Annotated in this window: 48 protein-coding genes and 1 tRNA gene; 28 read left to right on the top strand and 21 right to left on the bottom strand. The window is 37.0% G+C overall.

What is annotated here, in order from left to right:
• On the top strand, positions 1 to 356 hold a 356-nt coding region (gene gldD, locus VIH09_RS08550; protein ID WP_331579904.1), incomplete at its 5' end, for a gliding motility lipoprotein GldD.
• 61 nt (positions 357 to 417) lie between these two features.
• Here gldD and VIH09_RS08545 read toward each other — a convergent pair.
• Entirely contained in the window at positions 418 to 798 is a 381-nt protein-coding gene (locus VIH09_RS08545) for a heavy metal-associated domain-containing protein (RefSeq protein ID WP_331579902.1), read from the bottom strand.
• A gap of 110 nt (positions 799 to 908) precedes the next feature.
• Here VIH09_RS08545 and VIH09_RS08540 point away from each other — a divergent pair, with 110 nt between their 5' ends.
• On the top strand, positions 909 to 1,775 hold the full coding sequence (locus tag VIH09_RS08540; RefSeq protein WP_331579900.1) for a DMT family transporter: 867 nt from the start codon (positions 909 to 911) through the stop codon (positions 1,773 to 1,775).
• 120 nt (positions 1,776 to 1,895) lie between these two features.
• Here VIH09_RS08540 and VIH09_RS08535 read toward each other — a convergent pair whose 3' ends face one another.
• The gene (locus tag VIH09_RS08535) at positions 1,896 to 3,311 is read right to left on the bottom strand and encodes a pitrilysin family protein (RefSeq protein WP_331579898.1); all 1,416 of its coding nucleotides are present in this window, start codon (positions 3,309 to 3,311) and stop codon (positions 1,896 to 1,898) included.
• A gap of 7 nt (positions 3,312 to 3,318) precedes the next feature.
• Positions 3,319 to 4,644, bottom strand: a complete 1,326-nt coding sequence (locus tag VIH09_RS08530) for a pitrilysin family protein (RefSeq protein WP_331579896.1) — start codon at positions 4,642 to 4,644, stop codon at positions 3,319 to 3,321.
• A 248-nt stretch (positions 4,645 to 4,892) separates the two neighbouring features.
• Here VIH09_RS08530 and rplU point away from each other — a divergent pair, with 248 nt between their 5' ends.
• Positions 4,893 to 5,330: a 50S ribosomal protein L21 gene (rplU, locus tag VIH09_RS08525; RefSeq protein ID WP_331579894.1), complete on the top strand. Its 438-nt coding sequence runs from the start codon at positions 4,893 to 4,895 to the stop codon at positions 5,328 to 5,330.
• A gap of 24 nt (positions 5,331 to 5,354) precedes the next feature.
• Positions 5,355 to 5,621 carry a 50S ribosomal protein L27 gene (gene rpmA / locus VIH09_RS08520; RefSeq protein WP_331579892.1) on the top strand — a complete coding sequence of 89 codons (267 nt, stop codon included), beginning with the start codon at positions 5,355 to 5,357 and terminating at the stop codon, positions 5,619 to 5,621.
• Between the two features lie 269 nt (positions 5,622 to 5,890).
• On the opposite strand, the gene VIH09_RS08515 is transcribed toward rpmA, so the two are convergent.
• The 3 genes from VIH09_RS08515 to ahcY form a co-directional block, all read right to left on the bottom strand.
• The gene (locus tag VIH09_RS08515; protein ID WP_331579890.1) at positions 5,891 to 6,166 is read right to left on the bottom strand and encodes a hypothetical protein; all 276 of its coding nucleotides are present in this window, start codon (positions 6,164 to 6,166) and stop codon (positions 5,891 to 5,893) included.
• 191 nt (positions 6,167 to 6,357) lie between these two features.
• Positions 6,358 to 6,489 carry a hypothetical protein gene (locus VIH09_RS08510; protein ID WP_331579888.1) on the bottom strand — a complete coding sequence of 44 codons (132 nt, stop codon included), beginning with the start codon at positions 6,487 to 6,489 and terminating at the stop codon, positions 6,358 to 6,360.
• A gap of 353 nt (positions 6,490 to 6,842) precedes the next feature.
• On the bottom strand, positions 6,843 to 8,159 hold the full coding sequence (gene ahcY / locus VIH09_RS08505) for an adenosylhomocysteinase (protein ID WP_331579886.1): 1,317 nt from the start codon (positions 8,157 to 8,159) through the stop codon (positions 6,843 to 6,845).
• Between the two features lie 247 nt (positions 8,160 to 8,406).
• Between ahcY and VIH09_RS08500 the strand changes: the two genes are divergently transcribed.
• From VIH09_RS08500 to VIH09_RS08475, 6 genes are all read left to right on the top strand, one after another.
• Complete coding sequence (locus VIH09_RS08500) at positions 8,407 to 9,039, top strand: 4'-phosphopantetheinyl transferase family protein (RefSeq protein ID WP_331579884.1); 633 nt, start codon at positions 8,407 to 8,409, stop codon at positions 9,037 to 9,039.
• Between the two features lie 34 nt (positions 9,040 to 9,073).
• Positions 9,074 to 9,790 (top strand): geranylgeranylglyceryl/heptaprenylglyceryl phosphate synthase, encoded by a 717-nt coding sequence (locus VIH09_RS08495; RefSeq protein WP_331579882.1) that lies wholly within the window; start codon positions 9,074 to 9,076, stop codon positions 9,788 to 9,790.
• Between the two features lie 26 nt (positions 9,791 to 9,816).
• The gene (gene pnuC, locus VIH09_RS08490) at positions 9,817 to 10,440 is read left to right on the top strand and encodes a nicotinamide riboside transporter PnuC (RefSeq protein ID WP_331579880.1); all 624 of its coding nucleotides are present in this window, start codon (positions 9,817 to 9,819) and stop codon (positions 10,438 to 10,440) included.
• Positions 10,401 to 12,515, top strand: a complete 2,115-nt coding sequence (locus tag VIH09_RS08485) for a DUF4301 family protein (RefSeq protein ID WP_331579878.1) — start codon at positions 10,401 to 10,403, stop codon at positions 12,513 to 12,515. Before pnuC ends, VIH09_RS08485 begins: the two co-directional genes overlap by 40 nt.
• A gap of 24 nt (positions 12,516 to 12,539) precedes the next feature.
• On the top strand, positions 12,540 to 12,944 hold the full coding sequence (gene arfB, locus VIH09_RS08480) for an alternative ribosome rescue aminoacyl-tRNA hydrolase ArfB (RefSeq protein ID WP_331579876.1): 405 nt from the start codon (positions 12,540 to 12,542) through the stop codon (positions 12,942 to 12,944).
• A gap of 302 nt (positions 12,945 to 13,246) precedes the next feature.
• A complete protein-coding gene (locus tag VIH09_RS08475) occupies positions 13,247 to 15,478 on the top strand; it encodes a TonB-dependent receptor (protein WP_331579873.1) in 2,232 nt (743 codons plus the stop codon).
• Between the two features lie 59 nt (positions 15,479 to 15,537).
• Here the strand turns inward: VIH09_RS08475 and VIH09_RS08470 are convergent, their stop codons facing one another.
• Positions 15,538 to 15,951: a hypothetical protein gene (locus VIH09_RS08470; protein WP_331579871.1), complete on the bottom strand. Its 414-nt coding sequence runs from the start codon at positions 15,949 to 15,951 to the stop codon at positions 15,538 to 15,540.
• A gap of 164 nt (positions 15,952 to 16,115) precedes the next feature.
• Between VIH09_RS08470 and greA the strand changes: the two genes are divergently transcribed.
• The 3 genes from greA (at position 16,116) to VIH09_RS08455 (ending at position 18,301) form a co-directional block, all read left to right on the top strand.
• A complete protein-coding gene (greA, locus tag VIH09_RS08465) occupies positions 16,116 to 16,592 on the top strand; it encodes a transcription elongation factor GreA (RefSeq protein WP_331579869.1) in 477 nt (158 codons plus the stop codon).
• A 54-nt stretch (positions 16,593 to 16,646) separates the two neighbouring features.
• A complete protein-coding gene (locus VIH09_RS08460; RefSeq protein WP_331579867.1) occupies positions 16,647 to 17,036 on the top strand; it encodes an HIT family protein in 390 nt (129 codons plus the stop codon).
• Between the two features lie 194 nt (positions 17,037 to 17,230).
• Positions 17,231 to 18,301: a transglutaminase domain-containing protein gene (locus tag VIH09_RS08455; protein ID WP_331579865.1), complete on the top strand. Its 1,071-nt coding sequence runs from the start codon at positions 17,231 to 17,233 to the stop codon at positions 18,299 to 18,301.
• Between the two features lie 4 nt (positions 18,302 to 18,305).
• On the opposite strand, the gene VIH09_RS08450 is transcribed toward VIH09_RS08455, so the two are convergent.
• Positions 18,306 to 19,454, bottom strand: a complete 1,149-nt coding sequence (locus tag VIH09_RS08450; RefSeq protein ID WP_331579863.1) for a HAMP domain-containing sensor histidine kinase — start codon at positions 19,452 to 19,454, stop codon at positions 18,306 to 18,308.
• Between the two features lie 188 nt (positions 19,455 to 19,642).
• Here VIH09_RS08450 and VIH09_RS08445 point away from each other — a divergent pair, with 188 nt between their 5' ends.
• Both VIH09_RS08445 and VIH09_RS08440 read left to right on the top strand, forming a co-directional pair.
• On the top strand, positions 19,643 to 20,518 hold the full coding sequence (locus tag VIH09_RS08445) for a flavin reductase family protein (RefSeq protein WP_331579861.1): 876 nt from the start codon (positions 19,643 to 19,645) through the stop codon (positions 20,516 to 20,518).
• A 26-nt stretch (positions 20,519 to 20,544) separates the two neighbouring features.
• On the top strand, positions 20,545 to 20,916 hold the full coding sequence (locus tag VIH09_RS08440) for a DUF3127 domain-containing protein (RefSeq protein ID WP_331579859.1): 372 nt from the start codon (positions 20,545 to 20,547) through the stop codon (positions 20,914 to 20,916).
• Positions 20,917 to 21,002: 86 nt separating this feature from the next.
• Here the strand turns inward: VIH09_RS08440 and VIH09_RS08435 are convergent, their stop codons facing one another.
• Entirely contained in the window at positions 21,003 to 21,731 is a 729-nt protein-coding gene (locus VIH09_RS08435; RefSeq protein ID WP_331579857.1) for a phosphatase PAP2 family protein, read from the bottom strand.
• A 93-nt stretch (positions 21,732 to 21,824) separates the two neighbouring features.
• On the opposite strand from VIH09_RS08435, the gene aat reads away from it, so the two are divergent.
• Positions 21,825 to 22,463, top strand: a complete 639-nt coding sequence (gene aat, locus VIH09_RS08430; RefSeq protein ID WP_331579855.1) for a leucyl/phenylalanyl-tRNA--protein transferase — start codon at positions 21,825 to 21,827, stop codon at positions 22,461 to 22,463.
• Between the two features lie 2 nt (positions 22,464 to 22,465).
• Here aat and VIH09_RS08425 read toward each other — a convergent pair whose 3' ends face one another.
• The 5 genes from VIH09_RS08425 to rplM form a co-directional block, all read right to left on the bottom strand.
• Positions 22,466 to 23,023 carry a DNA-3-methyladenine glycosylase I gene (locus VIH09_RS08425; protein ID WP_331579853.1) on the bottom strand — a complete coding sequence of 186 codons (558 nt, stop codon included), beginning with the start codon at positions 23,021 to 23,023 and terminating at the stop codon, positions 22,466 to 22,468.
• Positions 23,024 to 23,110: 87 nt separating this feature from the next.
• Positions 23,111 to 23,935 (bottom strand): translation elongation factor Ts, encoded by an 825-nt coding sequence (tsf, locus tag VIH09_RS08420; RefSeq protein ID WP_331579851.1) that lies wholly within the window; start codon positions 23,933 to 23,935, stop codon positions 23,111 to 23,113.
• A gap of 137 nt (positions 23,936 to 24,072) precedes the next feature.
• On the bottom strand, positions 24,073 to 24,888 hold the full coding sequence (gene rpsB, locus VIH09_RS08415) for a 30S ribosomal protein S2 (protein ID WP_331579849.1): 816 nt from the start codon (positions 24,886 to 24,888) through the stop codon (positions 24,073 to 24,075).
• 171 nt (positions 24,889 to 25,059) lie between these two features.
• Complete coding sequence (rpsI, locus tag VIH09_RS08410; protein ID WP_007137450.1) at positions 25,060 to 25,446, bottom strand: 30S ribosomal protein S9; 387 nt, start codon at positions 25,444 to 25,446, stop codon at positions 25,060 to 25,062.
• The gene (gene rplM, locus VIH09_RS08405; protein WP_007137451.1) at positions 25,446 to 25,901 is read right to left on the bottom strand and encodes a 50S ribosomal protein L13; all 456 of its coding nucleotides are present in this window, start codon (positions 25,899 to 25,901) and stop codon (positions 25,446 to 25,448) included. The genes rpsI and rplM overlap by 1 nt, the downstream gene beginning before the upstream one ends.
• A gap of 351 nt (positions 25,902 to 26,252) precedes the next feature.
• Here rplM and VIH09_RS08400 point away from each other — a divergent pair, with 351 nt between their 5' ends.
• The 3 genes from VIH09_RS08400 (at position 26,253) to VIH09_RS08390 (ending at position 28,710) form a co-directional block, all read left to right on the top strand.
• Positions 26,253 to 27,278, top strand: coding sequence for a LacI family DNA-binding transcriptional regulator (locus VIH09_RS08400; protein ID WP_331579843.1), 1,026 nt, complete (start codon positions 26,253 to 26,255; stop codon positions 27,276 to 27,278).
• Between the two features lie 146 nt (positions 27,279 to 27,424).
• A complete protein-coding gene (locus tag VIH09_RS08395; protein WP_331579841.1) occupies positions 27,425 to 27,946 on the top strand; it encodes an ankyrin repeat domain-containing protein in 522 nt (173 codons plus the stop codon).
• Between the two features lie 2 nt (positions 27,947 to 27,948).
• On the top strand, positions 27,949 to 28,710 hold the full coding sequence (locus VIH09_RS08390; RefSeq protein ID WP_331579839.1) for a T9SS type A sorting domain-containing protein: 762 nt from the start codon (positions 27,949 to 27,951) through the stop codon (positions 28,708 to 28,710).
• Positions 28,711 to 28,775: 65 nt separating this feature from the next.
• Here VIH09_RS08390 and polA read toward each other — a convergent pair whose 3' ends face one another.
• A complete protein-coding gene (gene polA / locus VIH09_RS08385) occupies positions 28,776 to 31,613 on the bottom strand; it encodes a DNA polymerase I (protein ID WP_331579837.1) in 2,838 nt (945 codons plus the stop codon).
• A gap of 275 nt (positions 31,614 to 31,888) precedes the next feature.
• Here polA and VIH09_RS08380 point away from each other — a divergent pair, with 275 nt between their 5' ends.
• Positions 31,889 to 33,121: a metallophosphoesterase gene (locus VIH09_RS08380; protein WP_331579835.1), complete on the top strand. Its 1,233-nt coding sequence runs from the start codon at positions 31,889 to 31,891 to the stop codon at positions 33,119 to 33,121.
• Positions 33,122 to 33,196: 75 nt separating this feature from the next.
• Positions 33,197 to 33,493: a thioredoxin family protein gene (locus tag VIH09_RS08375; RefSeq protein ID WP_331579833.1), complete on the top strand. Its 297-nt coding sequence runs from the start codon at positions 33,197 to 33,199 to the stop codon at positions 33,491 to 33,493.
• A 17-nt stretch (positions 33,494 to 33,510) separates the two neighbouring features.
• On the opposite strand, the gene VIH09_RS08370 is transcribed toward VIH09_RS08375, so the two are convergent.
• Both VIH09_RS08370 and VIH09_RS08365 read right to left on the bottom strand, forming a co-directional pair.
• Positions 33,511 to 34,161 carry a polysaccharide deacetylase family protein gene (locus VIH09_RS08370; protein ID WP_331579831.1) on the bottom strand — a complete coding sequence of 217 codons (651 nt, stop codon included), beginning with the start codon at positions 34,159 to 34,161 and terminating at the stop codon, positions 33,511 to 33,513.
• A gap of 86 nt (positions 34,162 to 34,247) precedes the next feature.
• A complete protein-coding gene (locus tag VIH09_RS08365; protein WP_331579829.1) occupies positions 34,248 to 37,559 on the bottom strand; it encodes a DUF2723 domain-containing protein in 3,312 nt (1,103 codons plus the stop codon).
• Positions 37,560 to 37,797: 238 nt separating this feature from the next.
• Here VIH09_RS08365 and VIH09_RS08360 point away from each other — a divergent pair.
• Positions 37,798 to 37,868 (top strand) — tRNA-Gln (locus tag VIH09_RS08360).
• Positions 37,869 to 37,976: 108 nt separating this feature from the next.
• On the opposite strand, the gene VIH09_RS08355 is transcribed toward VIH09_RS08360, so the two are convergent.
• Entirely contained in the window at positions 37,977 to 38,801 is an 825-nt protein-coding gene (locus tag VIH09_RS08355; protein WP_331579827.1) for a universal stress protein, read from the bottom strand.
• Between the two features lie 175 nt (positions 38,802 to 38,976).
• Between VIH09_RS08355 and rimP the strand changes: the two genes are divergently transcribed.
• The 3 genes from rimP (at position 38,977) to infB (ending at position 43,704) form a co-directional block, all read left to right on the top strand.
• The gene (gene rimP, locus VIH09_RS08350; protein ID WP_331579825.1) at positions 38,977 to 39,441 is read left to right on the top strand and encodes a ribosome assembly cofactor RimP; all 465 of its coding nucleotides are present in this window, start codon (positions 38,977 to 38,979) and stop codon (positions 39,439 to 39,441) included.
• Between the two features lie 13 nt (positions 39,442 to 39,454).
• The gene (nusA, locus tag VIH09_RS08345; RefSeq protein WP_331579823.1) at positions 39,455 to 40,708 is read left to right on the top strand and encodes a transcription termination factor NusA; all 1,254 of its coding nucleotides are present in this window, start codon (positions 39,455 to 39,457) and stop codon (positions 40,706 to 40,708) included.
• A gap of 110 nt (positions 40,709 to 40,818) precedes the next feature.
• A complete protein-coding gene (gene infB, locus VIH09_RS08340) occupies positions 40,819 to 43,704 on the top strand; it encodes a translation initiation factor IF-2 (RefSeq protein WP_331579821.1) in 2,886 nt (961 codons plus the stop codon).
• Positions 43,705 to 44,076: 372 nt separating this feature from the next.
• Here the strand turns inward: infB and VIH09_RS08335 are convergent, their stop codons facing one another.
• The 3 genes from VIH09_RS08335 to VIH09_RS08325 all read right to left on the bottom strand — a co-directional run bounded on the left by VIH09_RS08335 (position 44,077) and on the right by VIH09_RS08325 (position 46,692).
• A complete protein-coding gene (locus VIH09_RS08335; protein WP_331579818.1) occupies positions 44,077 to 44,472 on the bottom strand; it encodes a lipocalin family protein in 396 nt (131 codons plus the stop codon).
• Between the two features lie 13 nt (positions 44,473 to 44,485).
• On the bottom strand, positions 44,486 to 46,075 hold the full coding sequence (locus tag VIH09_RS08330; RefSeq protein WP_331579815.1) for a zinc-dependent metalloprotease: 1,590 nt from the start codon (positions 46,073 to 46,075) through the stop codon (positions 44,486 to 44,488).
• 227 nt (positions 46,076 to 46,302) lie between these two features.
• Positions 46,303 to 46,692, bottom strand: coding sequence for an SPOR domain-containing protein (locus tag VIH09_RS08325; RefSeq protein ID WP_331579813.1), 390 nt, complete (start codon positions 46,690 to 46,692; stop codon positions 46,303 to 46,305).
• Between the two features lie 217 nt (positions 46,693 to 46,909).
• Here VIH09_RS08325 and VIH09_RS08320 point away from each other — a divergent pair, with 217 nt between their 5' ends.
• The 3 genes from VIH09_RS08320 to nrfD all read left to right on the top strand — a co-directional run.
• Positions 46,910 to 48,232, top strand: a complete 1,323-nt coding sequence (locus tag VIH09_RS08320) for a c-type cytochrome (RefSeq protein WP_331579811.1) — start codon at positions 46,910 to 46,912, stop codon at positions 48,230 to 48,232.
• 32 nt (positions 48,233 to 48,264) lie between these two features.
• Positions 48,265 to 51,315, top strand: a complete 3,051-nt coding sequence (locus VIH09_RS08315; RefSeq protein WP_331579809.1) for a TAT-variant-translocated molybdopterin oxidoreductase — start codon at positions 48,265 to 48,267, stop codon at positions 51,313 to 51,315.
• Between the two features lie 39 nt (positions 51,316 to 51,354).
• On the top strand, positions 51,355 to 52,649 hold a 1,295-nt coding region (gene nrfD, locus VIH09_RS08310; RefSeq protein ID WP_331579807.1), incomplete at its 3' end, for an NrfD/PsrC family molybdoenzyme membrane anchor subunit.

Genomic DNA, 52,649 nt, shown 5'->3' with positions numbered 1-52,649 from the left:
CAATTTCTTACCCAAAAATGAAAGCGACAATTTACCTGACCTATAAGCCGGTCAACAACAATATCAATTTTTTGTTGAAGGATGCCCAGAAATTAACCTATGAGCACGTAATAAAAGCCGATGACATATTGGAACAACCCTATTTGAATCCGACTAAAAAAGTATATGGTATGTTTTATCGGGTAGACGGAAATGCCGCCACGAATTCGCAATTTTACGTGACGGATAGCACCAAGCATTTTGTTACCGGCTCCGTTTATTTCTACGCAAAACCCAATTTTGATTCCATAATGCCTGCGGCCAGTTATGTTAGAAACGACATGCAACGGTTGATGGAAACCCTAAAGTGGAAATGAGAACACATAAAAAAAAGCATCTACCGCGGCAGATGCTTTTTTTTATAGGACACGTTGTTCGTTATGACTTCATGTTCGATACTTTGTAAGTTTTCCCGTCTCCAGTAGCTTGCACCACTTTTGTTAGCGTTTTAGGGCTTTGAACGGTTTTGTCATAAGTTACAGTGGCCAGTTTATTGTCAAAATCGACTGTTGCTGTTTGAACACCGTCAAGGGCCGATAATTCTTCCTGTATTGTTTTTGCACATCCAATAGCACAAGTCATTCCTTCTACTGAAAAATTGGCTGTTTGCAAGTTTTCGGCAGCGATTGGTTTTTTTGCTTGTGGGACGACTTTTTCTGCAACGGCAATTTCTTTTGTGATTTCTTCAGCGTTTTTTTTGCAACTTACCAACAAAAGAGCAGCAAGTGAAAGTGTAGCAATTGACTTTGTAATTATCATTATCGTTTGATTTTAAGTGGTTTGCCAAGTTTTAAAATTCATTGCAAAATTAATAAAAAAAGGGCCTTTAATTCATAAAATTATTAGAATTTTGGGGCAAAATGGCGCTTATGGAATCGAAACAATTGAAATGGGTTTACTTAATGACCCTCGCCCTAGTGTGGGGGAGTTCATTTATACTGATTAAAAAAGGGTTAGTTGGCTTGTCTGCTTTGCAAGTAGGTTCCTTGCGAATTATATTTGCAGCTATTTTTTTATTGTTGATTGGTTTCAAAAGTTTGCCCAAGATACCAAAGGGAAAATGGAAATATATCGCGATGACCTCCATGTTTGGGACTTTTGTGCCAGCTTTTCTTTTCGCATTGGCCCAGACTGAAATTGACAGTTCGGTTAGTTCCATATTGAATTCTTTAACGCCATTGAACACTTTGGTATTGGGGTTCTTAGTTTTTGGCATTAACTTTCAGAGACGGCAGGTTTGGGGCGTTTTTATTGGTCTTGTGGGAAGTTTGCTTTTGGTCTTTAATGGTGCGATGAATCATCCCGATCAGAACTATTATTATGCCATTTTAGTAATTATTGCATCCATTTGTTATGCCATAAACGTTAATTTGATAAAAAGGTTTCTGTCAGACTTAAGTCCGTTGAGTATTACCACGGGGAACTTCGCTGTTTTGGTTGTGCCGGCATCCTTAATTCTATTTTTCACCGGCTTTTCTGAAATGATTCACATAGAAAGTGTACAACATGCCGTTTTGTTTATTGTAATATTGGGAGTGCTAGGAACAGGAATCGCAAATATTTTATTCTTTAAATTGATACAAATTTCTTCGCCCGTTTTTGCGACTTCAGTAACATATCTGATCCCGGTTGTGGCTTTCTTTTGGGGATTGCTGGACAATGAAATGCTTACTCCCATCCAGTTTTTCGGTGCATTCATTATTTTGATTGGCGTTTATTTGTCTGCCAAAAAGTAGTATTCAGTTGCGAAGATTTAGTTTTGTAAAACAGGTCCAAAACAGAGTTAAACCTTATCAAATAACAGAGGCCGTCTTTTTTGGACGGTCTCTGTTATTTTTAAAAAAAATATAACTGTTTTATTTGTAAACGGGCTTTTCTACGGGATTTCCGTAATCGTCAAAATAAAACATGGGTATGTGAAGTTTTTCCAAGCCTGGGATAACTTCCGACCCTTTAGCAGCAATTATTATCCGGGTGTTATCAATCAGAAAGTACTTATTGGCTGCACCAATAATGTCATCTGCGGTCACGGCATTGATGGTTTTGATATAATTTTCGTAAAAGTCCTTAGGCAGATCTTCCGTCTCTATGTTTAAGGCATATCGGGCAACTGACTGCGGTTTTTCTACCTGCATCACAAATCGGCCAATATAGCCAGCTTTCACGTTGTTTAGCACTTCGTCGGAAACCTTTTCTGTTCTTATTTTTTTTATCTCTTTGACGAATTCGACAACCGCACTGTCGGTTGCAGAAGTCCTGATAGATGATGCCGATTTTAATTTGGAAACATATTTTCCTGCTCCTATGATTGCGTTGGCTCCGTAGGTCCAACCGTGTTCTTCCCTTAAATTCATATTCAAGTAACTGTTGAAGTCGCCTCCTAATATATAAGTGGCAATTACGGCGGGGAAGAAATCCTTATCCCCCATTTTTAATTCAATGGTGTTCACCAAAGAAATTTCGGATTGGACTGCATTTGGCACATCCACAAAATTGATCTGGGTGAAGGGAACGTTTTGCGGCGCGGTGTAAATCAGTTTTGGCGTGGCTCTCTTTTTCCAAGAACCAAAAAGTTTCTCGACAATTGGCTTAACTTCCTTGTATTTCACGTCTCCGATTATCACTAAATAGGCATTTTCAGGAACGAAATAGGTTTCATAGTTAGCAACGACGTCGGCAAGAGTCACATTCCCCAGCGTTTCCTCGGTCATGTATTCACCGGACGGGTGACTCGCTCCAAAAGCTAAGGCATCAACGACTCTGTTGGAAATGGCTGGAACGCTCTTTTCTTGGGCAATCAATCCTTCCAATAGCTTTGCTTTTTCCTTGTCAAATTCTTCTTGAGTGAAATTAGGATAAAGTGCACCAAAGGACATCAGTTCTAATATACGCCCTGAATATTTAGAAAGAGAACTGGCGTATGTGCCATGTGAATTAAAAGCCATATTGGCACCCAAAAAATCTACTTCTTCATTAAAATCATCTTTGGTGATTTTGGTGTTTCCGCTTCCTATTAGATTGCTTCCTAACTCATCTACCCCTTTTTTATTTCCCTCTGCAAATGGGGGATTGTCTAAAGTTAGGTTGTAGGTCACTCTGGGTAATTTGTGGTTTTCTACAACCATCACTTTTAGGCCGTTTGCCAAAAAGAATGTTTGTGGTTTTTTTAGATTTACAACTGGTGCTTTCCCGGCTCTTGGTTGCGGTCGATCTTGTGCTTGCATAATTCCTGTTATGAATAATAGGATTAGTATAATTGTTGTTTTTCTCATTGTTATCTTAGTTCTGGGCTGTTTCTGTGGCGGGAACGTAATTCAATAATAATCGTTGATTCGGATTTAGGTATTTTTTTGCCACTTCTCTAATTTCTTCTCGCGTAATGGAATGGTAAAGACCAATTTCTGTATTTATCAAATTGATGTCTCCGTAAAGCAGATAATACTTCGCCAAATTTTCGGCGATTCCCTCGACATTCGAATTGTTGTTCACGTATTGTGTTTCAAACTGGTTTAGCAATTTCTGATAATCTTTTTCGGAAATCAGGTCAGTTTGGATTTTCACGATTTCTTCGTCTATTTCTTTTAGCAAATCTTCCGAAGTGTGTGTTCCCATCGGTAAACCATAGAGAATGTACATGCCATAGTCTTCTTGGCTAAAGCCAACCGCGCCAATTTGCAATGCTATTTTCTTTTCGTCCACCACTTTTTTGTACAGTTTTGAGCTTTTACCATCGCTTAAATAGGATGAAATAAAATCCAGAACACGAGCCTCTCTTGTTTTCATCGAAGGTGTTCTGTATGATGCCACCAGCATAGGAATCTGAATGTTTGGATCGTGGTAAGTCGCTTTCAAGGTTTGTGTGATCGGTTCTTCAATGAATGTTTGTTTTTTGATTTTTTCGCCTTTTTCTATTGGACCAAAGTATTTTTCAATCCATTCTTTGGTAACGGCTTTTTCAAAATCGCCCGCCACCACCAATACGGCATTATTGGGAATATAGAATTTTTTGTTAAATGCTTGGAAATCTTCCAAAGTGGCAGTGTCTAGGTGTTCCATCGACCCAATTGTGGACCATCTGTAGGGATGGTTTTTGAACATGTTTTCTTTTACGACGTTTATGATTTTGCCGTAAGGGCGATTATCGTAGCGAGAACTCTTTTCTTCCTTTATGACTCTGTTTTGCGTGTCTACGCCAATTTGATTGATAATTGGGTGCATCAGTCTTTCGGATTCCATCCAAAGTGCCAATTCGAGATTGTTAGAGGGGAATACTTCGTAATAATACGTTCTGTCATCCGAAGTGTTGGCGTTGTTTGTCCCTCCATTTGAAGTCACTATTTTGAACCATTCCCCGCGTTTGATGTTTTCTGTTCCTTCAAAAAGTAAGTGTTCAAAAAAATGGGCGAATCCCGTTTTCTCTGGGTTTTCGTCTTTTGAGCCAACATGGTACATCACCGAGGTTATGACAACTGGGGCTGTGGGATCATGATGCAAAATAACATGCATGCCATTATCGAGATTGTATTCTTCGAAAGCTATTTTTTGGGCTGTGGCCACTCCTCCAAGTAAAAGCGCAGAACTTATTGCCATTATTGATTTTTTCATATTGGATTAATAGAAATGTATTTACAATAGGTGTAAAAACGGAAATTATTGTTACTTCAAAAATACCTTTTTTTAATGATGAATATCCAAAAGGGACATTTTATTAGCGAAATGGATGTAATTATCTGCGGATAAAGCCTTGAAAACAGGGTAATAAGCAAAGAATATATTTTTTGTTTTTCAAGTAATTGGATAGTAAAAATTAAATTGTATATTTGCAACCTTAAAAATCAATAAATCAATTCGGTATGTATGCAATCGTAGAGATAGCAGGGCAACAATTTAAAGTAAGCAAAGACTTAAAGGTTTATGTTCATCGTTTGACTAATGAAGAAGGTTCAAAAGTTTCTTTTGACAAAGTTCTTTTATTAGATGACAATGGATCTATCACTTTAGGCGCCCCAGCTATAGAAGGTGCTTCAGTAGAAGCTAAAGTGTTACAACACTTAAAAGGAGATAAAGTTATCGTTTTCAAAAAGAAAAGAAGAAAAGGATACAAAAAGAGAAACGGTCACAGACAATATCTTACTCAAATTGTAATTGAAGGTATTACTGCAACAGCAGCTCCTAAAAAAGCAGCTCCTAAGAAAGCAGCGGTTGAAGCAACTACAGAAGAAGCGGAAGCTCCTAAAGTAAAAAAAGCTCCAAAAGCAAAAGTTGCTAAAAAGGACGATACTAAAGAATAATAACAATATTAAAACTAATACGTCATGGCTCACAAGAAAGGTGTCGGTAGTTCCAAGAATGGTAGAGAATCAGAATCAAAACGTTTAGGCGTTAAGATTTTTGGAGGACAAGCTGCTATTGCAGGGAACATCATCGTAAGACAAAGAGGTTCAAAACACAATCCAGGTGAAAATGTTTACATCAGTAAAGATCACACACTACACGCAAGAGTAGATGGACTTGTACATTTCCAAAAGAAAAGAGATAACAAATCATACGTTTCTATACTTCCATTCGAAGTTGAAGCATAATTGATTTCTCAATTTATTATAAAACCCGTTTTGAAAGAAACGGGTTTTTTTGTGGTCTTTCCTCTCCCTAGCCCTCTCCAAAGGAGAGGGTGAAAGTGTGAAAAATGGATTGGGTTGATTCTTGGTTTGTGATAAATGCATAACAGTTCATGATTGCAGAGACGCTGCAGTGCTTCTCTACCTAGAATTTCTGAAGATGATATAATATGTGCAATTTGGATTTTTTTGGTATAGATTATAGATCTGTTTGCTATATATTGATTAAATACTTACTGCAATTTAAAATAATATAGTATCGGAATTACGCAAACCATTTCAGAATACCCCTCCTCTGTTTTGTCTCCGAGGTAATATGCTTTTAATTCGCTGGTATTTTTGTCAATGGTGTAATTCCAAACTTGGTTATTTGAATATAAAAAATCTGTGAAAGAATAGGACTCTGGGTTTTCTGAAAAATTATTTTTTTCACTTTTTATTAATTCCCATTTTTTTGAATTACGATACAGTTCATAAAACAGGATCTCATCTGAGTTAATAGTGATCATTTTTGCACCTAAACCGTCGTCTCGGATAGCCCAATTTGCCTCTTTGGATATCCATTTCCAATTTCCAAGTAAGTTATTTATCTTATTTTTTCTAAAAATCGATTTTAAGGAATCTGCTTTTTTCAGGGCAATTTGAGCGATTTCAGATTTTTGATTGATGTTATGGGCAAATGTGAATAACCTAGCGGCTACTACATAGTCGCGAATATCAAGTTTTTTTGTGCCTCATCAAATAGGTTTTTCTGATCGTCGTTTCGAGAATTGTCTTGGGCCAAAAGTACTGTGGTTAATAATAACAGTAGAAGGAGTATGTAATTTTTCATAGAACAAAACTGATTTTAAGATTGTAATTCTATCAAATATACCATTATTAAAAATATATTTTAGGAATTAAAAAGTAGAGACGAACTGCAGTGTATCTCTGTCTAAAAAACAGTTGGGAAGACATCTCTTTGATTAGTAGATAGAGTTTTGTTTGAAGAGGACCGCGAGAGGGATAGCAGCGGCATCCTTTTATGTAGTCCCGAAACTTCGGGACGAAATAAAAGATACAGCGAATAGCCCGGCCTGAAGTTTTTGCGTAGGAATTCGCCCAAAAACAAAAAACCCTCGCTTCTCAGCAAGGGTTTCTTTATATTCTAAAATCATAAATCAGCAATCGCTAATCCGTGATCATTTAGTATCTGTAATATTCTGGTTTGAATGGACCGTCAACTGGAACACCAATGTAAGCAGCTTGATCATCACGTAAAGTTTCCAATTCAACTCCTAATTTAGCCAAGTGAAGCATCGCTACTTTCTCGTCTAGGTGTTTTGGCAACATGTAAACATCATTCTCGTATGATGCGCTGTTTTTCCACAATTCGATTTGAGCCAAAGTTTGGTTTGTAAATGAGTTACTCATCACAAAACTTGGGTGACCTGTAGCACAACCAAGGTTCACTAAGCGACCTTCGGCCAATAGGATAATGTCTTTACCATTGATTGTGTATTTATCAACCTGAGGTTTGATTTCAACTTTTGAAGCTCCGTGGTTTGTGTTCAACCAAGCAACTGCAATTTCGTTGTCAAAATGCCCAATGTTACAAACGATAGTTTTGTCTTTCATTTGCTCGAAGTGAGAACCAAGAACGATATCTTTATTTCCAGTAGTTGTGATGATGATATCAGCATTTCCAACAACTGTGTCTAGTTTTTTAACTTCAAAACCGTCCATTGCTGCTTGTAAAGCACAGATGGGGTCGATTTCAGTAACTGTAACAATAGATCCAGCACCTCTAAAAGAAGCAGCAGTTCCTTTTCCTACGTCACCGTATCCACATACAACAACTCTTTTACCGGCAAGCATAATGTCAGTTGCACGACGAACAGCATCAACTGCAGATTCTTTACAGCCGTATTTGTTATCAAATTTCGATTTAGTAACCGAGTCATTAACGTTGATTGCAGGCATTGGTAATGTCCCGGCTTTTACTCTTTCGTACAGTCTGTGAACTCCAGTTGTAGTCTCTTCAGACAATCCTTTGATTCCGGCAACTAATTCTGGGTAACGGTCAATAACCATGTTAGTCAAATCTCCACCGTCATCAAGAATCATATTCAATGGTTTTCTGTCTTCACCAAAGAAAAGAGTTTGCTCGATACACCAGTCAAAATCCTCTTCGTTCAAACCTTTCCAAGCGTAAACTTGAATTCCTGCAGCAGCGATAGCCGCAGCAGCTTGATCTTGCGTAGAGAAAATGTTACAAGAAGACCAAGTCACTTCAGCACCAAGAGCGATCAAAGTCTCAATTAAAACTGCAGTTTGGATCGTCATATGCAAACATCCAGCGATACGAGAACCAGCAAGCGGTTGTTCGTCTTTGTATTCAGCACGAAGCGCCATTAAACCTGGCATTTCAGCTTCCGCTAATTCAATTTCTTTTCTTCCCCAGGCCGCTAGAGAGATATCTTTTACTTTGAAAGCCACAAAAGGCATAGTTGTAGTACTCATTTATAGTATATTTGTAATTGTAAATTTTTGCAAAATTACGCAATATCTTTAGAATTACACTAATTTCTGTGACATTTATGAAATGTTTAAGGGGTTAATCTTTTGAATATTAACGTAATAATTTTATTAAATCCCAGATTAGTACTGGGTAGGAGCTATTTCCCGCTGTTCACTATATCTTTTATGGCGAACCCAGCCATAAAAGGATGCCGTTGCCATCGGGGCTAAAAATCAGGATACGAACAACATGCCTTTATATAAAACCATAAATTTCAATTCCGTAACTCAAATTCTCGTCTGGAAGATCACCGAGAGTTATGAGGAACTGTTCGACGAAGTGGCGCTAAATGAGAGCAATCTAAGGAGACTCAGCCGTATGAAGTCGCAATTGCACCAGCGCGGATTCCTGAGTGTTCGCAAGCTCTTGCAGGAAGCCGGGTACAATGATTTTGATTTGTATTATGACGAATGCGGCAAGCCGCATCTCAAAGACAGCAAACACATCTCCATAACCCATTCGCATGAGTTCTCGGCAATAATCATCAGCGACCAAACGGTAGGTATTGATATCGAATTGCAACGGGAAAAAATCATAAAAATCGCCAGCAAGTTTAACGATGATGATTTTCATTTTTTAAAGTCAGACAGGAAAGAAGAATACATAAGGAAACTGACCGTTATTTGGGGAGCAAAGGAGTCCATTTTCAAAATCCGAAACGAACGGGGCATTAGCTTCAAGGAGCACATCAAAGTGCGAGCTTTTGAAATGGGGGATGCATTGGCCGCAGCAGAACTCCACTTTGACGCTATAGTTAGGGATTTTGATGTTCATTTTGAAGAGATAGAAAATTTCACTTTGGTTTACGCTTATGAAAAATAGTTTCGGATCCCACGCTCTAGCTCCTGAAAGTAAAATGACAAATATATATTGCAGCATTTTGCAAGCAAAAGAACAAGGCAAAGGCCTGTTGGCGATTCTACTTGATCCCGATAAAATTGCGTGGGAAAGTTTAGACTTGTTGATTCTAAAAATCAACGAATCTCCTGCAACACATTTATTCATTGGCGGAAGCCAGGTCAAAACAAACAGAATTGACGAACTGATTTCCCGCTTAAAACAAGACGTCATTTTACCGATGGTACTTTTTCCTGGAAATCCATCCCAGATTTCAGACGAAGCCGATGCTATTTTATTTCTTTCGTTGATTTCTGGCAGAAATTCAGATTATTTAATAGAACATCAGGTTAAGGCAGCGCCGATTCTGAGAAAAACCCAGCTGGAGGTTATACCTACGGGGTATATGCTCATCGAAAGCGGAGCGGAAACAGCGGTGGAACGCGTGAGTAAAACAACACCTTTAGACAGGAATAATCTCGACCTGGCTTTGGCGACAGCCCAAGCGGGTGAAATGCTAGGCAATAAATTAATCTACCTGGAAGCTGGTAGTGGCGCTAAACAAGCGGTTCCGACAGAAATGATTGTGTTAATCGCTCAAAACATCAAAATTCCATTAATTGTTGGCGGCGGAATTGTAAATTTGCGCGATATCCAAAAAGCCTATGAGGCGGGTGCCGATTTGGTGGTGATAGGAACGGCTTTCGAAAATGACCTGGATTTTTTTGTTGAATGATTGCAATTAAGACTTAATACTGGACAATGATAGATTTTTTTTTAGACGCCTACGGTAATGTATCCACGACACAAATAATATTAGAATTCATTGTTTTTGTATTCGGAATCTTAAGTGTTTGGTTCGCCAGACAAGAGAATATTTGGGTTTATCCCACAGGGTTGATAGCAACGATAATTTCGACATATTTGCTCTTTAAAGCAGGTTACCTTGGCGACATGATGATCAACGGGTACTTTTCAATCATGAGCGTTTATGGCTGGTACAAATGGACTCGGAAAATAAAAGACATTGATAACCTGCCCATCACCAAGACTAACAACAAAGAAAAAATTATAGGGATAGTGCTATTTTTTGTTACAATTTTTGTAGTTTTCGGGATATATAATTTGTTTGATTATGAAATAAATATCGACAATTATGTGGATATAGTAGCTTCGGGAATATTTTTTACGGGCATGTGGTATATGGCCAATAAGAAAATCGAAAATTGGACACTTTGGATTATAGGTGACCTGATTGTCACCCCGTTATATGCCTACCGCGGATTGGGGATGTTGTCGTTACAATATTTAATTTTTACAATTTTGGCTGTTTCAGCTTATTTAGAATGGAAGAAAATCTTACGCAAGAGCAATCTGCAATTATAAAAATAGCTATGTTTGGTCCAGAAAGCACTGGCAAAACAACCTTGGCAATTCAACTGGCCGAATACTACAAAACGGTCTGGGTTCCTGAATTTGCGAGGGATTATTTACAAGAAAAATGGAACAAAAACCAGCTTATTTGCGATGTTGACGACATGTTGCCAATAGCTTACGGCCAAACTAAATTTGAAAATTACGGTCAGTCGATAGCGAATAAATATTTGTTTTGCGACACTAATCTGATGGTCACAAAAGTGTTTTCCGAAGTGTATTATGGGTATTGCGATCCGAGCCTGGATAAGGCCGCGCAAGAGCATGAATATGATATGTTCTTTCTTACGGATATTGATGTTCCCTGGGAAAAGGACGATTTAAGGGATAAGCCCGAGGGTAGGAAGTCCGTTTTTGAGGTTTTTAAGAAATCATTAATAGATAATAAAAAACCATTTATAACCCTTTCCGGTGACAAGGCCTTACGCCTACAAAAAGCTATTGCAATTATAGACGATTTGGCAAAAGCCAAAGAAATGGGGTTTTCTTCCCGTGATTTTGTTCAAATTTACGAACATGGAATTCCGTTAGGCAATATTCAAAAACAACTGAGCATATTTAAAAACGGGGTTTTAAAAACGGATTTGGTTGAACCCGCGACTTTATTTAATGGAATTTTAAAATTGTCCGATCAAGATTTTCAGGAAAAGGCCGCTTTTTTCGATTCGCATAAATCCGATTTGAAATTAGTGAAATTTGTTCCAGCTTCTGGTGCCGCGAGCCGAATGTTCAAATTCTTGAGTGACTTCCTGAATGAATACGATATATTAAATGAAAGTATCAACGCCTATATTAATAGAAAAAAAGACAATGAACTTGCTATCTTTATTGTGGGGATGGATAAATTTTCGTTTTTCGAGACGGTCCATGATAAGTTAAAGGAGGAGTTTGTCGATTTTGATTCGTTGGACCGCGATTATAAAAACTACTATTTCATAAAATTACTTTTGGCTTCGGACTATTTTGATTTTGCCAACAAACCAAAGGGGATTTTGCCTTTTCATAAATATCTTGCCAATATTGCTACTCCCATTGAAGAGCATCTGTATGAATGTGGCTACTATTCGAGTTCGAACGGTAATTCTCGTTTGCATTTTACAATATCTGAAGTACATCAAGATCAATTTGAAAACATAATTAGTTCAATAAAAAGTAAAGTTGAGAAAGAATCGGAAACGCTAATAGAGTTAAGTTACTCTTATCAAAATAGAAGCACAGATACGATCGCAGTTGATGAGTTAAATAATCCATTTAGAGATGAAAATGGGGAATTGTTATTCAGGCCTGGCGGACATGGGGCTCTAATTGGGAATCTAAACGATTTGGAAGCTGATATAGTGTTTGTAAAAAACATTGACAATGTGATTGTTCAAAATAATGAAACTATTGCATTATATAAAAAGGCCTTGGCGGGGATTTTAGTTGAATTGCAACAGAAAATTTTTGGTTACTTGAGGCTGATTGACACCAATTCACTAGAGCGAGGACAAATTGAGGAGATTGGCCGTTTTTTGAAAGAAAAATTAAATGTAGAAATAGAAAATGGCTTTGATGAATTATCTCTTGGAAATAAAGCGGATATCATTGAAACGGTTTTAAACCGACCAATTCGCGTATGCGGAATGGTAAAAAATGAAGGGGAACCGGGAGGTGGCCCTTTTTGGGTAAGGAATGGAAGCGGTGTTGTTTCATTGCAAATAGTCGAATCGTCGCAAGTGGATTTGAACAATGATAGCCAAGTTAGGATTATGGCCGCATCTACGCATTTTAATCCCGTGGATTTAGTTTGTGGGATTAAAAATTATAAAGGAGAAAAATTTGATCTGACCCGGTTTGTAGACCAAAACAGTGGTTTCATTGTGGAAAGAAACAACGGCGGAAAACCAATGAAAACTTATGAATTGCCTGGATTGTGGAATGGTGCAATGGCAAATTGGCTGACTGTTTTTGTTCAGGTGCCTTTAGTTACTTTCAATCCCGTGAAAACAGTAAATGATTTGCTGAAAGCGGCGCATCAACCAAAATAACTTTCTGAAACAAGTGCGGCATAAATGGAAATTCAAAAACTCATATCAGAATTAAATTATAAAGCGGTCCGCAGCAGCGGAGCTGGTGGCCAGAATGTCAATAAGGTTTCGTCGAAGGTGGTGTTGTCTTTTGATTTGAAGAACTCCCAAGCATTAACGGAAGAAGAAAAAAAATTATTGGAGTCCAATCTGTCTTCGCGATTAACCACGGATTCAATATTAATCCTAAATTGTGACGAAGACCGAAGCCAATTAAGAAATAAGGAAATTGTCACTAAACGCTTTTTGGAAATGATCAAAAAAGGGTTAATGGTGCAAAAACCAAGAAAAGAGACCAAAATTCCAAAATCTGCGATAAGAAAACGAATCAAGAACAAGAAAAACACCTCTCAACTGAAGCAAAATCGCAGGAGACCAAGTCTTGATTAAGTTGATCGGTAGGGAGAATTGTGTGACATTTTTAACTTGTTTGCGTTGATTTGTTATTCTCAATTAAAATGCAATTTCTTGTTTGATTTTTGTTTTTTTTAGGATTATATTTGCACCGTCTCAAAGGGGTGCTCTAAATAACGAGCTGAGATCATACCCAACGAACCTGAGCGAGTAATGTCGCTAAGGGAAAGAATGACAAAATACAATAGTGTGCACGCTATCCAATTGTCATAGGAAACAATCATTTATTAATTTAACAAAAGAATAATTCCCCCTTTTATTCGTAATCTTATTTACGGATGAATACAATTATTGGTTACAAAGTTGCGAAGCTGCAAAGTCGCAAAGTCTCAAAGTCGCAAAAAAGTGCAAGTCTCAAATCATTTTTCTTGGCTCTTTTCTCTATTTTCTTTTCCCTGTTTTCTTCAGTTTCTTTCTCGCAAGTCAAAGACACAACTAAGGTTAATCAACTAGATGAAGTGCTGGTTTCGGCAGTGCGTGTCACCGCAAAAACGCCTGTAAGTTTCAGTAATTTGGACAAAAAGGACATTAAATTCCGAAATTTAGGGCAAGACATACCCATTTTAATGAACTATTTGCCATCTGTAGTCACGACCTCAGATGCCGGAAACGGGGTAGGGTACACGGGAATTCGCGTCCGTGGTAGCGACGCTACCCGTGTGAACGTTACGATTAACGGAATTCCTTATAACGATTCAGAAAGTCACGGGACCTATTGGGTAAACATGCCAGATTTTGCTTCCTCGCTAGAAAGTGTGCAGCTGCAGCGCGGCGTGGGTACTTCTACTAATGGATCGGGTGCTTTTGGCGCAAGCCTGAATATGTTGACAGATGCTTACTCCAAAGAAAGTAATGGAGAGGTTTCTAATTCTTTCGGGAGTTTTAATACTCGAAAACATACGGTGAAATTGAGTACGGGATTGATGAATGATCATTTTGAATTGGCGGGACGATTGTCTGCTTTGAAATCTGATGGCTACATTGATCGCGCAAGTTCTGATTTGAAGTCGTATTTCCTGCAAGGGACATATGTGGGCAAAACCACTTTGATTAAAGCGTTAGCCTTTGGCGGAAAAGAAAAAACCTATCAGTCCTGGAATGGTATCGATGCGGAAACCTTGGTCAGCGACAGAACCTTTAATTCGGCAGGAATATTTACTGATGAAGCCGGGAACACACGATTTTATGATAACGAAACCGACAATTACCAACAAGACCATTATCAATTGCATTGGGGCGAAAGGATTTCTGATGCCTGGAATGCCAATCTGGCTTTTCATTACACCAAAGGGAAAGGCTATTATGAAAACTACAAGGAAGACGCAGATATGGCCGATTATGGTTTGCTTCCTGTTGGAACAGTAACTACTACAGACCTTATCCGTCAAAAGTGGTTGGACAATGATTTTTACGGAACCACATTCTCGGCCAATTACAATACCGAAAAGCTAGATGTTATACTTGGAGGTGGTTACAACAAATATGAAGGAAGCCATTTCGGAAAAGTGATTTGGGCACGTTTTTCTTCGCAAAGCGAGTTGGGCGACCGCTATTACGATGATGATGCGACCAAAACGGACGCTAATGTTTTTGCGAAAGCCAATTATCAAATAGCGGAAAAATTAAGTCTGTTTGGAGATTTACAATTGAGAAATGTGCATTACAAAGCGAACAGTCCTGAAACGGGATTAGTGAACGATAATTTTAATTTCTTCAATCCAAAAGCGGGATTGAGTTTTGAAGTTAATGACAACAATCAACTGTATGCTTCCTATGCAAGAGCGAACCGCGAGCCCAACAGAACCGACTATGAAAACGGAAGCCCAAGACCCGAAAAACTGAATGATTTTGAATTGGGATTGCGCCATAGTACGGAAAAAGTAAAATTAAACGCGAATATCTATTATATGGCCTACAAGGACCAGTTGATCTTAACTGGAGAGTTGGATGAGGTGGGAAGTCCCATCCGTAAAAACAGTGGAGGCAGTTATCGCTTGGGTCTTGAGGTTGACGCTACAATAGCGCTTTTGGATAACTTAATTATCCGTCCAAACTTTACCGTTAGCACCAACAAAAACAAAGATTTTCATTTTGAAAGAGACGGTGTCTTGACTGATTTGGGAAATACTAATATCGCGTATTCTCCGGATTTTATCGCAGGAAATATAATTACTTTTTTGCCTACAACTAATTTTCAGGTTTCGTTATTGTCCAAAATGGTCGGAGAACAGTACATGGGAAACATAGATTCAGAAGGGTCTAAATTGAAATCCTATTTTGTAAACGACTTGAATGTTTCTTATGAGTTTAAACCGAAGTCGGTTTTCAAATCCATACTGTTAACGGGATTAGTCAATAATATTTTTGATTATAAATACATTTCAAACGGCTATTTCTACACTTACGATGATAACTGGAGTGATCCAAATCAAATTACAACAATTGAGGGAGCTGGTTATTACCCTCAGGCGGGAATCAATTTCTTGGTTGGTTTGACATTGAAGTTTTAAAAATAAATAAAAGGCCTATTTTAAAAAAGCCCGAAAGTTTTTGCTTTCGGGCTTTTGTGTTAATTATAAACGCGTAATACATTTCCGTTAACCTCCACACGGTATTGTTTTAGCGGGTATTGTGAGCCGCCTTGGCCAGTAAATAAGTTGTATTCATTACTGTCGCAAGGGCAAACCACATTAATGCCTTTTAGGGTCATAGTCGAGCAACTGCTTATTATTTGATTGGGACAAGCCGCATCAAAGGCGTTATAACCGCTTCCTGTATTGAATATATAAATTCCCTTAGCGCCAACACCAGCGTAATAGATCGCATTACTGGGATATTGCAAGTTCGAGTATGCGGGTAAATTCATATTGATGTCTATCGTAAAGGTGTAGTTAGGTATGTACGGGTTTTTGTTGTTAAAGCTGCTGTCACTACAGCCCAAAAACAGGGTGAATACAATGAATAGGAGGAGGTGTTTTTTCATAATTTAAAATAAATTAAAAGTATTAGTTAAACAAATTTAATTTATTTAACTTTGAATTAAATATGATTAACATATAATTACAGACTAAAATATAACAATAATATTCTTGTGGAAAGAAATCCCATCCTGATGGGATTTTTTCTATTTACATAAACGATGAAACTATGAGCGCAATATCTTATTACACGGCAGAGGGATTAAAAAAATTAAGGGAAGAATTGGACTATTTGAAAAATGTGATGCGCCCAAAAGCATCCGCAGATATAGCTGAGGCAAGAGATAAGGGAGATTTGTCTGAAAATGCTGAGTACGATGCCGCAAAAGAGGCGCAAGGAATGCTGGAAATGAGAATTGCCAAAATGGAAGAGGTGCATTCGAATGCCAGACTAATAGACGAAACGCACCTTGATGTGTCTAAAGTTTTGGTTTTGTCGAATGTGAAAATTAAAAACCAGTCCAATGGCATCGAATTGAAATACAGACTGGTTGCTGAAAGTGAAGCGGACTTGAAAACCGGAAGAATTTCCGTAACCTCCCCAATTGGGAAAGGATTGCTTGGAAAATCGGTTGGGGACATTGCTGAAATAACCGTTCCAAACGGAGTGTTGCAGTTTGAGATTTTGGAAATTTCCCGCGACTAATGCCTCTGGTTAAACCAAAGAGTCAATTTACAAATACAATCTAATATTCAGCATATGAGTTCAATTTTCATGAAAATCGTAAAAGGTGAAATCCCATGTTACAAAATTGCCGAAGACGATAATTATTTGGCCTTTTTGGATGTGAACCCCAATGCAAAAGGGCATACGCTATGCATACCCAAATTTGAAGTCGATAAGATTTTTGATATGGACGAAGCGCACTATTTGGGATTGATGCATTTTTCGAGAAAAGTAGCCATCGCTTTAGAAAAGACCGTTCCGTGCAAAAGGGTCGGTATGGCAGTTGTGGGCTTAGAAGTTCCCCATGCACACGTTCACCTGATTCCGCTTAATGAAATGGATGAAATGCGTTTTCAAAATAAAGTTTCATTAACCAAAGATGAATTTGCAGAACTGGCAAATCGAATTAAAGCCAACTTTTAGTTCTAAAAATGTTTAAGATGCAATATGTTGGTATGGTTTTCGTATAATGTTATAGTCGCTGCAAGCAGATTTTAATATTATACCATTCCAATACGATGAAGAGCCATTATTTAATTATCACTTTATTAGCGTCAATTTTAAGTTTTGGCCAATCCAAGCCACAATATCTTTTGATTGATCAACAAATTTCCAAAATGCCAGTCCGTTCCAGTAACTCAGCTGAAAACATTGCCCATTATATAAACTCTAATTTTAAAACAGCTGACGACAAAATCCGGGCTGTTTTTTATTGGACAGCTGCGAACATAAGCTACGATCTGCAGAATATGTTTACTGATGATTTTAATGGGACACCGCAAGAACGAATCACCAAGACATTGCACTCGAAAAAAGGGGTTTGTATTGACTACGCAACCGTTTTTAATGCCATTGCAAACAAAGCTGGAATCAAGAGCGTTATAGTTGAAGGATATACGAAACAAAGCGGTAAAGTTAGCAATTTGGCACACGCTTGGTGCGCGGCAAAAATTGACGGCAGCTGGTATTTATTTGATCCTACGTGGGGTTCTGGAGCAGTTATTAACGGCAGATTCGTTAAGAGAATAAATGATAACTATTTTAAAGTTAGTCCCTCAAAATCAATTTCATCGCACATGCCTTTTGATTATCTGTGGCAATTTCTTAACTATCCCATTACAAATAAAGATTTTCATGAGGGTAAAACCCAAATAAACAAATCACAAAAATTCTTCGATTTTAACCACGAAATCGAAAAATTAGATGAACTTTCGGATATTGAAAAAGTGCGATCCTCCTCATATAGGATCAAGGAAAATGGAGTCAAAAGTGATTTGATATTGGAGCGACTTACCAATAAGAATGAAGAATTAAACTATCTTGAACAAAATGCCAATATTCAAAAATTAAATAAAATCGTAGGCAATTATAATATTGCCGTGCAGTTGTTTAATGAGTTTATTTATTACAGAAATAGACAGTTTAAACCAATTTTATCCGACGCCGAAATAGCAAGAATGATTGACACTCCAAAAGAAAAATTATTGGCGTGTCAAGATGCTCTGTATGCCATTGGCGAAGTAGGGACTAAAAATTCATCGAATGTAAGGTCCTTAAAAAAAGCTATTCACGATATTTTAATTCAAATAGAGCAACAAGAATTATTTGTAAAAAAATATTTAAATAAGGGTAAAGCAGCCAGAAAAGAGATGTTTTTTAAAACTACTTTGTTTGGTCTTCCTTTATAATAAATCAGCTACTCTTTTTATAAATGAGCTGCATAGTCGTGCCTTTTCCCATTTCGGAGCACAGAACTTTAATTTTTCCTTTATGGTATTCCTCCACGATTCTCCTTGTTAAGGAAAGTCCCAGCCCCCAACCGCGTTTTTTGGTGGTAAAACCAGGTTCGAAGACCGTTTTGAAGTGCGTTTTATGAATTCCGTTCCCAGTGTCCGATACATTTATCTTTACCGATTCGCTGTCTTGTTCAATGTGCAAAGAAAGCTTGCCTCTACCTTTCATCGCGTCAATGGCGTTTTTCACCAAGTTCTCAATAGTCCAGCTGTGTAACGTGGGGTTGAGCATGACGAAAATGGGAGATGATGCGCTTTCGAAAGTAAATTCGATCTGTTTTGAAAAACGGGACTGGAGGTAATTGTAGGACTGCAGCGTTTCTTCGACGATATCTTTGTTTTCCAGAACGGGTTCAGAGCCTATTTTTGAGAATCTTTCCGTAATGGTTTGTAGTCTTTCAATGTCTTTTTCGATTTCTAAAGTGATGGATTCTTCAACGTTGTCTGCCTTAAGTATTTCGACCCAACCTATTAATGAAGAAAGGGGCGTGCCTATTTGGTGTGCGGTTTCCTTGGCCATTCCTGCCCACAGTTTGTTTTGGGTGGCTATTTTAGTGCTCCTGTAGAAATAATAAACTAAGGCTGCAAATAGCACGATAATGAGCAATAAGGCTATAGGGTAATATTTGAGTTTATTCAGTAATGCCGAATTGCCATAATACAATTTTTGGAATTTTCCCGGAACGTATTCAATAACAATGGGGTCATTTTCATTTTTTAAATCATGTAAAAAAGCCGCGGCTTTTTCTTTGTTTTTTACAATTGTTTCGTCAATATTAACGGTGTTTATAATACTGTCATGCTCAGTCAGAATTATGGGTATCGAAGTGTTGTTGCTGAAGATTTGTAGAGGAAGCTCAACATCAGTATTCTCACCTGCATTGATGAGTGTTTTTTGGGCATTTGCCCAAAGATTCATTTTTAAACGTTCTTCATTTTTGAAAATTTGAAAAAAGGTATAGGTATTCCAAAGGATTAATGATATTATCAAAAAAGAAGCAAAAATAATAATCCAACGAGTTGTGTTTTTTCTTTCGGAAAACTGCATAAACGAGATTTTGAGGTATAAATATAACGAAATATTAATAGCATTATTTTAGTTGAGAGTAAAATGGATTATTTTTCGGCTTGAAAATATATTTTTGGAGTTAAATGATTCGTCACCCTTTTTATAGTAAAACGATTTCCCTACTTTTGTTAATTGTCGATTGAAAATAAATAACACCAAAATTCAGTATGATTAGCATTGATCCAAAAAGTTTAGAAACGGCTAAGTTGCAAGCGTATTTGCAAGGTTCCGTTGGACCTCGCCCAATAGCATTTGCAAGCACTATTGATGAAAATGGAAATCCAAATTTATCTCCTTTTAGTTTTTTCAATGTTTTTAGCGCTAATCCTCCCATTCTTGTCTTTTCTCCCGCTCGACGCGTTCGCGACAACTCAATTAAACACACTTTAATCAATTGCGAAGCGACTAGAGAAGTGGTAATTAATGTGGTGAATTTTGATATGGTTCAACAAACCTCGCTTGCGAGCACAGAATATGCCGAAGGTGTTGATGAGTTTGTGAAATCGGGGTTCACCGCGGTTGCGTCTGATTTGGTAAAACCATTTAGAGTAAAAGAATCACCAGTGCAATTTGAATGCAAAGTCAATCGAATTATCCCGTTGGGAAGTGAAGGGGGAGCAGGAAATTTGATCCTTTGTGAGGTCGTGCGGATTCATATTGATGAAAGTATATTGGATAAAAATGGCGCTATTGATCAACATAAAATCGATTTAGTCTCCAGATTGGGGGGTAACTGGTATTCAAGGTCAAATCAGGGCCTGTTTGAAGTGCCTAAGCCACTGTCGACCCTGGGAATCGGTGTGGATTCCATTCCGAAATATGTGAAAGAAAGCATTGTTTTTAATGGAAATGATTTAGGGAAATTAGGAAACATAGAAGCCTTGCCCACGACAGAAGAAGTTAGTATATTTGTAAAACAGAATTTTTCTATAAAAGCAGTTTTAAGCTCGGATGACCTGGAAAAAGTGCATTTGGAAGCTAAAAAATACTTAAATGATGATGATGTGCTTTCCGCATGGAAAGTTCTTCTGGCAAAAAAATAATCTTAATAACAATTAAAATAACGAAGATGGAAGTTACAGGAAAAATTAAAGTTGTCAATCCAGAGCAACAAGTTAGTGCCTCATTTAAAAAGAGAGAATTGGTTGTTACAACGGATGAACAATATCCACAACATATTATGGTTGAGTTTACTCAAGACAAATGTGATTTGTTAAACAATTATAATGTTGGTGAAGCGGTAAAAGTTTCCATCAATCTAAGAGGAAGAGAATGGGTAAGTCCACAAGGGGAAACGAAATACTTTAATAGCATACAAGGATGGAGAATCGAAAAGTTAGCTTCTGAAGCGCAAGCACCTTCAGCTCCTATGCCTTCCGCTCAAGCATTTGCACCCGCTACAAATTTAAATGAAGAAGAGCCGGATGATTTGCCTTTTTAACTGAAAGCGACTATTTTATACGAAGCCTTGAAATTTTCAAGGCTTTTTTTGTTTATGATTATCTCAATATGCAGATTAAAACAGAATTATTTTGTTCTGACGAGTAATCCAATTCCAATTTGGTTCCCGATTTGCGGATAGATAAATGCGGTATTTTTGCTGTTTTTGCCAAATCTTATGGATTGAAAAGGATTGTAATAGGAGACCAGAATACCCGAAACTAGTCCTATTCCGGCCCCAGTTAAAACATCGGACGCATAGTGTCTGTTATTTGCCATTCTAAAAACACCAGTTGCGGTGGCGAACAAAAAACCACTGCTGGCGTACCAAAAGTTGGATTCCTGATATTGGTGGAATAGAAGTGCCGCATTGGTGAAAGCTATGGCGGTATGGCCAGACGGAAAACTCAAATTGTCTGATTGGTCCGGCCTCTCTTCTTTTACAAGATATTTTGTCGCGGTGATGATCCCCAGTGTAAGGCTGTTGGCTACAACGATGTCGATCGACTGGTGCAGAACGGTGTTTTCAGGTTGGAATCCCAAATACTTTCCGGTGTAAATTTGTACTATCGGAATCAGGGGGAAAACATCATCTGCCGCTGAATTGAAATTTTCACCAACGACCACTCTAGACTTTTCTTGCAGATCAGTATTAAGTCGTGAACCCAAGAGTAAGCTTCCGCTGGCAATCAATGTTGTTGGGATGATGAAATGTTTGTAAGAGAGTTTTTTATTTGACGTTATAGTATCGTTCTTTTGTCCATATATTTGCGTAAACAGTAATGTAAATACGATTAAGAATGATAATTTTTTCATCAAAGTCATTTTAGAAAGTTAGCTAATTGACTGTTGCGGTAAATTAGTTTCGCCAAATTTAACAGTATAGATTTATATTTTAGTTAGAAGCATATGTTTTATTTATCCTCCAACTTGTTTTTTCCTCCAGTTTCTCAAGCTAACTATGATGGTATCCTAGCAATCGGCGGCGATTTGTCCGCGGAACGATTGTTGTTAGCCTATAAAAGCGGGATTTTCCCTTGGTTTGAAGAAGGGGAGCCCATTATTTGGTGGTCGCCCGATCCCAGGATGGTTTTGTTTTTGGACGAATTGGTAGTGTCCAAAAGTATGCGAAACATTCTCAATAGAAAGATCTTTACGGTCACATTCAATCAAAACTTCAGGGACGTTATTTCGAATTGTCAAAACATTGAGCGTGACGGCCAGAACGGAACCTGGATAACAAATGAGATGATTGAAGCCTATTGCAAACTGCATGAACAGGGAATAGCCACATCTGTTGAGGTTTGGCAAGACGACGAATTGGTGGGCGGTTTGTACGGGATTGATTTGGGTCATATTTTCTGCGGTGAAAGCATGTTCTCTAAAGTTTCAAATGCTTCAAAAGTCGCATTTATCACGTTGGTTACCTATTTAAAGGCATCCAATTATCGACTTTTGGATTGTCAGGTATATAACCCTCATCTGGAAAGTTTGGGCTGTAGGGAAATTGAACGGGAGGCGTTCATAAAGATTGTAAAAAACCAGTAGCGTCATTTTTTCCAGCAATCTTCAACATGGTCATTCACCATTCCCGTTGCTTGCATATGCGCGTAAATAACCGTTGATCCCACAAATTTAAAACCGCGTTTCTTTAAGTCTTTGCTAATTTCGTCAGAAAGTGGAGTAGTGGCAGGCACTTCTTTAAGAGATTTTGGATTGTTGATTATTGGTTTGCCGCCAGTAAAGGCCCATATGTATTTTGAGAAACTGCCAAATTCTTCTTGAATCATAATAAAGGCTTTGGCATTCGAAACTGCAGATCGAACTTTCAATTTGTTGCGGATGATCCCTGTGTCCAATAAAAGCGCTTCGATTTTATCCTCTGAATATTGTGCGATTTTTTTGTAGTCGAAATTGTCAAATGCTTTTCTGAAATTCTCTCTTTTGTTTAGGATGGTGATCCAGCTGAGTCCTGCTTGGAATGTTTCTAAAATCAGGAACTCAAATAGGGTTGCGTCATCATAAACAGGAGTTCCCCATTCCTGATCATGATATTCTTTGTATAGGTCGCTAGACAAGCACCAGCCACATCTTGTTATGGTTTCCATTGAATTTGGGTTTAAATTTCAAATATAAAAGAAAAATCCCATTTCAAATTGCTTTGAAATGGGATTTAATATTGAGTTTAGAATAGATTATCCTAAAGCAGCTCTTTTGAAACCTGTAACGATAAGGTTAGCATCAACAGATTTTGCATAAGCGGCAACGCTTAATTTATTGTCTTTAATGTAATCTTGGTTTACTAAAGTGTTGTCTTTAAAGAAACGAGCTAGTTTACCTTTAGCGATATTGTCTAACATAGCTTCTGGCTTACCTTCTTGACGAAGTAAATCTTTAGCGATTTCAATTTCTTTAGCGATAGTATCAGCATCAACTCCAGTTTCGTCTAAAGCGATTGGAGACATAGCCGCCGCTTGCATTGCAATGTTTCTAGAAGCTTCTTCAGCTCCTTCAACAACTGCAGAAAGTGCAACTAATGTAGCGATTTTGTTTCCAGAGTGAATGTAAGATCCGATAAAAGCACCTTCTAATTTTTCGAAAGTTCTAATTTCTAGTTTTTCACCGATAACACCTGTTTGCTCAATTAATTTGTCAGCAACAGTGATTCCGTTGAAATCTGAAGCTAAAAATGCTTCTTTAGTGTCGTAGTTCAACGCTTGGTTAGCCATTTCAGTAGCCATTTTCACGAAGCTTTCGTTCATTCCTACGAAGTCAGTCTCACAGTTTAATGTGATAACAACACCAGCAGTTTTGTCAGCATTTACGACAGCAATCGCAGCGCCTTCTGTAGATTCTCTATCAGAACGGTTTGCGGCTACTTTTTGTCCTTTTTTACGTAGGTTTTCGATAGCTAAATCGAAGTCTCCTTCAGCTTCAACTAAAGCTTTTTTGCAGTCCATCATTCCTGCACCTGTGATCGTTCTTAATTTATTTACGTCTGCAGCAGTTATAGTTGCCATATGTGTTATTTTTTAAGGTTAAAAGTAAAAATTCCAACTCTTAAATCCCGAATCCCAATTTTATCAAATTATCAACTTATTGTTTCTAATTTTTGTATGGAATTTGGAATTTAAAATTTGGAATTTAAAAATTTGTTTTATTCTTCAGTTGCTGGAGCTTCTGCTTCGGCAGCCGGAGCCGCTGTTTCAGTTGCTACTGGAGCTACTTTTTCAGCTGCTGGAGCTGCTACTGCTTCTGCAGTTGCATCAGCCTCTTTGTCAGAACCTCTATCAGATAGTCCTTCAACAATTGCAGCTGTAACTAAAGATAAAATTTTATCGATTGATTTAGAAGCATCATCATTTGATGGAATTACATACTCTACTTCACGAGGATCAGAGTTAGTATCAACCATTGCAAAAACTGGAATGTTTAATTTTTGAGCTTCTTTTATTGCGATGTGTTCAGCTTTGATATCCACTACAAATAATGCAGCCGGTAATCTTGACATATCAGAAATTGAACCTAAATTTTTCTCTAATTTAGCACGAAGACGATCAACTTGTAAACGCTCTTTCTTAGAAAGTGTCATGAAAGTACCATCTTTCTTCATTTTATCAATAGTGGCCATTTTTTTAACGGCTTTACGGATAGTTACGAAGTTAGTTAGCATTCCACCAGGCCATCTTTCAGTGATGTAAGGCATGTTTGCAGCTTTTGCTTTTTCAGCAACGATGTCTTTTGCTTGTTTTTTGGTAGCAACAAATAATATTTTTCTACCTGATGCAGCGATTTTTTTCAAAGCTTCATTAGCCTCTTCAATTTTTGCTGCAGTTTTATATAGATTGATAATGTGTATACCATTACGTTCCATATAAATGTACGGAGCCATATTTGGATCCCATTTTCTAGTCATGTGTCCGAAATGGACACCTGCTTCTAGTAATTCTTTTACTTCTACTTTGTTTGACATTTTTTTTACTAGTTTACGTTCTGTTGATTAGCAATGTATGAATGGCGATTGCTCGGCTAAATACATTTAGATGCTAAACTAATTCCTACCTCGGTAGGCAACAACAACATTGTTTTAAATTCAATAATAAATTCAATGAGTCTTGAATAAATGTATTCAAGACAGGCAATATTAACGTTTCGAGAATTGAAATTTCTTACGAGCTTTCTTTTGACCGAATTTCTTACGTTCAACCATTCTTGGATCTCTTGTCAATAAACCTTCTGGTTTCAAGATTAGTCTGTTTTCAGCATTTACTTCACACATAACGCGTGCTAATGCCATTCTTACAGCTTCTGCTTGTCCAGTTGAACCACCTCCGTGAACGTTTACTTTTACGTCAAAGTTAGTTGCATTTTCTGTCATAGACATAGGTTGCATAACTTTGTACTGTAAAGTAGCAGTTGGGAAGTAAGTCGCGAATTCTTTTTTGTTTACAGTGATTACTCCTGTTCCTTCCGAAACATAAACACGTGCAACAGCGGTTTTTCTTCTACCGATTTTGTGAATAACTCCCATTACTTAAGATCGTTAAGGTTAACTGTTCTTGGTTTTTGTGCACCTTGTTTGTGCTCAGAACCAACAACAACATTTAAATTTCTGAAAAGTTCAGCACCAATTTTGTTTTTTGGTAACATTCCTTTTACCGCTTTTTCCACTAGTAATGCAGGGTTTTTCGATTGCAATACTTTAGCGGTTAAAGTTCTTTGTCCCCCTGGGTAACCTGTGTGACGCATGTAGATTTTCTCGTCCATTTTGTTACCTGTAAGGTTGATTTTTTCTGAGTTGATAACGATTACGTTATCCCCACAGTCAACGTGCGGTGTGTAACTTGGCTTGTACTTACCTCTAAGGATCATTGCGACCTTTGATGCAAGACGTCCTAAGTTATGCCCATCAGCATCTACAACAATCCACTCCTTTGTAACGGTGGCTTTGCTTGCTGATTGTGTCTTGTAGCTTAATGCGTCCATAATATTATTTAAATTAAACATTCCATCCCCATTAAAGGGGATGCAAAAGTACAATTAATTATTTTAAATACAAATACCTGCAAAAGAATAATTTCGAGATGTTTTGGTACTGATTATCAATTGTATATTTGATATTCCTTGGATCGCATCTCTTTAAGAATTATTGTTAATGGAGACTTTCTATTTTTATATTACTTTTGTTGTCAATAATAATACTTTATATTGCAATTCAAAGGTACGAGAGCTTAAGTTACAAATTGTTGTTTTTGATTCGATAAACACAGCAATTGGTTAGTCGGTAAAAGCCTCGATGCCCTTAATTACTAATAAAAGTCAACACATACTTAGATTATGAAAGTCAAAGCAACTCTTAAACAAATTGCAAAAGAACTTAATGTTTCTGTTTCTACAGTTTCAAAAGCGCTTAATGATAGTCCTGAAATTAGTGATCAAACAAAGATAAAAATTAAGGAATATGCGAAATTAAAGAATTATAAACCCAACGTCATAGGTTTGAATCTTAAAAACAGGAAGACAAAAACGATAGGGGTTATTATTCCGAATATTCTGAATTCTTTTTTTGCCAAGGTATTTAGCGGCATAGAAAAAGTGGCTGATGAAAAAGGGTATAATGTTATTATGTGTATCTCGAACGAGTCTTTGGATAAAGAAGCGCACACTCTTGAGATGTTGAGTAATGGTACAATCGACGGTTTTATTTTATCGGTTTCTGAGGAAGCCCAAAAACTTCATGAGTTCAATCATTTTGCGTCAATTATTAACGACGGTACTCCTATAGTAATGTTTGACAGAATCGCTGACGGAATAGAATGCGACAAAGTGGTTGTTGATGATTTTGATTCCGCAATAAACGCCACGCAACAATTAATAGATTTGGGATGCAAGAACATCGCTTTAATTTCTTCGATAGATAATTTGAGCGTTGGTAAACTCAGGGCCGATGGCTACCTGAAAGCATTGGAGAAAAACGATATTGCCGTAAACCCTAAATTAATTCTTAGGACGGAGTCCGAAGAGGATCTAAACGAAAAAATAGAGGAGTTTTTTGATGCAAATACAATTGACGGAATTTTTGCTTTAGAAGAAAGTGATTCTGTGGCGGCATTGAAGTACGGTCTTAAAAAAGGGTATAAAATTCCTGAGGAGCTTTCCATTATCGGTTTTGCTGATGGAATACTTGCTTCCAGAAGATTGTCCCCAAGCTTAACTACGGTTAGTCAACATGGTGTGGAAATTGGAGAAGTAGCTGCCAGATTGCTTATCGACAGACTGGAGTCTGAGGAAGAAAATAAACCATATGAAACGGTTGTCATCAAAACTAAATTGAAAGAAAGAGAATCGACCAGGAAATTATAGTCTCAAATTTGGAATTTTACAATAAACCCCACAAAGGAAACAGGACTTTTTCTTTGTGGGGTTTATTGTAAAATATATTGTTTTGCAGTCTTTTTAAGAAAAAAAAACAATATCTTTATTGCTTATAATCAATAAGTTATGTAGGTATGAGAAAAAAATACTTTTTACTCGCATTTTGTTTTTCTTTAAATATCTGTTTTGCCCAAAAAGATGTTTTTGACATAGCCAGAAATGGAACCGTTGAAGAAGCAAAGGAACTGCTAAAAGTGGATTCAGAATCATTTAACGTTAAAAACGGTGATGGCTTTTCACCATTAATCTTGGCTTGTTATCGAGGGAATAACAAAGTTGCAAATTTTCTAATCGAAAACGGAAGCGATATAAACGACAATAGCAACATGGGAACAGCATTAATGGCGGCAGTCGTAAAAGGAAATTCTGAAATTGTTAAATTACTCTTGGATAAAAAAGCTAACGTTAATATTGCTGATGCAAACGGATCTACTGCACTTATATATGCCGCAATGTTTAAAAAATATGACATTGTAGGGTTGTTGATTAAAGCGAATGCACATCCCGATTTTAAAGATAACCGAGGTAATTCCGCGGTTGATTATGCAATACTTGCAGATGATGATAAATTAATTGAAATTCTAAAAACTAAATAGCTATGAAAAACTCTACTTTAATTTTATTTGCTCTTTTTATTGTTTCGAACATGTTTGGCCAAACGTTCACTACCGGGACAATAGTATTGTCAAATACAGCTGGGCTGGCGTATTCTGCAAAAATAGACGTTTCTTCAACCCTAGTTACATTGACTATGATCGGGCCCAGTGACCGCTATCTTGGACTTGGTTTTGGCGTTAATGCCATGACAGCCGGCGGGGATGTTGTAATATGTACGGGCACAGTATTGTCGGATCGGACTTTTGATGGACCAGAAATTCCGCCATCATTAGATGCAACGCAAAATTGGACTATCACTTCAAATACAATTTCCTCTGGGGTCAGAACTTTAATCGCAACGAGATCTCTGGTTTCTCCCGGAAATTATACATTCAGTAATTCAGCTGGTTCTTTAATGCTAGTATGGGCAAGATCAAATACCGCAAGTTTTAGTGTGGTTTATCATGGGTTAACTAATAGAGGTGCGCTTACCAAAAATCTTACACTTGGCAATGAGGACTTCGTTATTGAATCTTTTAAAATGTACCCAAATCCTGCTAAGGAGTATCTGATAATAGAACTTCCTATTATGGTTACTTCAGGAGTGGTAAAAGTGTATGATAATTTGGGGAGAGTAGTCAGAAACCAAAAAGTTACTGCAGTAGACAATGCCGTGAATACTTCAGATCTGACAGCTGGTTTGTACACCGTTGTTATTAGAACTGATTATGGAAACAGTACAAAAACATTGATTGTCGATTAGTATAGTGGTTTGATGATTACATAAAAAAGGGTCAGTTTAATCAAACTGACCCTTTTTTATTGAAATTAATGCGCTTCTAGCCAATCTCTACCGGATCCTAAATCAACATCTAACGGAACTTCCAGTTTAAAGGCGTGTTCCATTTCATATTTAATCATTTGCTTTATTTCTTCCAATTCTGAATTGTGAACATCAAATACAAGTTCATCATGAACCTGAAGCAACATCTTGCTTTTAGAGTTTTCTGAAGTCAGTTTTTTGTGGATATTAATCATTGCGATTTTTATTATGTCGGCGGCACTTCCCTGGATTGGTGCGTTAACCGCATTACGTTCTGCGCCACCTCGTACGATTGCGTTTTGCGAGTTAATGTCCTTTAAATAACGACGACGTCCCAGAATGGTTTGTACGTATCCATTTTCCCTCGCAAATTCGATTTGATCTTGAATATAAATTTTTAATCTAGGATAACTTTTATAGTATGCCTCAATCAAAGTCGCACTTTCTGATCGTGAAAGCGATGTTTGATTACTCAATCCAAATGCAGAAACTCCATATATTATACCAAAGTTCACCGTTTTTGCATGGCTACGCTGTTCTCTAGTAACTTCTTCCAATGGAACGTCAAATACTTTTGAAGCGGTAGATTTATGAATGTCTTCGTGGTTTTTAAATGCCGCAATCATATTTTCCTCGCCACTCAATGCCGCAATGATGCGCAATTCTATTTGCGAATAATCTGCAGATACTAAAGTGTAGTTCTCATCTCTTGCCACAAATGCTTTTCTTATTTGTTGCCCTCTTTTTGTGCGTATAGGAATATTCTGTAAGTTGGGGTTGTTAGAGCTCAAACGTCCAGTTGCGGCCACTGTTTGCATATAATCAGTATGCACTCTCAAGGTGACAGGGTCCACTTGATTTGGCAAAGCATCCACGTAAGTATTTTTTAGTTTTATCAGTTGGCGCCAATCCAGAATGTCTTTTACAATTTGATTTTCATTAGCTAAGTTACTTAAGACCTCTTCACCCGTTGCATATTGCCCTGTTTTGGTTTTCTTTTGTTTGACCGCGCCAATTTTTAATTTGTCAAATAATATGTCTCCGAGTTGCTTTGGAGAAGCTAGATTGAAATTTTCTCCAGCAATTTCATAAATGGTGGCTTCCAGTTTTTTAATATCATTGTCTAAATCATGTGACAGCGACTTCAAGAAATCGGTGTCCAGTCGGATGCCTTCTTTTTCCATGTCCGCCAAGACCTTTACCAAAGGAATCTCGATCTCTTCAAAGAGTTTTTTTGTTTCGGTTTTCTCTAATTCGACAGAAAAAAGTTGTTTTAACTGGAAGGTGACGTCAGCGTCTTCGGTAGCATATTCTTTGATTTCTTCCAAATCAATCTCGCGCATTGATTTCTGGTTCTTTCCTTTTTTCCCAATTAATGCCTCTATCGACTTTGGTGAGTATTTTAAATAGGTTTCTGATAGTATATCCATGTTATGTCGCATATCCGGATTGATCAGATAATGTGCAATCATGGTATCAAATAATTTCCCTTCTACATTAATATTGTAATTAGAGAGAATTTTAAGGTCATACTTTAGGTTTTGACCAATTTTCTCAATTGATTCATTTTCGAAAAAAGGAATGAATTTATCAATCAAAACCTGGGCTTCCTCTTTGTTTTCCGGAAAAGGAACGTAATATCCTTTTCCTTTTTCGAATGAAAATGAAATACCGACAAGTTCCGCATGTAGCGCATCCAGCCCTGTAGTTTCAGTGTCAAAACAAACGGATTCTTGTTTTATTAAGTTTTGCAACAGTAATTTCACGCCCAAGTCGCCTTGTATAATCTGATATGAATGTTCCGTGTTTTCTAATGTATTGTAATATTGGTGACGCGTCTCATCAGAAGTTTCATTAGGGATAGCGCTTGCAAAAAGATCAAACTGTTCCTCTTTTTTCGGTTGCGGTTTTTTATATAATTTGGCTTCTTCGGCAGCAGTGTTCGTTGCGGTTCCGCCTTTTTTGAATATGGCATCAAACTGTTCCGCCATTCTTCGGAATTCCAACTCATTAAAAAGAGCGTCCGTTTTCTCGACATCTGGAGTTGATAATTCATAATCGGTTTCGTCAAAAACGACAGGGCAATCAAGAAGTATGGTAGCCAACTTTTTAGACAAAAGTCCTTTCTCTTTGTTCGCTTCAACATTTTCCTTCATTTTTCCTTTCAACTTGTCCGTATTGGCTAGAAGGTTTTCCATCGTCCCGAATTCTTTAAGGAATTTCTTTGCAGTCACTTCGCCCACTCCCGGAAAGCCAGGGATATTATCGGCGACGTCGCCCATCATGCCCAGAAAATCAATAACCTGATCAGGCCTTTCTATTTCGAATTTTTCTAATACTTCTGGAACACCCCAAATTTCTATTCCATTACCCATTCGGGCAGGTTTATACATGAAAATATTTTCAGATACCAGTTGCGCAAAATCCTTATCTGGAGTAACCATAAAGACTTTATAGTTTTCTTTTTCGGCCTGTTTTGCAATGGTTCCTATTAGGTCATCAGCCTCATAACCTTTTACTTCTATGATAGGGATATGCATGGCACACAATAATTTTTGGATATACGGAATAGCAATTTTTATTGCCTCGGGGGTAGCATCTCGATGGGCTTTGTATTCCGGAAAAATTTCGTTTCTCAAGTTACTTCCACCATTATCGAATGCAACCGCCAAATGATCAGGTTTCTCTCTCTTGATGACATCCATTAAGGAATTCATGAATCCCATAATCGCCGAAGTGTCCATTCCTTTGGAGTTGATTCGAGGGTTTTTTATAAAGGCGTAATAACCACGAAAAATTAAAGCGTAGGCATCAAGAAGAAAAAGGCGTTTTTGTTGTGACATAATTGTGATTTTGAAAAGATTTCAAAAGTACAAAACTTAAAAGATAAAGAAGTGACAGATTTTAATATTTATGATAATCTGCCATATTGATTTTGTTTTTTTGAATTTAGCTGTTGGGTGCATAAATTTAGAATTAAAGAAGAGTCTTACGTTAATCGAAAATTACAGAACGCGTACCTGACAGCAGAAATTTGGTATGATTTTAGTTAAATATTGATTAATTTAAACTCATAGTAATTGCTTAATTTGTTATTTTGCCTAAAAATATAATTATAATGGTTATCCGTATACTTTTACTAAGTTTTGTCCTTCTTGTAATTGAACTATATGCCTTTCAGGCTTTAAAAACTTTGGTAAAATTAAAGTGGATTGTGGTTTCTTACCAAATTATCAGCGTGCTCGTTTTGCTTTTTATCGTTTATTCTTTTTCGAAATTTGACCGTTCTGTTGGACAAACACAACAAACGATGTTTACCATGGGACTGCTGCTGGTAGTATATATCCCGAAAATGATTCTGACTTTGTTGTTGCTCGGAGAGGATATCTTTAGGGTTGGGTCTGGTTCCGTCAATTATTTTTTAGAAAATGACAATGTGACCTTTCTTAATTCCAGACGAAAATTTGTCAGTCAGATAGGTTTAGGTTTGGCCGCAATCCCTTTTATGTCACTAATTTATGGGATAACTATTGGGAAGTACAATTATAAAGTTATAAAACAACGTATATTTTTCCCCGATTTGCCTGATGCATTTGACGGTTTTACGATCACGCAAATATCAGATGTGCACAGCGGCAGTTTTGATAATCCAGACAAGATTAATTATGCCATTGATTTGGTCAACGAACAAAATTCAGATATGATTTTGTTTACCGGCGATATCGTAAATACGGACGCAAAGGAAATGCATCCTTGGATAGAGACCTTCAACAGAATTCAAAAACATGAGTATGGTAAATACTCTGTGCTGGGGAACCATGATTATGGTGAATATGTCACTTGGCCCAGCGAAAAAGATAAGGAAGATAATTTTCAAGCGATTAAAGATCTTTACGGAGAAATCGGTTTTAAATTGATGTTGAATGAACACACTTATATTGAAAAGGGCAGTGATAAAATTGCATTAATTGGAGTGGAAAATTGGGGACATAATTTTAAAAAGGCGGGAGACATCAATAAAGCTTCTCAGGGGATAGAAAGAAAAGATTTTAAAATCTTGATGAGTCATGACCCGAGCCATTGGGATTATGAAATCAAAAACCACGAAAATAATTTTCACTTAACTTTGTCGGGTCATACCCACGGTATGCAGTTCGGTATTGAAATTCCGGGTTACTTCAAATGGAGTTTGGCGCAATATGTTTATGCGCAATGGGCTGGTTTATATGAAAATTTGGGCCGATATGTATATGTAAATAGAGGGTTTGGCTTTCATGCTTATCCGGGAAGGGTAGGAATCATGCCCGAAATTACTGTCATCGAACTAAAAAAAGGGAAGAATGTAGCATAATTCGTTAAAAAGGCTACATTTGTAAATTAATGTCTATGTTTTTAAGTGGATTTAAAAATTAAAATTTTTGGTTTTATGTCAAAATTTGGAGAACTTATAAGTGCACAAGTACCTGTGTTAATTGATTTTTACACAGATTGGAATGAATCCTCGGTTTCCATGCATCCTGTCATCAGAGATGTTGCAGCTGCCCTTGGTGACAAGGCTAAAGTCATTAAAATAGATGTGGATAAAAACCAAGAATTAGCCGATGCTTTACGCATAAAAGGACTTCCTACGCTCATGATATATAAAGCGGGACAAATGATATGGAGGCAGTCAGGTGAACTGGATGCAAATACCATTATCGCTATCGTACAAGAACAATTGTAATTTCTTGTTTTGTATTTCTATCCGATTGTTTCGTAAATAAAGTTGTTTTTATCCAGATAATCTAGCACTTTAGGTAGCGCATATTCAAGGTTTTTGAATGCCTTTACACTGTCATGGAAAACGATTATACTCCCTGTTTTTGCATTTGAAACCACATTTTCTAGGCATTTCTCTCTTGATATTGTCTGGTCAAAATCAGCACTGAGCACATCCCACATTACTATTTTATATCCCTTTTTCAGCACTTTCGCTGCCTGTTTTGGCGTGATTTTTCCATAAGGAGGACGGAATATTTTAGACTTATTTTTGCTGTCGCCCACAGTCAAATCGGAAATTGCATTGTCGCAAAGAGAAATGTTTGTGGAGTATTCTTCCGTGCTTGTTTTCCATCCATTCAAATGATTAAAGGTATGATTCCCTATGGCGTGCCCCCCGTTAATTGTTTTTGTAAATATCGAAGGGTATGCCTCGATGTTTTTTCCTATAAAAAAGAAGGTGGCTTTGGCATTGTGCTGATGCAACTGTTCCAAAACCCATTCCGTTATTTGGGGCGTTGGTCCGTCATCAAACGTGAGATAGACTTTATTTTCATTGTTGGGTAAATCCCATACGTACTTTGAAAATATTTTCTTTATGATTGAATTTGTTTTTATCCAGTAAAACCCCATCTTTTATTTTTAGTTTAAATATAAAAAAAACGTGGCATAATCTCAAGATTATGCCACGTTTTTAAAAGTTGTATTTTATTCAAAAATCACTCTTTTTCACGACCAAAGCGCTCAAACATGTTGATGTAAGTGTTGAAAACGGTTTTGTTTTTGTTGTAAAACGCCAGATCTCCATTTTCTTTCATCACCTGTAATAAACTTCTGTAGCGTTCGATGTCAGTTATTATGTCAACCGCAATGCTGCTTTGGTCCGAAGGGGGTAAGCTAGCGTAGTAGTTTAGGTTCTCTTTGTACTTGGTCATTAATTTCCCCAAAAGATCCTGAGCCTTGGCTTTTTCGTCCACTTGATAATACCCTTTTGCAAACGGTTCCACCAACGAGTAATAGCCGAATTTATCGAGCGGCATTTTTGTCATGGCCAATTCGATAACTTTTTTGGCTTTTTCGATTTTGCCTTCTTCGATTAATTTATCCATCAATCGGGCAAGATTAGTCCTGTAGGTTATGCTTTCTCTTCTGGTTTCCGGATCATGATATATTTTATCGCTGTCGCTATTTCCCCATTCCCATTTCATGATATTGGTGTACATTTTATCAGTATCAATACGTCCCATGTCTAGGGGGGTTCCGTCTTTAGATATCTTTGTTTGTAACGGGACTAGTTTGTAAACCATACCGTCCAATTGAAGGTATTCTTTCATCCAAAGATAATCTTCGTTATCGAAGGCGCCACCGCTAAAGTAGATAGGTCTTTTCCAGTTATTATTGGCTACAATATCAAGCATCATCAACCTGTTTTTATAAATTGCATTTCCTTTGATGTCAATGTCAATATAAGGTACTATTGAATCATTATACTTAGCGGCAACTACGTTGTTTTTTATGATGCTGTTCTTGTCAACAGGAATTCTGATTTTATTTGTTGGGTAAAAATGGATCGTTTGTCCATTTTGCATACCAACAGTTGATTGTGGGTTTTTGATAAAATCGATGAAGTCTTTTATGTCCCATCTGCTTTCTGTTTTAGGAATATGTACGACATAGTCCAGTTTGTCCCCCACATATTGGTCATGTGTGAAAGAAATTGGCAACGGATCGGATTCATAGGTTTTGGTTTTCATTTGGTCAATGTACCAATCGGTCATGAAAAGGCTTGTATTCACGATTTTCACGTCGGTCCTGATTTGTTCGATTTCCTGCGCGTACCAGAGCGGGAAGGTGTCATTATCGCCTATAGTAAATAGAATGGCGTTAGGGTCGCAAGAGGTCAAGTAAGCCTTTGCCATCGCTAATGCGGTATATTTCCCGGAACGGTCATGATCATCCCAGTTTTGTGAGGCCATGAGAACTGGTGCCGCTAATAAACTGGCGCATATAATGACTGGGCCAGCGATTTTTGGCGCTAGATATTTTCGAGCGCTATCATAGATTGCATAGACCCCTATGCCTATCCATATGGCAAACACATAGAAGGAGCCAACCAGGGCATAGTCTCTCTCTCTGGGTTCAAAGGGTCTTTCGTTCAAATAAATTTTCAAGGCAAATCCGGTAAAAAGGAAAAGAACCAATAGGACGTAAAAACTTTTCAAATCTTTCTCGGCATGATATAGTAAGCCTATGATTCCAAGTAAGAATGGCAAAAAGTAATAAACATTGCGGCCTTTGTTGTTTAGAACGTCGGAGGGTAAATTATCTTGTGAGCCTAGATGCAATTCGTCAATAAACTTTATTCCGCTAAGCCAATTTCCGTCCTGATTATCGTATCTTCCTTGTACGTCATTTTGGCGTCCGACAAAATTCCACATCAAATACCTCCAATACATATAGCCAAATTGGTATTCAAACATGAAACTGAAATTATCGACTGTCGTTGGTTTGTCTATGATCAAATATTCCCCGTAACTTTTCAGAAATTTCACATAGCCGTCATTGTCAATCTGTTTTTGCGCATACGCTTGTCTAAATTCGGCTACCGTTTTTTGGATTTCATTCTTCAGCTGAGCGATGGCTTTGTTGTAATCCTCTTCGGATATTTTATTTACATCGATTCCGTATTGTGCCAAATCATCCTCATATGGGTAATTGGGATTTAATCGGAAATTCGGTGCATTAGTGAAATTCATATAATTTTCAATATGATCGGTACTCCACATTCTAGGGAGAATTGTCTTTTGGGCATCGTCGCTATTTTGCTCCGCATTTTTAAAATTATTGACAATGACATATTTGCCAGTTTTATAATCCCTCTCGTAGTTGGGAGCTTTGTCAAGATAAGGTTTGTCTTTGTCCAGTCCAGCGAAAGTTTCGGTGTATTGTGGCCCGTAAAACAACGGGTTTGACCCATATTGTTCCCTGTTGTAATAGGCCAGTACCTCCCTTGCATCAGAAGGTTTGTTCTCGTTGATGATTACATTGGCATTCGCACGAATAGGCAGCATGGTCCAAGTTGAAAACCCTATCAAAATGAATAAGATGCATAATATAAGTGTGTTGTAAACTACAAGGCCTTTGTTGTTGGTGTATTTTAAGCCAAAATAAAACAATGCCGAAAGCAATATAGTTACCAATATTGTTCCTGAGTCAAAAGGCATGCCTAAGTCATTAACCGTGAAAATTTCAGTTTTCGCAAAGAAAGACATCGTCAACGGCAATAATAATTTGAATATGAAAAGCAAAATTGACACAACCACAACATTCGCGATGATGAAATTTTTGATTGTAACGGTTTTATAGTGTTTGAAATAATATAAAAAGCCAATCGCGGGTATTGTTAATAAGGCCATGAAATGCACTCCAAACGAGAGCCCAACAACAAGTGATATAACTAATAGCCATCTGTTTCCTCTTGGAGAATCCATATCCTGCTCCCAACGCAGTCCCAACCAAAAAAGGAGCGATATGAATAATGAAGCCATGGCGTACACTTCTGCTTCCACCGCATTGTACCAAAAACTGTCTGAATAGGTATAGGCTAAAGCACCGACAAAAGAGCTTCCGAGAATTACAATTGCATTGCTTTTATTAATTTGATTTTTCAAGTTTTCATCAAGACCTGAGTCAGAAACCCTGGAAACCAGTTTTTTCAAAATCATGGAGGAGGACCAGAACATAAATAAAATGGTAAAAGCGCTTGAGAAAACAGAGGTCATATTTACCATTAGGGCAATGTGCTGATTATCTGAGGCGAACATAGCAAAAAAAGCGCCAATCATCTGGAACAAAGGAGCTCCGGGAGGATGTCCCACTTCAAGTTTTGCGGCAGTGGCGATATATTCTCCACAATCCCAAAAACTCATTGTTGGCTCAACGGTTAACGTATAAGTTACTAATGCAATCCCAAATGCTAACCAGCCAATAATCGTATTCCATTTATTGAAGTTGAATGTCTCCTTATTCATGTATTGAAATTTAGTTATAATATAAGTTACAAAGAAAATGTTTTTTTATTTAAGGTTGTGGGGATTCGCCAAATTTTCTGTCAAACTAATTATATTTACTAACGTATTGGTTTTTAGTATTTTTAGAAATGATGTTTGGGCGCTTGGATTTTTATTGGATTTTTTTTTGATAAAAAGGCAAAAAAAGTTTGCGCAAACTAAATTTTATTATAAATTTGCACTCGCTTAGCAGCACTGATGGTCTATGGTGTAATGGTAACACAACTGTTTTTGGTGCAGTCGTTCAAGGTTCGAGTCCTTGTAGACCAACAGAAAGCCTCTCAATTTATTGAGAGGCTTTTTTTATGCGGTTTTTTTTAAAGCAGTGGGTTTGACAGGAAATATTTCGATGCGATCAGTTTTTCAGTAAAAGCGCATTTAAATTTTAAAAGTGATTACTGGTTTAACGGCATGATTTACTAAATCTTCGCTAATGCTACCTGTGAAAAAATGCGCTAAACCCGTCCTGCCATGGGTACATAATCCAATTAGATCAGCATCAATAGCATTAGAAAAGTTGCGAATCCCTTTTTCTATATTAACGTCGTTATAAATGTGGGTGGTGTAATTTTTGATGTCAAAACCAGACATGAAATCGCGAATAATTTGTTCGGAAATAGCTGTGGGTTTGAAGCTATTAGGTGTGCATATCATTACCAGGTGGAGTTTTGCATTAAAAATAGCGGCAAAAGCTACCATTTTTTTAAATGGTTTTTTTATTTCTTTTGAAAAATCTGATGCGAAAACAAAATTGGAAGGTTTGAATTCAGTGGTGTTTTTTTTAATAACCAGCACTGGGACGTCGGATAAACGGACCACTTTTTCGGTATTGGAGCCTATCAGTACTTCTTCGATGCCGGAGACCCCGTGGGAACCCATGACAATCAAATCTGTTTTATTTTTGCTGGTAAAGGAAAGTATCCCGTCAAAAGCCTTTTCGAATTTCACCGATTCGGTTACTTTTATCCCTTTCAGAAAATTTTTCTCTTTGGTTTTTTGAAGCTTTTCGTTTGCTTTTCTGATGAATAGCATTATCTCGGGTATGCCTGTTGCTCCAGTTATAGCGTCGTTCATTTGATTTGGAATTTCCAGCATATGGAGTAAAAATATTTCACCATTCGTCTTTTTTGCTATTTGCGCGGCCACTTTTAATGCATTATCCGCATGTGCCGAAAAATCTGTTGGAACTAGAATTCGTCTCATAAATCTGAAGGATTAAATTATCGGAAAAACCTTTGTTTTAATGCTTCAATAAAGATAAGAAATATTTTAACAGCAATCTATCATTTCATTTTATAAAAAAAACACTATATTTGCACCGTTATTTATTAAAATCTAAGTAATGAGGGGACTAAATGTCCCCTCTTTTTATAAAAATATGACATTTAAAGAAAAAGTAAATTTATTGTTGACTGAAGCTCTATCAGAAAAGGAATCGCTTTTCTTGATTGACCTTACGATTACGGATGCTTTTAAAGTTATTATAACTTTAGATGATGACAATGGCGTGGTATTGCAGGACTGTATTGACATCAGTCGCGTAATTGAGAGCAATTTGGACAGGGAAGAGCAGGATTTTTCTTTGGAAGTAGCCTCGGCTGGGGTTTCTTCGCCATTAAAACACATCAGACAATACAAGAAAAATATAGGTAGAACGTTGATTGTGAAAACTAAAACAGAAAATATAGAGGCAGAATTAGTGGATGCTAATGATGATTTTGTAATTTTGTCGTGGAAAGCAAGAGAACCTAAAAAAATAGGAAAAGGTAAAGAAACAGTCCAAAAGACGCTTGAAATACCTTATGGAGACATAAAAGAAGCAATTGTTACAGTAACATTTTAATTAAAGAATTCGCATGGAAAACTTAGCATTAATCGATTCATTCTCAGAGTTTAAAGATGATAAACTTATTGATCGTGTAACGCTTATGGCAATTTTGGAAGATGTATTTAGAAATGCATTGAAGAAAAAATACGGTTCAGACGATAATTTCGATATCATCATAAATCCTGATAAGGGAGACATGGAAATCTGGAGAAGAAGAGTAATCGTTGCTGACGAAGATCTAGATTTTGAAAACGAAGAAATTACTTTAACAGAAGCGAGAAAAATCGAGCCTGATTTTGAAATTGGTGAAGATGTTTCCGAAGAAGTGAAGTTGATTGATTTGGGAAGAAGAGCGATTTTGGCTTTGCGTCAAAATTTGATTTCTAAAATTCACGAACATGACAACACGAATCTTTACAAGCAATTTAAAGATTTAATAGGCGAAATTTATACTGCCGAAGTGCACCACGTGAGACCTAGAGTAGTAATCTTGGTTGATGATGAAGGAAACGAAATCATCTTGCCGAAAGAAAAACAAATACCATCTGATTTTTTCCGTAAAGGAGATAATGTTCGTGGAATTATCGAAAGCGTTGAACTAAAAGGGAATAAACCGCAAATTATTATGTCGAGAACTTCTGAGAAGTTTTTGGAAAAATTATTTGAACAAGAAATTCCTGAAGTTTTTGACGGATTGATATTGGTTAAAAATGTGGTAAGAATACCAGGCGAGAAAGCGAAAGTTGCGGTAGACTCTTATGATGACAGAATTGACCCTGTAGGGGCATGTGTCGGAATGAAGGGCTCTCGTATTCATGGTATCGTACGTGAATTAGGAAATGAGAATATAGATGTTATTAATTATACTGATAACATACAATTATATATAACAAGAGCATTAAGTCCTGCAAAAATATCTTCCATTAAAATTAATGAAGAGACCAAAAGAGCTGAAGTGTTTTTGAAACTGGAAGAAGTTTCAAAAGCGATTGGTAGAGGAGGTCATAATATTAAATTGGCGGGATTGCTTACCGGTTATGAGTTAGACGTTATTCGTGAAGGTGATGTTGCTGGCGCAACTGCTGATGATGATGATGTTGAATTAACTGAGTTTTCAGATGAAATTGAAGACTGGGTTATTGAAGAATTCGCTAAAATTGGATTGGATACCGCAAAAAGTATCTTAAAACAAGATGTAGAAGATTTAGTAAGAAGAACAGACCTAGAAGAGGAAACGATTCTAGATGTAATGAGAATATTGAAAGAAGAATTTGACAGTTAGTCAATGTATCTTCAACGATAAACATGCCACTTTATAATTTTCTTGGTCGATAAGTATCGAGTTAGGAGTAAAGTGAGGAATAACAAAAAAGGTAATAATAAAAAGGTTTTATGTCTGAAGAGAGAATTATTAGAATAAACAAAGTTTTAAGGGAATTGAATATTTCTTTGGAAAGAGCTGTGGATTATCTAAAAGATAAAGGAATTGCTATTGAAGCAAATCCAAACACAAAAATTTCTGATGATGTATACAATGTCTTGTGCGGTCAGTTTGCAGGTGACAGAGGTAAAAAAGAGGCTTCAAAAGAAGTTGGCGAAGAGAAGAGAAAAGAGAAGGAAGCTTTGCGTGTTGAGAGAGAAAAGGAAATTGAAGATAAGCGCAAGCACGACGAAGAAGTTTTAAAACAACAACAAGAAGTTATAAAAGCGAGAGCTGTTGTAACAGGACCTGTCCAAGTTGGGAAAATAGATCTTAGCCCTAAGAAGACTCCCGCGGCTCCAGCTAAAGTTAATGTTGAAAAAACGGAGGCTCCTAAAGCTGAGGTTGCAACAGAAAAAACGGTAGTAAAAGAGCCAGTGCAGGATAAAATTGATTCAGACAAAAAAGAGATTAAACCTGTTGTTGGGATTAAAGCACCTAAAAAAGAAGAAAAAATTGAGGTAGTTAAAGAGGCTGTCAAAGAAGTGTCTAAAGACGCTACCTTAGATGTCGAAACAGCTCCGAAAGCGGATGAAGCTCCTGTTGAGGAAGCGATAACGACTCAGTATCAAAAACTATCCGGTACCAAGTTAACAGGGCAGACTATTGATTTGTCTCAGTTTAATAAGCCGAAAAAGAAAAAGGAAGAGCCTAAAATCACGCCAAACAAACCGGGAGCACCTGGTAGTGCGGCAAGTAGTGCCAATAAAAATAAACGCAAAAGAATTGCGCCAAAACCGGGTGCGCCGAGACCTCCTGGAGTTCCTGGTGCGCCAAACCCTAACAAAATTACGCCAAATGTTGGTGGGGGTGGTTATAACGCCAATAGAAGTGCCAGACCTGGATTCGTAAAAGGAAACAGACCGGCAATAGTTGCGAAAGTAGAGCCAACGGAAGAGGAAGTTAAAAACCAAATTCGTGAGACTTTAGAGAAACTACAAGGTAAAAAAGGTGGTAAATCAAAAGCGGCTAAATACAGAAGAGACAAAAGAGATACGCACCGTCAGAAATCTGATGATGAGCAAAGAGCGATAGATGAAGGAAGTAAAACTATTAAGGTTACTGAATTTGTTACTGTTGGTGAAATTGCGATAATGATGGATGTGCCAATTACGAAAGTTATTGGAACATGTATGTCTCTTGGAATCATGGTTACCATGAATCAACGTCTTGATGCAGAAACATTGACAATCGTAGCTGATGAATTTGGCTATGAAGTTGAGTTTATCACTGTTGATATTGAAGAGGCTATTGAAGTAGTTCAAGATAAAGAAGAGGATTTAGTTTTTAGAGCGCCTATCGTAACCGTAATGGGTCACGTCGATCACGGTAAAACATCTCTATTGGATTACATTCGTAAAGAAAATGTTATCGCCGGTGAATCTGGAGGAATTACACAGCATATTGGTGCCTATGGAGTGACTCTTGATAACGGTCAAAAAATCGCATTCCTTGATACACCAGGTCACGAGGCGTTTACCGCAATGCGTGCACGTGGAGCTCAAGTTACAGATATTGCCATTATTGTGATTGCTGCGGATGATGATATCATGCCACAAACAAAAGAAGCAATAAGCCATGCTCAAGCAGCAGGTGTGCCAATTATATTTGCCATTAATAAAGTGGATAAGCCAAATGCTAATCCAGAAAAAATTAAAGAGAAATTAGCAGGTATGAATTTACTTGTTGAAGACTGGGGTGGAAAATACCAATCTCAAGATATCTCTGCAAAAGTAGGTACAGGTGTAAAAGAATTATTAGAAAAAGTTTTATTGGAAGCTGAAGTATTGGATTTAAAATCTAATCCTAATAAAGCGGCTCAAGGAACTGTCGTTGAAGCTTTCTTGGATAAAGGAAAAGGATACGTTTCTACGATACTTGTCCAACATGGTACCCTAAAAGTGGGTGACTATATGTTGGCAGGAAAGCATCACGGTAAGATAAAAGCGATGCATGATGAAAGAGGAAATATAGTTACTGTGGCGGGACCTTCAACTCCAGTATCAGTATTAGGTTTAGACGGGGCAGCAACTGCCGGAGATAAGTTCAATATTTTTGAAGACGAAAAAGAAGCAAAACAAATTGCGTCAAAACGTTCGCAATTAATGCGTGAACAATCAGTTCGTACACAACGTCATATTACTCTTGATGAGATTGGACGTAGAATTGCATTGGGTCAGTTTAAAGAATTGAACGTGATCCTTAAGGGAGATGTTGATGGTTCTGTGGAAGCATTATCTGATTCGTTCTCTAAATTGTCTACTGAAGAAATTCAAATTAATATCATACATAAAGGTGTTGGAGCTATTACTGAAACTGACGTTATGTTAGCTTCCGCTTCAGATGCAATCATCATCGGATTTAATGTTCGTCCTGCAGGAAATGCTAGACAGTTAGAAGACAAAGAAGAAATCGATATCCGTTATTATTCTATTATCTACGCAGCTATCGATGACTTGAAAGATGCAATGGAAGGAATGTTAGCTCCTGAGATGAAAGAAGAAATTCTGGGTACTGCTGAAATTAGAGAGATATTCAAAATCTCTAAAGTAGGATCAATCGCAGGTTGTATGGTTATGGACGGTAAAATCGCCAGAAACTCTAAAATCAGAATTATCCGTGACGGAGTTGTGGTTCATGCAGGTGAGCTTATAGCATTGAAACGTTTCAAAGACGATGTGAAAGAAGTAGCCAAAGGTTACGACTGTGGTATCCAAATTAAAGGTTACAATGATATCGAAGAAAGAGATGTTATTGAGGCCTACCATGAGGTGGCAATCAAAAAGAAATTGAAATAGAATTCAATTCCATATATTTTAAAAAATCCCGATTCGTCGGGATTTTTTTTGTTTACAGTCTATGAGGAATGGGAGAGGTTTGAATATTTTCAGAAGCTATTTCCCGCTATTCGTTACAATCTTATTGTTTTTAAAGAAGAACAATAAGGATTTCCACTGCTATCGGGGCTATGGTTCCTGCGTACCAGAAGTTTTATTTTTTAGTTGAAGTCAGCACTGAATTAGATGTTTTCGTATTAGATTTGTTTTGAGTAATTAAGAAGCTGGACTTTGTTGGCACGGATTGAAAATCCACGCTAATCGGGTTGTCATCTCTGTTGGAACAGCTTTGTGATTACATTAGAAACAGTAGGTAAATTAAATTTTTTATTTTCATTCAGATATTTTTGAATATTTTGTTTTATAAACTTCTGGGGTAAAATAATCCCTTAAAATTAAAGTTTCTGTTGTTAAAACTTCAATTGTAAGTGGATAATCTGAAGTACAAGGGTAAAAGGTAATTTGATTATCATTTATTGAAAAATTACCATTATTACAATTTTCATTGTTGTCAAAGCTAACATAAGTCCAATTGCTTTTAAACCAAATATCATAAATTTCACCAGAGTCATGTGGAGACCATGAAGCTGAACTACCGTCGGATGAATAAATTTCCGCTATTTTCCATTTTCCAATCAGTTCTTGTGGCACATTGTTTTGAGGTTTGTCATCGTTGTTGGAACAACTTGTAGACAACATTATAGATAGTATATAGATTAAATTTTTCATTATTTTTCAATTTTTATTCAACAATTATTTTTTGGGTTATTATTTCGTTATTGATAGTCACTTTAAATATGTAAATTCCTTTTTTAAGATCATTTGTGTCAAAAGAATTGTAATCAAAATATTTTACCTCAATACCATAAATATCATGTAGTTTGGCAATTTTAATGTCTTTATCACTAACTTTTTCAATTTTAGTAGAACTTGGTTTAGCACAAGGATCTATAATCTTAAAAGCATTATACACGTTTTCTTTGGTTTTTGATATTCTGTAGCCTTCACATGGATCGGGTTCTGGAGGTGTAATTGTTTTATATACATAAGTTGTGTCACAGGCACTATTGTTGACAACTTTAATTAATGCATTAATTGACCAATTCGTACTGTTGCCATGAGCTAAATTTTCAAAACTGTTGATAGCAGAGCCCATTACAGGATTTCCTGTTGATGAAATTTTCTCCCATTTAATATATGTAATGTTTTGCTTGTTGATATCTGAATTAACACCTGTCAATTCCAAAAAGACATAATTAGTGTCAGGTCCAAGTGTAACGTCAACTTTTGGTTTACCTATCCATATTTCCTTTTGAAACGTTAATCCATTCATGACAGCAGTAACTGAAGCTGATTCATTGATAGAAGTGTTTACAGGTTTTACGGTAATGCTATTACTGGTACTGTTTAATACTTGAAGTTTTGAAGAGGACGTAAAAGTTGCCGTCCCACAAGGTACACTATAGGTAGTTGTTTCATCACTGCAAATAGTTGATTTGCCGAATAAAGTTAAAGCAGTACAATTGCAGCTTATAACGGCTTGTAAAACAGTCTCATTTAAAATGGCATCTCGCATCCTGATTCCCTGTTGATTGGTAAAATGGTTTAAACACGAAGGCCTAGTATAAGACATTATGTTTTCAGTATCAGGATTATAGCCGTCATTTTTTGTGTAATTACAATTTGAATCAACCCAGTAAGGATTAATACTATTATTAAGATTTCTTAGTCCTGAATCAGGTGAAGTGTCGCAAATCAAGTCGCCCGCATAACTGCAATTGTCAGCGGTTTCAATTCCAAATTGGGTTTCATGGGTGTGACGTAAGTTTAGGAAATGACCTATTTCATGAGATGATACATTTGTAATTGCGGCAGAGGCTTTTAATATTAGATTTCTACCCAATATTTCTGCCCATCCATTGAATAAAGCATTGTCAACAATATAAAAGTTGATAGCATTCGGAACATTATTGATTAAGATTAAGTCAAACTGTTGTTGCGGATATTCAATATTGTTTAAATAAGAATTATCAATATAATCATGACCAGCCTTATTGAAAGTTATATTATATGGACTGAAACTATAGTTAAGGTTGTCAACTATTAAATTTGTTTCGTAACTTGGGATACCGCCAGAACCATTATCTTCCCTTACAATATGAAAGTAGACATTTAAGCAAAGTGTTTCTTCATTGGAGCTGTTTCCATACAGCATCCTAGACAATGAAGTGTTATTTGCTATAGGCCGGTTTGTGGATGTAGCGCAAAAATCCTGTCCTAATATGAAATTGGAAAATAAAATAAAGTGTATGAATAATAATTTTTTTCTCATTTTTTCATGTTTTAAATTATACACAACTAGTAAATAAGATTGAATATATTACATTTTTTTTGAAGTTTAATACTTAATTAATAAGTTTTTTCTTTTTTTTATCCACAATATGAAGCTCTCTGGCTTTGCGTTTGCTATGCTGCGCGACGCGATAGAAACAAAAAAACCACTTCGATTCGAAGTGGCTTTTTTTTGCTAAGACTATTTAGCAATTTATCTATATCCAATTATTTTTGCGGTTTTATCAGGAGGGCATTCTCATACTGTTTCTTGATGTCAATTAGGTTGCGTTCCGCTTCTATTCGGGTTTTGAAGTTTCCGATCCAAACCTTATAATTGGGAGTGTTGAATATGATTGTTCCGTCAAGGTCCGCGAAATTTTGTTGGCATTCATTCAGCGCCTTTTTGGCTTTTTCGGCGTCGCCACTGAATATCTGGATTTTATAGCGCTCATTTACAGCTATTGAGGCGTTGATTTTTCTTTTTTCATTCAGCAATTGTTCAAATTTCGGATCCTGGGTGATAGTGACTTTTCGATCCTGGGCTTTAGAATTGATGGTCATAATACATAATGCAAAAGAGTAGAAAAGGGCTTTCTGTATAGGTATAATTCTCATAACGTAATGGTTTTTAGGCAAAAATAGTATTTAATGGATGAATGCAAAACATAATTATTATTTAGAATAAATATAAATTGAAATTAAGATTATTTTAAGGTTTTGTGAATAGTTCATAAATCGTATTTTTGTCGAAGTTTAAAATAAGGGAACAGTTTCGCTATAAGAGTTTATAGAGAAAACTGTGCCAATTTTTAGTAGATAATCATTATACTTTATGAAAAAGGTGGGTAACCATAATTCGACCTCAAGGAAAATGCTTTTTAGTTTAGCTTTAATGCTGACTTTTTCCTTAACTTCAATTGCACAAGTTGCTACTCCAGCAGCGGCAACTGAAGCTCCAGTAGCCACACAAGGTGCTGACCCAGTAAAGGGTAAAGAACTTTTTAATTCAAATTGTGCTGCGTGTCATAAGCTTGATGGCAAGTCAACTGGTCCTGCATTAAGGGGGATATCAGGAAAATATGATATGGCATGGATCTACAAATGGGTTCACAATAGTTCTGATTTGATAAAATCTGGAGATGCCGCAGCTATAAAAGTTTTTGAAGAGAACAACAAAGTGCCAATGACTGCTTTTCCTGCTTTGTCGGAAGCGGATATTGATAACATTATAGCTTATACTTCAGAGCCAAAAGCTGAAGCTCCTGCTGCTGTCGCTGGTGGTCCAGCTGTTGGTGGTGCTGCTCAAGAAGGTGGGATTTCTAATAATATCATTTTAGGAGCTCTTGCTCTTGTTATGGTAATGTTGGTTGTAATGTTATTCCTGGTGAATAATGTTTTGAGAAAAGTTGCTAAAGCAAATGGGATAGAAGTGGCTCCTAAGGCTCCGATTACTCCTATATGGAAAGCTTTCGCAAAAAATCAATTTTTGGTTTTGGTGACTTCGATATTCTTGTTATTAGCTGGTGCTTATTTTGTGTATGGTTTTTTCATGCAGATAGGTGTTGATGAAGGGTACGAGCCTATACAACCAATACATTATTCTCACAAAATTCATGCTGGTGATAATGAAATTAACTGTAAGTATTGTCACTCTGCGGCTAGAGTTAGTAAAAATGCAGGAATTCCTTCTTTGAATGTTTGTATGAACTGTCATAAGAATATTTCTGAAGTTGCTGAGTCAACTGCTACTCCTGAGTATAGCAAAGCATTCTATGACGAGCAAATACAAAAATTATATACTGCGGTTGGATGGGATAAGTCTACACAGTCTTATACTGGAAAATCACAGCCTGTTAAATGGGTTCGTATTCATAATTTACCTGATTTTGTGTACTTTAATCACTCTCAGCACGTTACTGTTGCTGGAATAGAATGTCAGACTTGTCACGGTCCAGTTGAAACGTATGAAATTCAAAAACAATTCGCTCCTTTGACAATGGGATGGTGTATAAACTGTCATAGAAAAACTGATGTTAAGATGGAAGGAAATGAGTATTATACTAAAATTCATGAAGAGCTTTCTAAAAAATACGGTGTAGATAAGTTGACTGCTGCTCAAATGGGTGGATTGGAATGCGGAAAATGCCACTATTAATCAAATTATTAAGATTTTAATATTTATATACAATGTCATCAAACAAAAAATACTGGAAAAGTGTTGAAGAACTTGAAAATGGTTCTATTGTTGAGGCGCTTAGAAATAACGAATTTGTTGAAGCAATTCCTACTGAAGAATTCTTGGGGAATAATGACGCTATGTCATCTTCAACATCACGTCGTGACTTTTTAAAGTACGTAGGATTTAGTACGGCGGCAGCTACGCTTGCAGCTTGCGAAGGTCCTGTGAACAAGTCGATACCTTACGTATTACAACCAGAACAAATCATTCCTGGAGTTGCGGATTATTATGCAACTTCTGTTTTTGATGGTTTTGATTTCGCAAATCTACTTGTTAAAACACGTGAAGGGCGTCCTATTAAAATAGACAACAATACTATTGAAGGTGCAAAATTTGCTGCTAACGCTAGAATTCACGCTTCTATATTGTCATTGTACGACAATATGCGTCTGAAAGAGCCTAAAATTGGAGGTAAAACTTCAACTTGGTCTGCGCTAGATGCTCAAATTAAATCAAGTCTTGTAGATGCTAAGGCTAATGGAGGTCAGGTAGTTTTATTAACCAATACTTTAGCGAGTCCTTCGACTGAAAAGTTGATCGGCGAGTTTATTGCTTTAAATCCAAATGCGAAGCATGTGGTTTACGATGCGGTCTCTTCTTCTGAAGCGTTAGATGCTTTCGAAACTGTTTACGGAGAAAGAGCTTTGGTTGATTACGATTTTTCTAAGGCTGCTCTTATCGTTTCTGTTGGGGCTGATTTCCTTGGAGATTGGCAAGGTGGTGCGTACGATTCGGGCTATACTCAAGGTAGAGTTCCTAAAAATGGAAAAATGTCACGTCATATCCAATTGGAGGCAAACATGACTTTGTCTGGTGCCGCTGCTGATAAGCGTTTGGCGATGTCAACTGCAAATCAAAAACAAGCATTAGTACATATATATAATGTTGTAACAGGTTCATCGGTTGCTGTGAATTTAGATGCTAAATTTAAATCTGAAGTAACAAAAGCAGCTCAACAATTAAAAGCTGCTGGATCAAAAGGACTTTTAGTTTCTGGTATCCAGGACAAAAATGCTCAATTATTGGTTTTGGCTGTTAATCAAGTATTAGCTAGTGAAGCTTTTACTACTTCTGGTACAAGACAAATAAGAAAAGGTTCAAACGAACAAGTAGCCCAATTAGTTAAAGACATGAAAGCGGGAAGCGTTCATACTTTAATAATGAGTGGTGTTAATCCAGTTTATACTTTAGCTGATTCTGCAACATTTGTTGAAGGACTTAAGAAAGTTAAAACTTCTGTTTCTTTAACTTTGAAGGAAGACGAAACTGCATTAGTTAGTACTATTGCTGCTCCGGTTCCTCACTATTTAGAAGCTTGGGGGGATTTAAGTCTTACCAAAGGAACTTATAGTTTGACACAGCCAACCATTCGTCCTTTATTCGATACAAAACAACTTCAAGATGTTTTAATGTCATTGAACGGAATGTCTGGTGCTTATTATGATTATTTAAAAGCAAGTTCATCAGCGTTTGTTGCTGGTGCTTCTTGGAATAAGGTGTTGCATGATGGTGTTGCTGTTGGGGTTTCTCAGTCGCTATCTGGTGGTTCTGCAGATTATACTGCTGCTGCGAATGCATTAGCACAATCAAAAGCTGCTGCCGGTTTTGAATTGGTATTGTACACTAAAACAGGAATGGGAGACGGACAACAGGCTAACAACCCTTGGTTACAAGAATTTCCGGACCCTATCACTAGAGTGTCTTGGGATAACTATGTTACTGTTTCGAACGCTGATGCTAAACAATTATCATTGTCTAATGAAATCGTTGCTAACGGTGGTTTGAATGGAAGCTATGCTACTATCACTACTGCTGACGGTGTGAAATTAGAGAATGTGCCGGTTATAGTTCAACCGGGTCAAGCTGTTGGAACTATTGGATTGGCTTTAGGTTATGGTCGTAAAGCGGCTTTAAAAGAAGAAATGCAGGTAGGTTTAAACGCTTATCCTTTATATAAAGGTTTTAACGATGTACAGTCTGTGACATTTGTTAAGGCGGATGGAGAACATGAGTTTGCTTGTGTTCAAGGTCAAAAAACATTGATGGGTAGAGGGGATATTATCAAAGAAACTACTTTGGAGATATTTAATTCTAAGGATGCCAAAGTGTGGAATCAAGTTCCAATGGTGTCTTTAAACCATGAAGAAGTAGCGGCGACTTCAGTAGATTTATGGGATTCATTTGATCGTTCAACAGGACATCACTTTAACCTTTCTGTTGATTTGAACGCTTGTACCGGTTGTGGCGCTTGTGTAATTGCTTGTCACGCAGAAAACAATGTTCCTGTAGTAGGTAAATCAGAAGTTAGAAGAAGTCGTGATATGCATTGGTTGCGTATCGATAGATATTATTCTTCTGAAGATACCTTTGAAGGGGATAACGAAAGAAAAGAAAATATAGCTGGTTTGTCTGACTCATTGTCTACATTCAACGAAATGGAAAAAGCAGGAGATAATCCTCAAGTTTCTTTTCAACCTGTAATGTGTCAACATTGTAATCACGCACCTTGTGAGACAGTTTGTCCAGTTGCGGCAACCTCTCATAGCCGTCAAGGTCAGAATCATATGGCATATAACAGATGTGTTGGTACTCGTTATTGTGCAAACAACTGTCCATATAAAGTGCGTCGTTTTAACTGGTTCTTGTATAACAAAAACAGTGAATTCGATTATCATATGAATGATGATTTAGGCCGTATGGTGTTGAATCCAGATGTTAATGTTCGTTCTCGCGGAGTTATGGAAAAATGTTCTATGTGTATCCAAATGACACAAGCGACTATTTTAAATGCAAAAAGAGAAGGAAGGGTTATTGTTGACGGAGAATTTCAAACTGCATGTTCAAATGCTTGTTCTAACGGAGCAATGAAATTTGGAGATGTGAATGATAAAGAATCTGAAGTGACTAAATTGTCGGAAGATGACAGAATGTATCATCTTTTGGAGCATGTTGGAACAAAACCAAATGTGATTTATCACGTTAAAGTTAGAAATACCTAGTAACAAAAAATTATTAATTAAGAAACAAGATAAAGGATTATGTCGTCTCACTACGAAGCAACCATTAGAAAACCTTTAGTTATAGGTGATAAAACTTATCACGACGTAACAGTAGATGTAGCTGCGCCTGTTGAAGGCAAAGCAAACAAACATTGGTGGATTGTATTTTCAATCGCACTAGCCGCTTTCCTTTGGGGAATAGGCTGTATCATATACACCATATCTACAGGAATTGGAACATGGGGATTAAATAAAACAGTTGGTTGGGCATGGGATATCACAAACTTCGTTTGGTGGGTTGGTATTGGACATGCTGGTACGTTGATTTCTGCGGTATTGTTATTATTTCGTCAACGATGGAGAATGGCGATTAACCGATCTGCAGAAGCAATGACTATTTTCTCGGTTGTTCAAGCCGGTTTATTCCCAATTATTCACATGGGTCGTCCATGGTTAGCATTTTGGGTACTTCCAATACCGAATCAATTCGGATCTTTATGGGTGAATTTTAACTCACCTTTATTATGGGATGTATTTGCAATTTCTACTTATTTGTCAGTTTCATTGGTTTTCTGGTGGACTGGTTTGTTACCTGATTTTGCAATGCTAAGAGATAGAGCGATAACTCCTTTTAATAAAAGAGTCTATTCTATACTAAGTTTTGGATGGAGCGGTAGAGCAAAAGATTGGCAACGTTTTGAAGAAGTGTCGTTGGTTCTTGCAGGATTAGCCACTCCACTTGTGCTTTCTGTGCATACCATTGTATCGATGGACTTTGCAACATCTGTAATACCTGGATGGCATACTACAATTTTCCCTCCGTATTTTGTTGCGGGTGCAGTTTTCTCAGGATTTGCAATGGTAAACACCTTGCTTATTATCATGAGAAAAGTATCTAACCTAGAGGCTTATATCACTATTCAACACATCGAATTGATGAACATAGTAATCATGATCACAGGTTCTATAGTCGGGGTTGCTTATATTACGGAGCTTTTTATGGCTTGGTATTCAGGAGTTGAATATGAACAATATGCTTTCTTGAACAGAGCAACCGGACCTTACTGGTGGGCATATTGGTCAATGATGACATGTAATGTATTTTCACCTCAATTCATGTGGTTTAAAAAATTACGAACAAGTATTATGTTTTCTTTTATCATGTCTATCGTTGTAAACATAGGTATGTGGTTTGAAAGATTTGTAATTATTGTTACTTCATTGCACAGGGATTATTTGCCGTCTTCATGGACAATGTTTTCACCAACATTTGTTGACATCGGAATTTTCATAGGAACAATTGGATTCTTCTTTGTTTTGTTTTTATTGTATGC

Source organism: Flavobacterium sp. (genome assembly GCF_036515215.1).
Taxonomy (GTDB): domain Bacteria; phylum Bacteroidota; class Bacteroidia; order Flavobacteriales; family Flavobacteriaceae; genus Flavobacterium.
The sequence above is the reverse complement of the archived record's forward strand: the minus strand, read 5'-3'. Positions and strand labels throughout refer to the sequence as shown.

Excerpts from the sequence above, each read along its gene's own strand:
- rpmA (WP_331579892.1), top strand. The coding sequence starts at position 5,355 with ATGGCTCACAAGAAAGGTGTCGGTAGTTCCAAGAATGGTAGAGAATCA.
- VIH09_RS08515 (WP_331579890.1), bottom strand. The coding sequence starts at position 6,166 with ATGATCACTATTAACTCAGATGAGATCCTGTTTTATGAACTGTATCGT.
- VIH09_RS08500 (WP_331579884.1), top strand. The coding sequence starts at position 8,407 with ATGCCTTTATATAAAACCATAAATTTCAATTCCGTAACTCAAATTCTC.
- VIH09_RS08365 (WP_331579829.1), bottom strand. The coding sequence starts at position 37,559 with ATGAATAAGGAGACATTCAACTTCAATAAATGGAATACGATTATTGGC.
- VIH09_RS08320 (WP_331579811.1), top strand. The coding sequence starts at position 46,910 with ATGAAAAAGGTGGGTAACCATAATTCGACCTCAAGGAAAATGCTTTTT.
- VIH09_RS08440 (WP_331579859.1), top strand. The coding sequence starts at position 20,545 with ATGGAAGTTACAGGAAAAATTAAAGTTGTCAATCCAGAGCAACAAGTT.
- VIH09_RS08475 (WP_331579873.1), top strand. The coding sequence starts at position 13,247 with ATGAATACAATTATTGGTTACAAAGTTGCGAAGCTGCAAAGTCGCAAA.
- VIH09_RS08325 (WP_331579813.1), bottom strand. The coding sequence starts at position 46,692 with ATGAGAATTATACCTATACAGAAAGCCCTTTTCTACTCTTTTGCATTA.
- aat (WP_331579855.1), top strand. The coding sequence starts at position 21,825 with ATGTTTTATTTATCCTCCAACTTGTTTTTTCCTCCAGTTTCTCAAGCT.
- VIH09_RS08330 (WP_331579815.1), bottom strand. The coding sequence starts at position 46,075 with ATGAGAAAAAAATTATTATTCATACACTTTATTTTATTTTCCAATTTC.
- VIH09_RS08380 (WP_331579835.1), top strand. The coding sequence starts at position 31,889 with ATGGTTATCCGTATACTTTTACTAAGTTTTGTCCTTCTTGTAATTGAA.
- VIH09_RS08375 (WP_331579833.1), top strand. The coding sequence starts at position 33,197 with ATGTCAAAATTTGGAGAACTTATAAGTGCACAAGTACCTGTGTTAATT.
- rpsB (WP_331579849.1), bottom strand. The coding sequence starts at position 24,888 with ATGTCAAACAAAGTAGAAGTAAAAGAATTACTAGAAGCAGGTGTCCAT.
- VIH09_RS08455 (WP_331579865.1), top strand. The coding sequence starts at position 17,231 with ATGCCAGTCCGTTCCAGTAACTCAGCTGAAAACATTGCCCATTATATA.
- VIH09_RS08540 (WP_331579900.1), top strand. The coding sequence starts at position 909 with ATGGAATCGAAACAATTGAAATGGGTTTACTTAATGACCCTCGCCCTA.
- VIH09_RS08435 (WP_331579857.1), bottom strand. The coding sequence starts at position 21,731 with ATGAAAAAATTATCATTCTTAATCGTATTTACATTACTGTTTACGCAA.
- VIH09_RS08450 (WP_331579863.1), bottom strand. The coding sequence starts at position 19,454 with ATGCAGTTTTCCGAAAGAAAAAACACAACTCGTTGGATTATTATTTTT.
- VIH09_RS08425 (WP_331579853.1), bottom strand. The coding sequence starts at position 23,023 with ATGGAAACCATAACAAGATGTGGCTGGTGCTTGTCTAGCGACCTATAC.
- nusA (WP_331579823.1), top strand. The coding sequence starts at position 39,455 with ATGGAAAACTTAGCATTAATCGATTCATTCTCAGAGTTTAAAGATGAT.
- polA (WP_331579837.1), bottom strand. The coding sequence starts at position 31,613 with ATGTCACAACAAAAACGCCTTTTTCTTCTTGATGCCTACGCTTTAATT.
- VIH09_RS08355 (WP_331579827.1), bottom strand. The coding sequence starts at position 38,801 with ATGAGACGAATTCTAGTTCCAACAGATTTTTCGGCACATGCGGATAAT.
- VIH09_RS08535 (WP_331579898.1), bottom strand. The coding sequence starts at position 3,311 with ATGAGAAAAACAACAATTATACTAATCCTATTATTCATAACAGGAATT.
- VIH09_RS08510 (WP_331579888.1), bottom strand. The coding sequence starts at position 6,489 with ATGAAAAATTACATACTCCTTCTACTGTTATTATTAACCACAGTACTT.
- VIH09_RS08400 (WP_331579843.1), top strand. The coding sequence starts at position 26,253 with ATGAAAGTCAAAGCAACTCTTAAACAAATTGCAAAAGAACTTAATGTT.
- VIH09_RS08390 (WP_331579839.1), top strand. The coding sequence starts at position 27,949 with ATGAAAAACTCTACTTTAATTTTATTTGCTCTTTTTATTGTTTCGAAC.
- greA (WP_331579869.1), top strand. The coding sequence starts at position 16,116 with ATGAGCGCAATATCTTATTACACGGCAGAGGGATTAAAAAAATTAAGG.
- pnuC (WP_331579880.1), top strand. The coding sequence starts at position 9,817 with ATGATAGATTTTTTTTTAGACGCCTACGGTAATGTATCCACGACACAA.
- VIH09_RS08395 (WP_331579841.1), top strand. The coding sequence starts at position 27,425 with ATGAGAAAAAAATACTTTTTACTCGCATTTTGTTTTTCTTTAAATATC.
- VIH09_RS08485 (WP_331579878.1), top strand. The coding sequence starts at position 10,401 with ATGGAAGAAAATCTTACGCAAGAGCAATCTGCAATTATAAAAATAGCT.
- VIH09_RS08445 (WP_331579861.1), top strand. The coding sequence starts at position 19,643 with ATGATTAGCATTGATCCAAAAAGTTTAGAAACGGCTAAGTTGCAAGCG.
- VIH09_RS08335 (WP_331579818.1), bottom strand. The coding sequence starts at position 44,472 with ATGAAAAATTTAATCTATATACTATCTATAATGTTGTCTACAAGTTGT.
- tsf (WP_331579851.1), bottom strand. The coding sequence starts at position 23,935 with ATGGCAACTATAACTGCTGCAGACGTAAATAAATTAAGAACGATCACA.
- infB (WP_331579821.1), top strand. The coding sequence starts at position 40,819 with ATGTCTGAAGAGAGAATTATTAGAATAAACAAAGTTTTAAGGGAATTG.
- VIH09_RS08315 (WP_331579809.1), top strand. The coding sequence starts at position 48,265 with ATGTCATCAAACAAAAAATACTGGAAAAGTGTTGAAGAACTTGAAAAT.
- rimP (WP_331579825.1), top strand. The coding sequence starts at position 38,977 with ATGACATTTAAAGAAAAAGTAAATTTATTGTTGACTGAAGCTCTATCA.
- VIH09_RS08370 (WP_331579831.1), bottom strand. The coding sequence starts at position 34,161 with ATGGGGTTTTACTGGATAAAAACAAATTCAATCATAAAGAAAATATTT.
- rpsI (WP_007137450.1), bottom strand. The coding sequence starts at position 25,446 with ATGGGAGTTATTCACAAAATCGGTAGAAGAAAAACCGCTGTTGCACGT.
- VIH09_RS08470 (WP_331579871.1), bottom strand. The coding sequence starts at position 15,951 with ATGAAAAAACACCTCCTCCTATTCATTGTATTCACCCTGTTTTTGGGC.
- rplU (WP_331579894.1), top strand. The coding sequence starts at position 4,893 with ATGTATGCAATCGTAGAGATAGCAGGGCAACAATTTAAAGTAAGCAAA.
- arfB (WP_331579876.1), top strand. The coding sequence starts at position 12,540 with ATGGAAATTCAAAAACTCATATCAGAATTAAATTATAAAGCGGTCCGC.
- ahcY (WP_331579886.1), bottom strand. The coding sequence starts at position 8,159 with ATGAGTACTACAACTATGCCTTTTGTGGCTTTCAAAGTAAAAGATATC.
- VIH09_RS08530 (WP_331579896.1), bottom strand. The coding sequence starts at position 4,644 with ATGAAAAAATCAATAATGGCAATAAGTTCTGCGCTTTTACTTGGAGGA.
- VIH09_RS08545 (WP_331579902.1), bottom strand. The coding sequence starts at position 798 with ATGATAATTACAAAGTCAATTGCTACACTTTCACTTGCTGCTCTTTTG.
- VIH09_RS08495 (WP_331579882.1), top strand. The coding sequence starts at position 9,074 with ATGACAAATATATATTGCAGCATTTTGCAAGCAAAAGAACAAGGCAAA.
- VIH09_RS08460 (WP_331579867.1), top strand. The coding sequence starts at position 16,647 with ATGAGTTCAATTTTCATGAAAATCGTAAAAGGTGAAATCCCATGTTAC.
- rplM (WP_007137451.1), bottom strand. The coding sequence starts at position 25,901 with ATGGACGCATTAAGCTACAAGACACAATCAGCAAGCAAAGCCACCGTT.